Annotated in this window: 47 protein-coding genes and 1 pseudogene (1 of these 48 running past the window's edge); 24 read left to right on the top strand and 24 right to left on the bottom strand. The window is 46.6% G+C overall.

Features of this window, described 5'->3' with window-relative positions:
• Both ACXAGQ_RS27755 and ACXAGQ_RS27750 read left to right on the top strand, forming a co-directional pair.
• Positions 1-695: the 3' portion of an MBL fold metallo-hydrolase gene (locus ACXAGQ_RS27755; RefSeq protein ID WP_475258327.1), read on the top strand. 73 nt of this gene lie to the left of the window's left edge; the window shows 695 of its 768 coding nt (coding positions 74-768); its start codon lies beyond the left edge, outside the window; the stop codon is at positions 693-695.
• A 56-nt stretch (positions 696-751) separates the two neighbouring features.
• Positions 752-1,756: a LacI family DNA-binding transcriptional regulator gene (locus ACXAGQ_RS27750; RefSeq protein ID WP_475258326.1), complete on the top strand. Its 1,005-nt coding sequence runs from the start codon at positions 752-754 to the stop codon at positions 1,754-1,756.
• Between the two features lie 70 nt (positions 1,757-1,826).
• Here the strand turns inward: ACXAGQ_RS27750 and ACXAGQ_RS27745 are convergent, their stop codons facing one another.
• Positions 1,827-3,290 carry a DUF2867 domain-containing protein gene (locus ACXAGQ_RS27745; RefSeq protein WP_475258325.1) on the bottom strand — a complete coding sequence of 488 codons (1,464 nt, stop codon included), beginning with the start codon at positions 3,288-3,290 and terminating at the stop codon, positions 1,827-1,829.
• A gap of 260 nt (positions 3,291-3,550) precedes the next feature.
• On the opposite strand from ACXAGQ_RS27745, the gene ACXAGQ_RS27740 reads away from it, so the two are divergent.
• The 12 genes from ACXAGQ_RS27740 to ACXAGQ_RS27685 all read left to right on the top strand — a co-directional run bounded on the left by ACXAGQ_RS27740 (position 3,551) and on the right by ACXAGQ_RS27685 (position 18,006).
• The gene (locus tag ACXAGQ_RS27740; protein WP_475258324.1) at positions 3,551-4,222 is read left to right on the top strand and encodes an ABC transporter ATP-binding protein; all 672 of its coding nucleotides are present in this window, start codon (positions 3,551-3,553) and stop codon (positions 4,220-4,222) included.
• Positions 4,203-6,668: an ABC transporter permease gene (locus ACXAGQ_RS27735; RefSeq protein ID WP_475258322.1), complete on the top strand. Its 2,466-nt coding sequence runs from the start codon at positions 4,203-4,205 to the stop codon at positions 6,666-6,668. Before ACXAGQ_RS27740 ends, ACXAGQ_RS27735 begins: the two co-directional genes overlap by 20 nt.
• Positions 6,668-7,771, top strand: a complete 1,104-nt coding sequence (locus ACXAGQ_RS27730) for a lipocalin-like domain-containing protein (RefSeq protein ID WP_475258321.1) — start codon at positions 6,668-6,670, stop codon at positions 7,769-7,771. The genes ACXAGQ_RS27735 and ACXAGQ_RS27730 overlap by 1 nt, the downstream gene beginning before the upstream one ends.
• 35 nt (positions 7,772-7,806) lie before the next feature.
• A complete protein-coding gene (locus tag ACXAGQ_RS27725; RefSeq protein WP_475258319.1) occupies positions 7,807-9,144 on the top strand; it encodes an amidohydrolase in 1,338 nt (445 codons plus the stop codon).
• A 53-nt stretch (positions 9,145-9,197) separates the two neighbouring features.
• Entirely contained in the window at positions 9,198-9,830 is a 633-nt protein-coding gene (locus tag ACXAGQ_RS27720; RefSeq protein ID WP_475258318.1) for an HAD family hydrolase, read from the top strand.
• 227 nt (positions 9,831-10,057) lie between these two features.
• A complete protein-coding gene (locus ACXAGQ_RS27715; protein WP_475258369.1) occupies positions 10,058-12,289 on the top strand; it encodes an FUSC family protein in 2,232 nt (743 codons plus the stop codon).
• A gap of 58 nt (positions 12,290-12,347) precedes the next feature.
• Positions 12,348-13,949: a TolC family protein gene (locus ACXAGQ_RS27710; RefSeq protein ID WP_475258367.1), complete on the top strand. Its 1,602-nt coding sequence runs from the start codon at positions 12,348-12,350 to the stop codon at positions 13,947-13,949.
• Positions 13,950-13,955: 6 nt separating this feature from the next.
• Positions 13,956-14,159, top strand: coding sequence for a DUF1656 domain-containing protein (locus ACXAGQ_RS27705; RefSeq protein WP_475258366.1), 204 nt, complete (start codon positions 13,956-13,958; stop codon positions 14,157-14,159).
• A 17-nt stretch (positions 14,160-14,176) separates the two neighbouring features.
• The gene (locus ACXAGQ_RS27700; RefSeq protein ID WP_475258365.1) at positions 14,177-15,076 is read left to right on the top strand and encodes an HlyD family secretion protein; all 900 of its coding nucleotides are present in this window, start codon (positions 14,177-14,179) and stop codon (positions 15,074-15,076) included.
• Positions 15,077-15,108: 32 nt separating this feature from the next.
• On the top strand, positions 15,109-15,780 hold the full coding sequence (locus ACXAGQ_RS27695; protein ID WP_475258316.1) for a potassium channel family protein: 672 nt from the start codon (positions 15,109-15,111) through the stop codon (positions 15,778-15,780).
• On the top strand, positions 15,773-16,924 hold the full coding sequence (locus ACXAGQ_RS27690) for an AI-2E family transporter (protein ID WP_475258314.1): 1,152 nt from the start codon (positions 15,773-15,775) through the stop codon (positions 16,922-16,924). Before ACXAGQ_RS27695 ends, ACXAGQ_RS27690 begins: the two co-directional genes overlap by 8 nt.
• A gap of 131 nt (positions 16,925-17,055) precedes the next feature.
• Positions 17,056-18,006, top strand: a complete 951-nt coding sequence (locus ACXAGQ_RS27685) for an SDR family oxidoreductase (RefSeq protein WP_475258312.1) — start codon at positions 17,056-17,058, stop codon at positions 18,004-18,006.
• 85 nt (positions 18,007-18,091) lie between these two features.
• Here ACXAGQ_RS27685 and ACXAGQ_RS27680 read toward each other — a convergent pair whose 3' ends face one another.
• The 6 genes from ACXAGQ_RS27680 to ACXAGQ_RS27655 form a co-directional block, all read right to left on the bottom strand.
• Positions 18,092-18,925 carry a hypothetical protein gene (locus ACXAGQ_RS27680; RefSeq protein WP_475258310.1) on the bottom strand — a complete coding sequence of 278 codons (834 nt, stop codon included), beginning with the start codon at positions 18,923-18,925 and terminating at the stop codon, positions 18,092-18,094.
• 20 nt (positions 18,926-18,945) lie between these two features.
• Complete coding sequence (locus tag ACXAGQ_RS27675) at positions 18,946-19,506, bottom strand: hypothetical protein (RefSeq protein WP_475258308.1); 561 nt, start codon at positions 19,504-19,506, stop codon at positions 18,946-18,948.
• A 423-nt stretch (positions 19,507-19,929) separates the two neighbouring features.
• Positions 19,930-20,766, bottom strand: coding sequence for a CsgG/HfaB family protein (locus tag ACXAGQ_RS27670; RefSeq protein ID WP_475258307.1), 837 nt, complete (start codon positions 20,764-20,766; stop codon positions 19,930-19,932).
• 12 nt (positions 20,767-20,778) lie between these two features.
• The gene (locus ACXAGQ_RS27665) at positions 20,779-21,183 is read right to left on the bottom strand and encodes a curli assembly protein CsgF (RefSeq protein ID WP_475241283.1); all 405 of its coding nucleotides are present in this window, start codon (positions 21,181-21,183) and stop codon (positions 20,779-20,781) included.
• Positions 21,184-21,193: 10 nt separating this feature from the next.
• On the bottom strand, positions 21,194-21,655 hold the full coding sequence (locus ACXAGQ_RS27660) for a CsgE family curli-type amyloid fiber assembly protein (protein ID WP_475258305.1): 462 nt from the start codon (positions 21,653-21,655) through the stop codon (positions 21,194-21,196).
• A complete protein-coding gene (locus ACXAGQ_RS27655; RefSeq protein WP_475258304.1) occupies positions 21,652-22,320 on the bottom strand; it encodes a LuxR C-terminal-related transcriptional regulator in 669 nt (222 codons plus the stop codon). The genes ACXAGQ_RS27660 and ACXAGQ_RS27655 overlap by 4 nt, the downstream gene beginning before the upstream one ends.
• A 311-nt stretch (positions 22,321-22,631) precedes the next feature.
• Here ACXAGQ_RS27655 and ACXAGQ_RS27650 point away from each other — a divergent pair, with 311 nt between their 5' ends.
• Together ACXAGQ_RS27650 and ACXAGQ_RS27645 are read left to right on the top strand one after the other, a co-directional pair.
• Positions 22,632-23,765, top strand: coding sequence for a YcjF family protein (locus ACXAGQ_RS27650; RefSeq protein ID WP_475258302.1), 1,134 nt, complete (start codon positions 22,632-22,634; stop codon positions 23,763-23,765).
• Complete coding sequence (locus ACXAGQ_RS27645) at positions 23,746-25,305, top strand: GTPase family protein (RefSeq protein WP_475258301.1); 1,560 nt, start codon at positions 23,746-23,748, stop codon at positions 25,303-25,305. Before ACXAGQ_RS27650 ends, ACXAGQ_RS27645 begins: the two co-directional genes overlap by 20 nt.
• A 96-nt stretch (positions 25,306-25,401) precedes the next feature.
• Here the strand turns inward: ACXAGQ_RS27645 and cra are convergent, their stop codons facing one another.
• Positions 25,402-26,400, bottom strand: a complete 999-nt coding sequence (gene cra, locus ACXAGQ_RS27640) for a catabolite repressor/activator (protein WP_475258299.1) — start codon at positions 26,398-26,400, stop codon at positions 25,402-25,404.
• A gap of 384 nt (positions 26,401-26,784) precedes the next feature.
• Between cra and fruB the strand changes: the two genes are divergently transcribed.
• From fruB to fruA, 3 genes are read left to right on the top strand one after another with little or no spacing between them, the layout of a single operon-like run.
• A complete protein-coding gene (fruB, locus tag ACXAGQ_RS27635; RefSeq protein ID WP_475258298.1) occupies positions 26,785-27,903 on the top strand; it encodes a fused PTS fructose transporter subunit IIA/HPr protein in 1,119 nt (372 codons plus the stop codon).
• A 2-nt stretch (positions 27,904-27,905) separates the two neighbouring features.
• Positions 27,906-28,865, top strand: a complete 960-nt coding sequence (gene pfkB, locus ACXAGQ_RS27630; protein WP_475258296.1) for a 1-phosphofructokinase — start codon at positions 27,906-27,908, stop codon at positions 28,863-28,865.
• Positions 28,866-28,886: 21 nt separating this feature from the next.
• Complete coding sequence (gene fruA, locus ACXAGQ_RS27625) at positions 28,887-30,644, top strand: PTS fructose transporter subunit IIBC (protein ID WP_475258294.1); 1,758 nt, start codon at positions 28,887-28,889, stop codon at positions 30,642-30,644.
• A 252-nt stretch (positions 30,645-30,896) separates the two neighbouring features.
• Here fruA and ACXAGQ_RS27620 read toward each other — a convergent pair whose 3' ends face one another.
• Together ACXAGQ_RS27620 and ppsR are read right to left on the bottom strand one after the other, a co-directional pair.
• Positions 30,897-31,589: a hypothetical protein gene (locus ACXAGQ_RS27620; protein ID WP_475258292.1), complete on the bottom strand. Its 693-nt coding sequence runs from the start codon at positions 31,587-31,589 to the stop codon at positions 30,897-30,899.
• A gap of 255 nt (positions 31,590-31,844) precedes the next feature.
• The gene (gene ppsR, locus ACXAGQ_RS27615; RefSeq protein WP_475258291.1) at positions 31,845-32,678 is read right to left on the bottom strand and encodes a posphoenolpyruvate synthetase regulatory kinase/phosphorylase PpsR; all 834 of its coding nucleotides are present in this window, start codon (positions 32,676-32,678) and stop codon (positions 31,845-31,847) included.
• A gap of 755 nt (positions 32,679-33,433) precedes the next feature.
• Between ppsR and ppsA the strand changes: the two genes are divergently transcribed.
• Entirely contained in the window at positions 33,434-35,800 is a 2,367-nt protein-coding gene (ppsA, locus tag ACXAGQ_RS27610; protein WP_475258289.1) for a phosphoenolpyruvate synthase, read from the top strand.
• A gap of 238 nt (positions 35,801-36,038) precedes the next feature.
• On the opposite strand, the gene folM is transcribed toward ppsA, so the two are convergent.
• Genes folM through folX form a run of 3 tightly spaced genes read right to left on the bottom strand, consistent with a single transcriptional unit; the run spans position 36,039 to position 37,772 of the window.
• The gene (folM, locus tag ACXAGQ_RS27605) at positions 36,039-36,758 is read right to left on the bottom strand and encodes a dihydromonapterin reductase (RefSeq protein WP_475258287.1); all 720 of its coding nucleotides are present in this window, start codon (positions 36,756-36,758) and stop codon (positions 36,039-36,041) included.
• Complete coding sequence (gene folE, locus ACXAGQ_RS27600; RefSeq protein WP_475258285.1) at positions 36,755-37,393, bottom strand: GTP cyclohydrolase I FolE; 639 nt, start codon at positions 37,391-37,393, stop codon at positions 36,755-36,757. Before folE ends, folM begins: the two co-directional genes overlap by 4 nt.
• 1 nt (position 37,394) lies before the next feature.
• Positions 37,395-37,772, bottom strand: coding sequence for a dihydroneopterin triphosphate 2'-epimerase (gene folX, locus ACXAGQ_RS27595; RefSeq protein ID WP_475258284.1), 378 nt, complete (start codon positions 37,770-37,772; stop codon positions 37,395-37,397).
• A gap of 284 nt (positions 37,773-38,056) precedes the next feature.
• Here folX and ACXAGQ_RS27590 point away from each other — a divergent pair, with 284 nt between their 5' ends.
• Positions 38,057-38,554 (top strand): CIA30 family protein, encoded by a 498-nt coding sequence (locus ACXAGQ_RS27590; protein WP_475258363.1) that lies wholly within the window; start codon positions 38,057-38,059, stop codon positions 38,552-38,554.
• A gap of 90 nt (positions 38,555-38,644) precedes the next feature.
• On the opposite strand, the gene ACXAGQ_RS27585 is transcribed toward ACXAGQ_RS27590, so the two are convergent.
• The 5 genes from ACXAGQ_RS27585 to ACXAGQ_RS27565 form a co-directional block, all read right to left on the bottom strand.
• On the bottom strand, positions 38,645-41,719 hold the full coding sequence (locus ACXAGQ_RS27585) for an efflux RND transporter permease subunit (protein ID WP_475258282.1): 3,075 nt from the start codon (positions 41,717-41,719) through the stop codon (positions 38,645-38,647).
• Positions 41,716-42,828, bottom strand: a complete 1,113-nt coding sequence (locus tag ACXAGQ_RS27580) for an efflux RND transporter periplasmic adaptor subunit (protein WP_475258280.1) — start codon at positions 42,826-42,828, stop codon at positions 41,716-41,718. Before ACXAGQ_RS27580 ends, ACXAGQ_RS27585 begins: the two co-directional genes overlap by 4 nt.
• 295 nt (positions 42,829-43,123) lie before the next feature.
• A complete protein-coding gene (locus ACXAGQ_RS27575; protein ID WP_475258278.1) occupies positions 43,124-43,759 on the bottom strand; it encodes a response regulator in 636 nt (211 codons plus the stop codon).
• Between the two features lies 1 nt (position 43,760).
• Positions 43,761-45,158, bottom strand: coding sequence for an ATP-binding protein (locus ACXAGQ_RS27570; RefSeq protein WP_475258276.1), 1,398 nt, complete (start codon positions 45,156-45,158; stop codon positions 43,761-43,763).
• 167 nt (positions 45,159-45,325) lie between these two features.
• On the bottom strand, positions 45,326-46,765 hold the full coding sequence (locus tag ACXAGQ_RS27565; RefSeq protein WP_475258274.1) for a glyceraldehyde-3-phosphate dehydrogenase: 1,440 nt from the start codon (positions 46,763-46,765) through the stop codon (positions 45,326-45,328).
• 398 nt (positions 46,766-47,163) lie between these two features.
• On the opposite strand from ACXAGQ_RS27565, the gene ACXAGQ_RS27560 reads away from it, so the two are divergent.
• Complete coding sequence (locus ACXAGQ_RS27560; RefSeq protein ID WP_475258273.1) at positions 47,164-48,780, top strand: response regulator; 1,617 nt, start codon at positions 47,164-47,166, stop codon at positions 48,778-48,780.
• A 69-nt stretch (positions 48,781-48,849) separates the two neighbouring features.
• On the opposite strand, the gene malZ is transcribed toward ACXAGQ_RS27560, so the two are convergent.
• From malZ to ACXAGQ_RS27545, 3 genes are all read right to left on the bottom strand, one after another.
• Positions 48,850-50,703: a maltodextrin glucosidase gene (gene malZ, locus ACXAGQ_RS27555; protein WP_475258361.1), complete on the bottom strand. Its 1,854-nt coding sequence runs from the start codon at positions 50,701-50,703 to the stop codon at positions 48,850-48,852.
• A gap of 166 nt (positions 50,704-50,869) precedes the next feature.
• The gene (locus ACXAGQ_RS27550) at positions 50,870-51,319 is read right to left on the bottom strand and encodes a DUF4174 domain-containing protein (protein WP_475258271.1); all 450 of its coding nucleotides are present in this window, start codon (positions 51,317-51,319) and stop codon (positions 50,870-50,872) included.
• A gap of 285 nt (positions 51,320-51,604) precedes the next feature.
• Positions 51,605-52,528 (bottom strand): LysR family transcriptional regulator, encoded by a 924-nt coding sequence (locus ACXAGQ_RS27545; RefSeq protein ID WP_475258269.1) that lies wholly within the window; start codon positions 52,526-52,528, stop codon positions 51,605-51,607.
• A gap of 214 nt (positions 52,529-52,742) precedes the next feature.
• On the opposite strand from ACXAGQ_RS27545, the gene ACXAGQ_RS27540 reads away from it, so the two are divergent.
• Both ACXAGQ_RS27540 and tdh read left to right on the top strand, forming a co-directional pair.
• A complete protein-coding gene (locus ACXAGQ_RS27540; RefSeq protein WP_475241220.1) occupies positions 52,743-53,936 on the top strand; it encodes a glycine C-acetyltransferase in 1,194 nt (397 codons plus the stop codon).
• 80 nt (positions 53,937-54,016) lie between these two features.
• The gene (tdh, locus tag ACXAGQ_RS27535) at positions 54,017-55,048 is read left to right on the top strand and encodes an L-threonine 3-dehydrogenase (protein WP_107298319.1); all 1,032 of its coding nucleotides are present in this window, start codon (positions 54,017-54,019) and stop codon (positions 55,046-55,048) included.
• A gap of 54 nt (positions 55,049-55,102) precedes the next feature.
• On the opposite strand, the gene ACXAGQ_RS27530 is transcribed toward tdh, so the two are convergent.
• The 3 genes and pseudogenes from ACXAGQ_RS27530 to dcuC all read right to left on the bottom strand — a co-directional run.
• Entirely contained in the window at positions 55,103-55,528 is a 426-nt protein-coding gene (locus ACXAGQ_RS27530) for a universal stress protein (protein WP_475258267.1), read from the bottom strand.
• A gap of 350 nt (positions 55,529-55,878) precedes the next feature.
• Positions 55,879-56,664, bottom strand: a pseudogene (locus ACXAGQ_RS27525) (phospholipase A).
• 348 nt (positions 56,665-57,012) lie between these two features.
• On the bottom strand, positions 57,013-57,671 hold a 659-nt coding region (gene dcuC, locus ACXAGQ_RS27520; protein WP_475258266.1), incomplete at its 5' end, for a C4-dicarboxylate transporter DcuC.

Here is a 57,671-nt window from a genome sequence, read left to right as displayed (position 1 = left end):
TGCTGGTACAGCAAGACAACTATGCCTTACTGATAGATTGCGGCCCATGGGTTCCGAAGGCGCTGCTGGGTGGGCTCATTACACCTGAATTACTTGATAGTGTTTACATAACCCATAGCCACCCTGACCACTGTGCAGGCCTGACCACCTTGCTTAACTGGATGGATGCCAAGGGGCGTAAGCAGCCGCTAACGATTTTTGCGCAACAGGCACAGTGGAAAGTCCTCAAGCCTTTGATTGAGTTTGCCCACTGGCCAGTGGATGAGTTAGGTTTTGAACTTATCTGGCTAGATAGCGGTGAGGTTAATGCCATTGGGCCCTGGAAGGCGACAGTGGCCCCAACGCAACATGCGGTTTCGAATCTTAGCCTGCAATTGGAATTGTCGACGGGCCAGACATTGTTTTACTCTGGTGACGGTCAACTTCTTGAACAGGGACGTACGCTTGCGAGTCAGTCTGACTGGGTATTTGTTGAGTGTGAGACCTTGGCTTGTCATCCTAGCCATGGTTCCTGGCATGAAATCCAGACCTACTCCCGCAAGCCAAATAGCTTGTGGTGGTTGTATCATATTGACCCAATGTACCGCTTGGAGCTGCAAGAGCAGCTCAAACCGCTGGCTGGTGTAGAAGTGGCTGAGGATGGTAATTGCATAATAGAAAAGTTAGAGAAGGAGTGCTTAGCCTTGTATGAGTAAGCCTTTAATTAATGAATAAGCCTTTAATGAATAAGTCCTCCATGAATAAGTCTTCCATGAATAAAAAGGTTACAGCTTCTGATGTTGCCGAGTACGTTGGCGTATCACGCTCAGCGGTATCAAGGGCATTTACCGAAGGTGCAAGTATCAATGCATCGAAGCGGGATGAAATTTTAACGGCTGCCCAGAAGCTGGGGTATCAGCCTAACTTTTTTGCCCGAACCTTGAGCACGCCAGCCCAAAAAGCTCGCTCTCATTTAGTGGCTATTTTGATCAGCGACTTCTCAAACCCTTACCAGTCCTACCTGTTCGAGACGCTATCTTCTGTTTTACAAAAGCATGGAAAACAGCCCATGCTGCTAAACGTAAAGCAGGCGGCAGATTTAGACGCGGCGTTGATGAGATTGTCCGGGTATCAAGTGGATGGCGTGATTGCTGTTATGGGGTCGTTACCCGTAGAAAGTGTTGCGCAATGTCAAAAGCTTTCGTTGCCCTTAGTGACATTGGGCCGCTCAGATCTGACAGGTCAAAGCCCATCGGTTCAGACCGATAACCGACTGGCAGGCCAACTCGCTGCGCAATATTTCCTTGATAAAGACTTTACCCGAGTAGGATTCGTTGCAGGACGGGCTGATGGTCAAGCCTCAAATGAGCGCTTTCAGGGTTTTGCGGATACGCTATCGCATCACGGTGTTGTCAAGGTCACTCAACTTGACGCGGAGCGTTATGGCTATAGTGCTGGGTATAAGGTTGCACTGCAGGAAAAGTCGACGCTCAAGACGCTGCAAGGTGTTTTTTGTGCTTCAGATGCGTTAGCGTTGGGTGTGCTTGATTGTTGCCGGCAGCAATTGGGACTGAAAGTCCCAAGCCAGTTGAGCATTGTTGGCTGCGATAATGTTCCCCAGTCTGACTGGGAGGGCTATCAGCTAACGACAGTAGCACAGCCTGTGTTAGATATTGCTGAGCAAGCTTATCGTTGCTTGGAGCAAGTGTGGCAGGGGCATCCTGAACATCAGTCCATATTACGAGTGAAGCCGACGTTAATAAACAGGAATACCTAACTGATTAGGTATTCCCAATTGTCTTTATAAATGAGCGTGGTTTTCTAAATGCTCAGGTTAGCAGGTGGGTTCAGACTGTCTCTGTTTTCCCTTCCTGCGCCTTAGCTTGGCAACGTTTGACCAGGGCATGGGTCATACCACGGAAAATAAACAGATGAGCTGGCATCATGGCAAACCAATAAAGCAAGCCAGAGAACCCTGCTGGGTGCCACCATGCGCGAATGTCTATTTCACGATGATCGCCTTTGTCTTCGATAGTAAATTCTAAACGGCCAAGTCCTGGCGCTTTCATGCCAAATAACAGGGACAGAAATTGGTTAGGCACGATGTTGATCACTTTCCAAGAGTCTATTTTATCACCTAGCTCCAGTTGTTCTGGATCACGGCGGTAGCGTTTGAGGGCATCGCCACCGATAGCAAAATCCATCCACTCACGGATCCGCCATAGGTAATTAGCATAGAAGTAGCCTTCTTTTCCTCCGACAAGTTGCACCTGCCGCCATAGTTGCTCGGCAGTGGCATCGGTTTTGAGGCGATACCCGGCTTGTTTAGGATAATAGCCGAAACCGGGTTGCCAGCGGGCAAGGGCGTCGGGATCAAACCCCCAGATATCACTTCTTACCACTTCGTTTTCATGCCCTAGGCTCTCCTCAACCGCCTGGTCATAGCTAAGAAGGCTTTGCGGAATTAAAGACTGGAGCGCATTGCCATTTGCTTGCAAGTCATGACCTAGCCCCCCGATAAGTGCCCGGGCAATATTCGTGGGTACTGATGTCACGAGATGAAGCCATCTTGCTGCGAACTTTGGCGTCAAGAAGGGAACTGCTAAGATCCGCGCTTTTTTACCGATATGCTTACCAATGGTTTGAAGTTGTTGGGCGTAAGTAATATTTTCAGGGCCAGCAACATCCATTATCTGGTGTTTGGTCGGTTTGAAATCTAATAGTCTCAACAAGTAATACAGCAGGTTGCGCAGTGCAATCGGCGAGCTTTTAGAGTGTACCCATTTCGGCGTAATGAGAACCGGGAAGTGGTAGACAAAATCCCGCATAACCTCGAAGGCTGCAGAGCCGGGACCAACAATAATGCCTGCCCGTAACTCGGTAATGGGTTTGCCGCTTTCCCTGAGAATATCGCCGGTTGCTTTCCTGGCCTGCAGGTGGTCGGAGGGCTTGCCGTCAGAAGGCTGCAGGGCACCGAGGTAAATGACGCGTTCAACGGCAGATTCTCTCAGGGCATCACTAAAGTTGTGGGCGGCGTCTAGCTCAATATCAATAAAGTCATGACCATGGTTCATCCCGTGGACAAGAAAAAACACACTGTCTACGCCTTCGAGAAGTTCTGGAAGGTTATCGGCTTCGTTGAGATCCAAGTGGTGGATACTGACGTTATCTATATCCTGCCAACCGCGCTTTTCTAACAATTTTAGGTTTCGGCCAGTCGCTCGGACGGTATAACCTGCGCTGGCCAGTTCGGGTACAAGGTGGCTACCGATGTAACCAGATGCACCGACAACTAAAATCGTTTTGTCCATAAACTACTGCTCCGTGTAGCGGGTTAAATTGCGGGAAACAAAGACTGGTTTCCAAACAAAGGTATACAATAAAAATATACAACAGCAAACAGCTTTGTGTTGAGGGATTTTGTGAGGTGCATGTAGGGGGCTTGGTAGAAATTGTAGGGCTAATGTTACACATTAGGTGTATTTTAGTTCTATGTTCCGGAAAGGGCTTTATAGAACAATCGGTTTACTGTAAATTTCAGTCCAAAGACTTCCTTTCAATGGGGATAATAATGTTACGACTGGTTGACCTTTGCAAAGGCTATATGGATGGCGATGAGTACCATTCGGTATTGCAAGGGGCTGAACTGAATTTAAAGCAAGGTGAGCAGCTGGCGCTAATGGGGGAGAGTGGCTCTGGCAAGAGTACTTTGCTAAACCTGATCGCTGGGTTGGATACTGTCGATTCAGGTGAGGTGTGGTTAGGCGATAAGCCTATTCATGCAATTTCCGAGCGTGAGCGAACCGCTTTTCGTCGTAACAATATTGGCTTGGTTTTCCAGCAATTCAATTTATTGCCAACATTGACAACGGCAGACAATATTCGATTTTGTCGCCAGCTTAAAGGGCTACCTGAAAAACCTGCACTTTGGCGGCAAATCATTGCGGCCCTTGACTTGATGCCGCTGCTAGGCCGTTACCCTGAAGAAATGTCGGGTGGCCAGCAGCAGCGTGCTGCAATAGCCCGGGCTTTGTACATGGAGCCACAAATACTGTTGGCCGATGAGCCGACCGGGAGCCTGGATGAGCGAAATGCTGGTGCTGTCATCAATCTGTTAACCAACCTAACGAAACAACTGGATTGTACTTTGCTGCTAGTGACACACAGTAAACAGGTCGCTGCTCATATGAATGGCTGTATCCGCTTGCAGGGAGGGCACCTGCATGTCAAGCCCCGTAGCTAAAGCGCTCTGGGGACATTACAAGCGTCATCCTCTTCAAATTGTCCTTGTATGGTTGGGATTAACCTTAGGTATTGCCTTGTTGGTCGGGGTGATGGGGGTGAACCAGCAAGCCCGTGAAAGCTACCGTGACGGCGAACTCCTGTTTTCTAACCCTTTTCCATATCGCATTCGTCACAGTCAACCAGCACTAAAAGTCCCGCAAGGCTTTTATGTGCAGCTTCGCCGAGATGGTTTCAGCCAATGTGTGCCGTTGGAAGAGCAGCGGCTTCTGCTCGAAAACGGCCGCAGTATCGAAATTGTCGGCGTTGACCCTATCGCGCTTTTTTCCAGCTTCCGTCGCAACACCATGTCGGGCAGTGATGATCAGCAACAGATGCTGTCATTAATGCAACCGCCATACCCTGTCCTGGTGGGTGACCAGCTCGCCAATTATATGGGGTTCGAAGACGGCCAGACTTTAAAATTGGAATCTGGCCGGACCCTCGGCCCGCTTCATGTGGTCAATGAAGAGCGGATAAAAGGGCCGAGGCTAATTGCTGATATGGCCTTGGTAAGACAGCTTCAGCCGGGTTCGGGGCTAACTGCCATATTGTGTGGTGACCTAGATCCTCAGTCACTCAGACGACTGGAAGATAAACTACCCGTTGCGCTAAAGCTTGAAAAGCAAGAAACAGCAGGGCTTGAGCCACTGACAGATGCCTTCCACCTAAACCTGTTCGCAATGGGAATGTTGGCGTTTGTGGTTGGCCTGTTTATTTTCTACCAGGCGATGTCATTGTCTTTCTCACAGCGTCAGCCTTTAGTCGGGTTAATGCGTCAGGCCGGGGTATCTTCTGGTCAACTGGTGCGAGCCCTGAGCTTGGAACTGATTGTTTGGATTGTCGTTGGCCTAGTCGGTGGTAACCTGTTTGGTTTATTACTGGCTGAAAAGTTGTTGCCATCAGTTGCAGAGACTCTTAATGACCTCTACGGAGCCAATGTCAGCCTGATCGTCCGCTGGCAGTGGGAGTGGGGACTCGCCTCGGTACTTATTGCTGTTGGCGGCTGCCTATTGGCCTGTGGTTGGCCTTTGGTAAGGCTTATCCGCACCCAGCCAGCCCGTCTCTCAAGCCGTATGTCCATAGTACGCTTCAGTGGCCGCGAGTTTGCTTTGCAAGCGATTTTCTCATGTATGTTCATTGGTGCTGCGATTGCCGTTTACCAGTTACCGCATGGGCAAAAGGCTGGCTTTGTCCTTATCGCCTGTATTTTGATTGCTTCTGCATTGGCGATGCCATTCTTGTTGTGGCAGCTGTTCCGCCTGCTGGGTGTCGTTGTACGTTCAGCCCGTTTGCGTTGGTTCTTCTCAGATGCCGCGGCAAGCTTGAGTTATCGCGGTGTGGCCTCAATGGCCTTCATGTTGGCATTAGCATCGAATATCGGCATGGAAACCATGGTCGGAAGCTTCAGGAATACCACCCAGACTTGGTTAGAACAGCGCTTGGCGGCTGATATTTATATCCGCCCAGCGGTCAATATGGCTCCGAGAATGACGCAATGGCTAGAAAATCAGGACGAAGTGAAACAGGTATGGTGGCAATGGCGCAAAATGCTGCCAACTGAAGCGGGTACCCTGCAGGTAGTGAGTATTGGCGGTACAGCCGATGAGAAGCAGGCGCTGGCTGTAAAAGTCGCGATGCCTGAATATTGGCAAAAGCTTCATCATGACAGGGCCATTTTGGTTAGCGAGTCCATGGCGCTGAAGCAAAACCTTAAACCAGGACAGATGATCGACCTACCACCTCCATTGAATAAACAATGGCTGGTGGCTGGGGTTTTCTATGACTATGGCAATCCATATAGTCAGATCATTTTGTCGCAGAAACGTTGGAAAGCCGTTTGGCCTCATAAAGGGCAGGTGAGCTTAGCCATACATCTCAATGATCATTCTCAGTCTACGCAGATGATCCGATCCCTTGGAGAAACTTTCCGCTTACCACCGGAGAGGATCAGGAACAACAATGAGCTGATGCTGCAAGCGATGAACGTGTTTGATCGTACCTTCGTTGTGACGGCAACACTTGGCAAGCTGACGCTATTTGTCGCGGTATGTGGCTTGTTCTTTGCCACTGTTGCTGGCGAGACGTCGCGTATGCGGCAGTTTGCGTTGCTGCGGTGTATGGGGATGACCGGACGAGAACTCGCTTTGCTGGGCGGTGGCCAGCTTCTTATGATTGGCCTTCTGACAGCTTTGATTGCCTTGCCGTTGGGGTTGGTGTTGGCTCAGCTGTTGATTGATGTTGTCTTGAAGTATTCATTTGGCTGGACGATGCCGATAGAATATTTCCCGACTAACTATCTGTTCTCGTTGGGATCCGCTTTAATTGTGCTATTGCTAGCAGGTGCATGGCCTGTTTGGCGTTTGGTAAAACAGTCGGCGATTATGTCACTAAGGGAGTCGTTCTGATGAAGGGAGCGCGCTTTCCCCGTTGGTATTTTAGTATTTTGGTCATTGCGGTTGCTACCGTGTTGTTCCTTCTTAGCTACGATCAAGAAGAAATCAGCGATAGTCCATCTGTATCCGTGATGGCGGATCCTGATAATACGCAATTCGCCCCTGTCGTGCCGGGTTACCAGTTTCAGTTTCCCCGCGATCACCTACCGCACCCGGACTTTCGTGCCGAGTGGTGGTACCTGACAGCCAACTTGCAAGCCGAAACAGGTGAGCAATTTGGTTTGCAGTGGACCTTGTTCCGATTCCGCTCAACGATTGAAGAAGGGCGGGGATGGGAAAGCCCACAGCGTTACATGGCGCATTTGGTCGTAACCGGAAAAGATAAAGTGTGGTCTGCTGAGCGCTTTGCCCGAGGTGGCATAGGCCAAGCAGGGGTCCTTGGCCAACCGTATCGGGCTTGGCTAGATAACTGGGAATGGCGGTCATATTCTTATTCGCCGTTTCCTGGTGTGCTGTCTTTTGCTGATGCCAGTGGTATGGAAGGAAAGTTAGCTATCCAGCAAACCGGCGCTATCGTGCTTCAGGGTGAGCAGGGCTATAGTAAAAAGCATGCAACAGAAGATATAGCCTCTTACTACTTCAGTGCGCCTTTTTTGAATATTGAAGGGCGACTAGAGCTAGACGGTAAACAATTTACCGTCACTGGTGATGCATGGTACGACCGCGAGTGGAGTAGCCGTGGACTTGCCGAAAACCAACAGGGCTGGGACTGGTTCTCTATTCATCTTGACGATGGAAGTGCACTAATGCTGTACCAGATCAGGGAAAAAGATGTGCGACCGTATTATTTTGGCTCGCTTAGCTGGCCAGATGGTACAACAGAAATTTTATCAGCAGATGATTTTCAGCTGTCACCTATCACGTTCTCACACTATGGTGGGAAAACGTATCCGATTGTGTGGCAGGTAAAAGTACCATCTAAAGATATTGAGCTTAAAGTGGATGTGGTCCGGAAGGAGCAATGGCTACCGTTTATCTTCTCTTATTGGGAAGGGCCGATAACGGTTTCAGGGAGTCACACAGGACAAGGATTTATGGAGCTGACTGGCTACTAACGCCAAGCTTTGTAAAAAATAGTAGGAACAAATTAGTGTCAAGTAACTTGCAATTCGATGAACAAACGCTGTCGCAGCGCCTGATGAACCATCGCCGGGAGTTCCATCGCTACCCGGAAGCCGCATGGCGAGAATTCTTCACGACTAGCCGTATCGCTAGTCACCTCGAAAACCTAGGCTACTCGCTGCATTTCAGTGATGAGATCATTCTTCGCACTTCGATTATGGGGCGCGATGAAGTATTAGTTGCTGAAGCACAGGAGCGAGCAATCAGCTGGGGAGCTGATATCACCTACTTAGCCCATATGGATGGGATCACTGGAGTTGGCGCTGTATTGGATACAGGTAAGCCAGGTCCAGTCATCGCACTGCGCTTTGATATTGATGCCGTTGAAGTAATGGAAAGCGAAGAAGATGCGCACCGTCCACGTTTCCTAGGGTTTGCTTCACTTGCTCCTGGTGTTGCCCATGCCTGTGGCCATGATGCCCACGCTTCAATTGGCTTGGGTATTGCCGAGGTCTTGGCTGAAAATAAAGCTCAGCTAAAAGGTAAGATTAAGCTTTTGTTCCAACCAGCAGAAGAAGGCTGCCGCGCCGGTAAGGCGATTGCCGAAAGTGGCTGGCTGGATGATGTCGATTACTTCTTTGCTGCGCATATCGGCATGAATGTGCCAAGTGGTACCTTGGTTTGCGATCCCCAACACTTTTTATGCAGCTCTAAGTTTGATCTTCACTTTACGGGGAAACCAGCCCACGCCGGTATCGAGCCAAATGCCGGCCAAAATGCCTTGGCCGCCGCTTGCACTGCTGTCAGCCAGATGCTGGCGATTCCGCGTCACCGAGATGGTATGACCCGCATTAACATCGGGCAGATGCATGCGGGGGATGGCCGAAATGTGATCCCGGCCAGTGCTGTACTGCTGGGAGAAACCCGCGGTGAGAACCGTTCTTTGAACTCTTATATGTTCCAGCAGGTCGAGAATATTGCCGAGGCGGCAGCCATGATGCACGGGGTGAAAGTAAAACTCTGTGCTCAGGGTGAAGCCATTGGGCTGGAAAACGACGCTGAACTTGTCGAACTGCTTGAGTGTATTGGCCTGGAAAGTGGCTTTAGTGAAGTGGTTCGAGAGAAAGACTTCGGAGCCAGTGAAGATGCTGGCTATTTGGTTGACCGTGTTCAGTCCCGCGGCGGTAAGGCGATTTATTGCCTTGTCGGCTCTGACTTAACAGCAGGGCATCATAACGGTGATTTTGATATCGATGAAAGCCGTATGTTGCCGGCGGTGAAGTTGTTACTTAATGCAGTGAATGCATTGCAGCAACCACCATTGGTGGAAGAGTCTATAGATGAGTCATCGATAACAAGTAGTTAATTTTAAGCCCCAGTCTTTCACTGGGGCTTTTTTGTATCAACAGGGAAGAAAGAATGAAATACGAGACACTCATATTTGATTTGGACGGTACTATCAGCGATCCCAAACTCGGGATAGTGCGCTCAATGAATCACGCTTTAGCAGCGCATGGCTATCACACACGTAGCGAGGAGGAGATTGCTCGTTACATAGGGCCGCCTCTTGACCAAACCTTTATGGAGATTGTTGAATCCAACCAGTCATCATTGATCCTTGCCTTAGTGGATGCCTACCGCCAGCGATATGCAGAAATCGGCTATGCGGAGAATCACTTGTATACAGGGATAAGAGGATCTCTCGATAAGTTGAAACAGCAGGGTAAATACCGACTGGGGGTGTGTACCTCCAAGCGAGCCGATTTTGCCAACCAGATCCTTGCCTTGTTTGATCTGCATGATCATTTCGAGTTTGTTGATGGTGGCGATGTCGGGATCGAAAAGTGGCAACAACTCCAAGCGCTAAAAGAGAACGGCGTGATCTCAGATAAGTCATTGATGATTGGTGATCGCTATGTCGACCTGACCGCTGCTCACCGTAATGGCTTACAGTCTGCAGGCGTACTGTGGGGCTATGGTTCAAGAGCTGAGCTTGAACAGCACTCACCGCGCTTCTTGTTTTCCAAACCCAGTGAGTTGACTCAGTTATGAGTGTTTTCTCATTGCTGCATGAACTGTTTTAGAGGGCTAACAGTTCGATAGATAAGACAAATATTTGCTGCGCTTTATCAAAAATATCCTAGCATTATTAAGTATGCCAATGAGGGCATAATTAATAATGCTAGGGGTAGAGGGTGACCAAAGCCAACACTCAGATCCTCCACATACGAGATAGGCTGTCGGTTTTCCAGTTGGGAAACTGGCTGATCCCGTTTTGCCTGAGTGACAAGTTCAAGTTTGCCTTTAGGGTCGCCGTTAGCCTGACCCTTGCGTATATGATACCGATGGTATTGGGATGGACGCAGCCATCAACAGCAGCCACGACGGTGATGCTGATAGCCTCTACCGGCAGCCGCCGGGAGTCGTTGGCAAAAGGTACGTTACGTGTGCTCGGGACTATTGCTGGCGGTATTATTGGCTTGATATTAGTTGGCTTTTTCGCCCAAGACCGAATGCTGTATATGCTGGCGGTCTCCTTGGTAATTGTCGTTGTCTTCTATATCCGCTCTGCCTACCTTAATGATCCGACCTTATTTATGCTGACCGGCGTCATGATCCTCATGATGTATAACGGTGGCGATCCTGAAGGGGCGTTTCTCTATGGTTTAGATCGCACCTTTATGACGGTATTCGGCGTTGTTGTGTATACCCTAGTTGGCGTGTTTTTGTTCCCGCCAAAGGTTGAGCAGAACCTGCGGCAACTTGGTGATAATTTAGCTTCAGCACAAAGAGCGCTTTTTGAAGCGATGAGCTTACCGCCCCAGCAAACCCTGCAAGCACATGAGCCGCAACAGGAGCTGGATGTTGAGAACCGAGAACAAGAAACACTGCCTGAAGATACATCTCATGAAGATCCAGAGAGTGATGCAGAGGAAGAAGCTGAAGTCCCTCCGAGCTTAGCTGAACTAAGCAAGGCATTGTTTGCTGCCCAGCAGGCATTTGAAACCCGATACCAGACCCTCAACAGTGAGTGCAGTGAGATTTCGGCTTATAAAAAAGAGTGGGATGGCACCGTCGCTTTATTTGGCCAGATCACGGAGATTCTTCTGTTCGCTGCGAAAGATCATTCACGATCAGGAGGGCACCCGATGGAGTACCTTCGTGACTTTGATGCCTTGCGATCAGAAGTGATCCAGCTATTTGACAGGTTGCCTGATGCTTGGGAAAAACAGGATGCACATGCTCCTCAGGCCTTGGGTGATGTCGAATATGATGGCGAGAAACTAAAACGTGAAGGTCACTTATACAGAGGGGAAGCATTATCATCGGGCTATCTGTTTAACCAACTCAGAGAACGACTGACCAAACTTGAAAGCTGTATCAGCAGTATAGACTCACTCACCGGCAGCGTCGGCTTTGAATTGCCGCCACTAAAAGGCAAGCCCAACTTTAACTGGTGGGATGCCGAAAATGCTAAATCCGCCGTCAAAGTCTTGGTGACCTATTGGATTGCAGGCGCATTTTGGATTGAGTTTAACCCGCCTGGTGGTTATAACTTTGTCATTTTCAGCACCTTGTTTGTTTCTATTCTCTCTTTCATGCCTTTTCACCCAGTGATGCTTTTTATCTTGTTTACACTGGGTTTTGTATTTTCCATTCCCGCCTATGTGTTTCTATTGCCGCAGCTAACATTGGGGGCAGAGCTGGCAGTATTCATATTCACTTATACCTTTGTCGGCTTTTATGTGCTCAAAGGCCCGATAACCATCTTCTTTTTATTGGGGATGTTTACCTTAGGTATCGATAACAACATGGTTTATCACTTCGGGATTACCTTGACGGTGGTTACCCTGTTTTACATGACAGTGCTGTCTGTGGTGATTTCTTATTATCTGCCATTTTCCAGCCGTCCCGAGCATTTGTTGCTGGTATTTCGAGAGCGTTTTTTCCGCCATGCGACTGGAGTGATCCGATTATTACAGAAACACGAGCTCTCCCTTTGGCAGAAGCTTCAGCTGGTCTGGCGGATCACCACTATGGTGGTAGCGCTGAAAAAAATGCAAGTTTGGGGCTCGAAATTCAAAACTGATGCCTATCCGGGTTTAACGAGCGAGAAACTCAATCAGTATATTGAGCAGTGTGATCTTTTCCACCATCACTTGATGACTCTTATCAAGGCGCGTAAAAAACTCGATGAGAATCCCTTGCTTGTTCAAACCCAAAAAGGCAATAGAGATGTGGTTATTCCGCAATTGGTTCAGGCTTTATGGCAAATAGAAGCTGAAAATGAGGTGGTGAGTACTGAGTTGTTAAAGCAAGACTATCAAGCTTTGGAAGCAAAGCTGGATGAATACTTTTCCCATCTCGAGTTAGAGAAGTATTCAAATTCAGACATTGCAGGTTTCTATATCTTTCTAAACTTGAAGAAAAATATTTTTGAATCATTGCTCCAGTGCAAGCAGGTGAGTGATGAGGTTGCTTGGGGTGAACTGCAGATGAAGCGGTTTTAGGGGGCGATACGTGGGAAGTAAGATCAGCGTTTGTATAACAGTGATGTCTTTGCTTGTCATGTCAGGCTGTACGGTACTGGGGCCGAAATTCGAAGGTGTTGCGCCTGCGACTTTGCCAACGTCTTGGACTACATGGGATCTTGAGCGCAGCAAAACCAAAACAGCCCGCTGGTGGCAGCAGTTTAATGACCCTGTGCTCAATGAGTTAGTGGAGCAAGCCAGTCAGCAGAACCTGGACTTAGAAGCGGCAGGATTGCGTATTCTCCAGGCCCGTGCGGCAGTGGGTGTGGCCGAGTCGTTTCAATACCCGCAGCGGCAGAATGTCTCAGGCAGTGTGGCGAAAATCTACCAAAATGAAAACACCTTCGACAACGCCTCATTGAGCTTTGATGCGGCTTGGGAGCTGGATGTTTGGGGACGCTACGTGCTGGGTGTCGAATCTGCCGAGGCGACTTTATATGCCTCTATTGCGTCCTATCACGATATTCTGGTGACGATCACCTCAGAGGTGGCCCGTAACTATATCAATTTCCGAACATTTCAGGAGAGGGTGCTGTTATCTGAGCGAAATATAGAGATCCAGCGCCGGGTAGAACGGATCACTGAGATCCAGTATGAATCCGGTGATGTGACTGAGCTCGATGTACAGCAGGCGAGAACCCAGCTCTATAACACCGAATCTGCGTTGCCGAGTTTGAAGATTGGCATGATGCAATCACGTAATGCGATAGCGGTGTTGCTTGGCGTTCTGCCTGAGCAGGCCATGGTGATGTTAGACAGCCCTTGGGTCAATGCCAAGGTAAAAGCCTTTGATAATAAGTATGAAGGAACCCGCAGCAGCAGGCTGACGAGTGATTATGATCAGTATTCGTTGATCCCGGCAACAGTCCCTATCAGCACCCAGATTGAAGCGGGCTTGGTGCTGCGCCGTCCAGACTTGCAGCTTGCAGAGCTTCAGGCTCATGCCCAAAGTAGTCAAATCGGGATAGCAGAAGCTGATCTCTACCCGCAGTTTTCCTTGTTTGGGGTTATTGGCCTCAATAGTACCGTACCAGCCGGCAATGATTTTAGTTTCAGTGATTCGTTAAACCTTACTCTGGGGCCATCTTTTTCCTGGAACATTTTCCAATACGGCCGGGTAGAAAGCTCTATCCGTGCCCAAGATGCGCGTTTCCAGGAAACACTAACTAATTACAACAAACAAGTGCTGCTGGCCGTACAGGAAGTCACCAACGCCCTGGAGTCCTACCAGCTCAACCAAGTTCAGAAGAAGCTCGCCTTTCGCTCTGTAGATGCTTCCGTGCGGGCCTACAACATCTCTCTTACCCAGTATGAAAATGGCCAAATTAGCTTTGAGCGCTTGCTCAACTCGCTGGAGAAGATGACCCGGAGCGAGGATGCCTATGCGGTAGTGAAAGGGAATGTCGCCAATCAGGTGGTTGCACTCTACAAATCATTAGGTGGTGGCTGGGAGGCGGAAACTGGCCGGTCATACCTTAATGATGCAATTCGTTCGCAAATGGAGAGCCGGACTGACTGGGGTGAGATGCTCGAAGAAACGCAACTGCCGGTTTTAGCACCGAGCGAGGTACCCAAGGCGAAGTCGCCGTTTGGCGAACCTATCGATCCGGCTAAACAGAGCTACCCGGGAGGGCCTTAAATGGAAGTGCCGCATGAACTGTCTTGGGGAGACGTGTATTACTCGCCCTTTTTGCTCGTCATCATCTTATCTGTGATCGCGACTTGGATAACCGTTGTGATTTTGAATAAGACCCGCTTATCGCGGTTGATTGCTTATCCGTCGATGACATTTATCGCTATTACGGTGCTCTACACCGTGGCGATAGACGCTTACTTTATCCAGTTTTAGGTGTGCTAATGAAGAGTATAAAAAAACTATTCGTGATTGCGCTCAACCTCATCATTATTGGCGGAGCCATTTACTTTGGTTACCAGAAATACCAAGAGTATTTTGATAACCCTTGGACCCGAAATGGCCAGGTAAGGGCCAATATTATCAAAGTCGCGCCGCGAGTGTCTGGACCGGTGGTGTATGTGGCTGTGGTTGATAACCAGTTTGTCCGTAAAGGCGAGTTGCTATTTCAGATTGATCCGACGACTTACGAAAACACGCTGTCACAGGCCGAATCATCCCTAGAACGCGCCAAAATAAGCTCGAAAGGCAAGAAAATTGAACTGGACAGGTTGCTCGATATTCAGCGCAAGGACAGAGGCGCGGTGTCGCTCAAAGACATTACTCGTAGACAAATTTCCTATGAAGAGTCGTTGATCCAGATAAAGGTAGCAGAGCAAAAGCTGCAAGCGGCTAAATTGAATATGGAATTTACCCAGGTGTTTGCCTCGGTTGATGGCTATGTTTCCAATTTGGATATTCGGGAAGGCACCCAAGCGGTAGCCAACCAACCCTTGCTGGCACTGGTGGATGTCAACAGCTTCTGGGTGTTTGGTTATTTCCGTGAAAACCAGCTGGCAAATATCCGTATTGGCGATGAGGCAAAAGTGACCTTGATGGCCTACCCCGAACAGCCAATTGAAGCGGTGGTTGATTCTGTCGGGTGGGGGATAGCGCCGCAAAATGGTGCAGTGGGCTATAACTTGTTGCCGAGCGTTAACCCGGTTTTTCAATGGATTCGTTTGGCGCAGCGTATTCCGGTCAAAATCACACTGGCTTCTTTGCCAGATGGTGTGAGCTTACGCTTTGGTATGACGGCGTCGATTATGGTGATGGAAGAGCAGCAAAGCTCAGAGTCAGAACAAACTCAATAACTTGATATTTCATTACGTGGCGGGATGGGGAAATGGGTAAGAAAATCACCGAACAAAATAACTTTTACTACCTCACCATCGCATTGATTATTTTGCTGGTGAGCTCCTCATTGGATCAAGTGCTCCATATCACTTGGTTGGATAAGATCATGCAAGGGATCACCTTGCTGACGTTTGTCGTCTGCCTGGTCAGTTTGCGGTTTGATTCGGGGTGGTACCGGTTTCTGATAAGTCTTGTTATCTCGTGGGTAGGGCTGATAGTGATTAAGGAGCTCTTTGCGTTCAAGCAAGTCGATATCGCTATGTTGGTATTGATGCTGACTTTCTTTTTCGGCACGTTCAAATCGATCATGCGGCAAATATTGTTCACCGGGACGATTGATAACAATAAGGTCGTAGGCTCATTGGCGCTGTTCTTATTGCTCGGTTTGATGTGGGCTATCGCTTATCTGTTGATATTGGAATTTTCCCCTGAGTCCTTCACCGGTTTGGAAGCCAAGGACTGGGGAGATAATTTTTCCAATGCTGCTTATTTCAGTTTTGTTACCTTAACCACATTGGGCTACGGCGATATGAGCCCAATCTCTCCCGTTGCTCAGGTCATTGTGTATTTGGAAGCGATTGCTGGTGTGTTCTATATGGCAATTGTTGTAGCTAGCCTGGTCGGCGCCAGCCAAAACAGTCAGGAAAACAACGATGGATAATCAACTTGAAAAGTACAAGAGCAAGATATTTATCAATAACATGTTGGAGTCGTTCATCCGGATAGGCTTGCTGGTAATCCTGCTTGTCTGGACATATGACATTATCAAACCTTTTATTATTCCTGTGCTCTGGGGTGCCATCATTGCCGTCGCTTTGATGCCATTGACCTTGAAGCTGGAAGGGGCGATGAAGGGAAGGCGGGGATTGTCCGCAACCATTTTGGCATTGGTAGGCATTACTATTTTGGTGGTGCCGCTTGTTATTGTCATGGGGTCTGTTTTTGATGGTGTTGTTGCCATCACTGACTTTCTTCAGAGTGAGACAGTTAAACTGCCAGGGCCGCCAGCGCGAGTCGCTGAGATCCCCATGGTTGGAGAAAAACTTTATAGCACCTGGGCCTTGTTTGCGACCAATATGGAGCAGGCTCTGATGAAGTATTCAGAGGAGGTCAAAGCGGCAGTGGCGGCATTTGCCGGTGCCTTGGGCAGCAGCCTGGCAACGGTTGTGATGTTCATTATTTCTTTGATTATCGCTGCCGGCTTTATGGCTCATTCGGAGTCAATGGCAACAGCTGTCAAGCAGGTCTCGGTTCGTGTTGTAGGTAAGCATGGGGAAGAGTGGGCCGGCTTGATTGCAGCAACCATCCGCAGTGTGCTGCTCGGCGTTGTTGGTGTCGCATTTATCCAGTCAGTTTTGATTGGTGCTGCCATGTTTGTATTTAAAATTCCTGCGGCTGGTTTAATCACATTTATCGTATTCATCCTTGCCATTGCCCAGTTGCCCGCTTTGTTAATTGTGTTGCCCGTCATCGTTTATGTGTTCTCGTATATGGATACCACACCAGCAGCAATATTTACTGTTTGGGTATTACTAGCAGGGTTGTCAGACAATATCCTTAAACCCATGTTGATGGGGCGAGGGGTGGAGATCCCGATGCCTGTTATATTAATAGGCGCTATTGGTGGGATGATGTCGGCAGGTATTATTGGCCTGTTCCTAGGTGCTGTTATCCTTGCGATTTGGTATGAGTTATTTACCACCTGGATGAAAATGCCCCAGGAGGGAGTAGGAGATACGGAAGCTGATAACACAGAGGGAGAACTTTTAGATACAGACCCAACCGTCCAACCTGATACTAAGTAGTCGCTAGAACGTTAATGTAAGAGCTGGAATGTTGAATGTCGCAGGGCATTGATGTTCCAGCTTTTCTTTGCCTTGTAAATTGAATAATTACTCTATACTTGATTGAACATAAGCCTAAAGGATTGAAGGTAATGGGGAATTTTTTTGACAAAGCAAGGCGTGCTATAAACCAGTTAGAAGTAATGGTTAATACCATTTCTATGCCTAAGGTAAAAGCGGGAGAAGAGAATAACAGTGAGCCACTCACTGAGCAGTCGAGCACGTTAACGGGCAAAACCGTATTTATCAGCGGCGGCTCACGGGGTATTGGCTTTGCGATAGCCAAGCGCTGTGCACAGGAAGGGGCAACGGTGATTATCGCCGCGAAAACCACCGAGCCTCATCCCACACTCCCCGGTACCATCTATACGGCGGCAGAAGAGATCAATCAGGCAGGGAAGGGGAAGGCGATCCCTGTTGTATTGGATATCCGTGACGAGGCTGCCATTGCCAGCGCAGTAGAGCAGGCGGTTGAACAGACCGGCGGGATAGATGTAGTGATAAACAATGCTAGCAGTATTCACTTACAGAACTTGGAAAATACCCCAAGCAAGCGCTTTGACCTGATGTTTTCGATCAATGTCCGTGGTACGTACCTACTGACTCAGGCTTGTTTACCGTATTTACGCAAATCTCCTAACCCTCATATAGTAACCCTGTCCCCTCCAATTGATTTAAGCCCGCAGTGGTTCAAGAATTACGGCGCTTATACCAGTTCGAAGTATGGAATGTCGATGATGACCATGACGTTCGCCAATGAACTCAAAGAGTATGGTATAGCAGCTAATTCGCTATGGCCGAAAACCACGATTGCGACATCGGCGATATCCCACATGAAGAACGGCAAGACAATTATGGAACACTCCCGGCACCCAGCCATTATGGCCGATGCGTGTTATGAAACTATCACTCGGGATTCGAAAGAGTGCACAGGCCGGTTCTTTATTGATGAGGAAGTGTTGCAGCACCAGGGTGTTACGGACTTTTCAGATTATGCCTGCAAGCCGGGGGCGTCTTTGCAGCGGGATTTGTTTTTGAGTTAGTGTGCCTAAATTAAAATTGATAGGCTAGAAATAAAAAAGCAAGCGGCAAAGCCGCTTGCTAAAGGCTGTATTGCAAGTAATGTTATTAGAATTGGGTGGTTGAAATATAGTTTCCGTCAGAACCATTATTCACAAGTACGTAAGAGTAATCAGCGGAAGTTTGATTAATGTAAATATGGTTTTCGGTGGTCTCATGACCGCCATCGTTAATTTCGACACGAGCTTTTGAGTAGTAGCCATTTTGATCGATGCCAATGACATTATCATCAGAATAAGCACCTTCAATATCTACGTCTACTTTTAGGAATCCACCGTCTGATGAAGCCCATACGTAGTTGTCATCACCATCGTCAATAAAGATATCAGAATCGTTATGAAAGCCGTGTTGTTCAACTGTCACATAGTTGCGATCACCATCCGGATCAATTTCGACTTTTGAGTCGTTACCATAACCAGTTTGTGTCACATATGTGTGGTTGCCATAAGAACCCTCGTCGATTTCTACATCAGAATAGTTAAACTTACCATTTTGACTAACAGCAACACCGTTTTTATCTGAATTTTCATCAATCTCAACTTTGGAAGTGTTTCTATAACCCTGCTGACTTACACTTAGATAGTTTTCATCTGAGCTTTCATCGATTTCTACATAAGACTTATTCTTCGCACCGCCTTGATAAATATATAGATGGTTATCATCAGAGCGATCATTAATTTCAACCTTTGAGAAGTTTTCAGCATCATAACTGCCCGGTGAACTTTGTGTCACAGTGACGGAGTTGTCATCACTGTCTCGAGTAACGTAAATCAGAGATCGGTTATCATCATAATACTGAGCTTCAGAATAAGGCGAAGGTGAAGTTGCCATAGCAGTACCAGAAGCCATAGTTGCTGCGATAATCATTGCTAGCTTTTTCATGATATTTTCCTTAATTGTGCTTATTCAATAACGATATTGCGATTCATACCGTTGATGATTACATGCGTTTGATTATTACCCGTTTGGGTTATCTCAGAATAAAAGTGTTTAACATTACTTTTTTGTACAATTAATGCGGTATTGTCATTTCCATATTGGCTTATTTCTCCCTTATTATTTTTACCTTTCTGAATCAAAGCGGCTTTATTGTTATTGCCGACTTGTAAAATGAGCCCAGTGTTATCAACGCCAGTCTCAGAAATATAAGCAAGGTTGTAATTGCCATCTTGTTGGATCGCGGCTGTGTTTAGTGCACCTTGCTGTTCAATAATTGCTTTGTTTCCATTCCCCGATTGTGAAATCGCTGCTTTATTGTTTGCACCATTACCAATGCTTTTTTGAATAATTGTGGCTAAGCCATTATTCCCGTTGTTGACTTTGATATAGGCGTAATTGTCAAACCCGTAGCTGATTTCATTAATATGACCTAATTCATTTAGCGCAAGGTCACTCGAATTTGCTTGGCTATGAAAACCAAATAGACCAATGTATATGATTACTGCCTTGTTTAACTTACTCATCACCACATCCGTCTTTGTTGTTTCGTTTTGTAATTTAATTATCGTTTTTGCAAAAAGATTCTCATTAAACGATCAGTTGAAATAATCTGCGACGGATTAGTATTAATGCGTGAAGTTTCATAAATGGGATTTACATCTAAATGATGAGAAAAGCCTTTGGTACTGAACTTTGGTTTAGTTGATACAATGCAACCTGTTGCTTTAAAAGGGTGTTAGCTTTGTTGGGCACTTCTACAGCAGCTTATGCGATCTAGAGCTAAAGCATTTATTGATTTCAATTCGAGTTTTATGACAATAGCTAAATTGAACTGCATGAACCCATGGGGGAGTGGTAACGTGGCGTTTGTAGAAAATCTGACTGAAGATATAAATGAAAAGGCCCTCCAGAAGAGGGCAAAAGGTGGGACCTTAACTTAGTTAGAATTAGATTATCGGCTGATTTTTTTCCATATATTGCTGGATAATTGGGTGGTTGACATCTTCCTCTCTCAATGTGGTCCAGAGTCCGCTTTGAATGCCGTCAACGATGACATGAACCACGGCGGCATCTATGGCAGACATGACAGCAACATTGACCGGTTCATTAGTGGTGTACCCTAACTCAGCCTCAAGTAAATCTTTGTAATCGATGAACTTGAATACACCTGTTTGAACCTCTTGGGAATAGATCGTCTTGCTGGTGGTGACACTCAAGAGTATCCGTCCACTTCGGACATCGACTGCACGGACATTGACTGTCACCTGGTCGGCCCTAAATTGGCCTGATGCCCCAATACCTAAGTACCTCGCACCAGCACCGCCTGTTTTAATATTGGTGTCGTAGGCAACGATGCCGCCTTCAAACATAATATTGGCAGATTCGAGTGAGGGTAGATTATTACCATGGTTGGCAACAACCTCGTCTTTTTTCTGTGCTGCTCGGATGATCTTCCTTTCGGTTAACAGGTTTTGTAGCCCTTCACGCTCTAATGGAATAAACCATTTAGAATCGAGTAATGATGTCATTAATAGGGCGGCAGCACCTTGAGGTACAGCCGTTGAGAAGTTACTGTTGGGCTGTGGTTTATATTGGCCACTTTGATCCCGGAAGTCATAAACCGAGACATAGACTTTACCCCTGGGTAAAGGCAGGCTGACTAAATCATTATAAGTCGCCCCACGTGCCATTAAATTTGGCTTCTCATCAATATCTGGTGTACCCATAGATAATGAACAACCGCTCAATATAACTGAGAACAGAACTGCTAATGTGAATTTCATTGCTGTACTCCATTATAAATCTGGCACTAAGCCGCTAACTTGAATCGTGGAAGATTCACCGGTTTCTTTATCGGTGATTTGAATGGTTAACTCGCCGTTGTTATCGACAATATTAAGCAGGAAATCATCGGTCGAAAGTTGGCCGGTGTTTCCGTTGCCTACATCAGATAGCAACTGGCTGATTAGTCGGGATTCAAGGCTGGCTGCAAGCCGATCCAAATCGGATTGTTCGTCGAGTATACTACTGGCATCAGGGTTCTTATGATCATTGATGGCATTGGCAATGCCTAATAAATGACCACTGTTTAATGGATTCCCACCAAAACTAGGATTGATAGGCCGGTAAGTCAGTTCAGTCGCTATTGAGCTTAAACTGAAGCAAGCTATACCCAGAGTACAGATAATTTTTCTTTTCATGATTGGTCCCTTAAATTTCATCATGATCAACATCAAAAGTATCTTTCAGGTAACGTTCAATTTTCCAGCGGACGACATAAGTACTGATTGCACTTACGGCATCGTTAACTTTTTGTTCTATTTGTGCACGGCCTGGCGATATTGCGGTGCGATATATCAAATTCTGGCGGTGATATACGCTCATAATACTGCCGCTCAGTGCTGTAGGCCGTTCTTTGACCGTTAAGTTTTCTGCTAGATTCTCAAATCTATCACTCATTTTCTGAGAGAATAGAGAATAAAATTGCTCACCCAAGTGGGTAAAGGTACGGTCAACAATAATGCCATCAATTTCAGTTAGGCTATCAAGAGTTTCAAGGCTGTCTTTACTTTCTAAAGGAGGTCCGTTTTCTAATGGTTTGTTCTCATTAGCGGAACTCGCACTGGACAAAAGCAGCGTTGTTGAAATTATTGATATAAATAACTTTTTCATATCGGCATGTCGTTGTAATAATTATTTTTTGCCCACATAAATGCTTGAACACGATTCTTCGCATTAATTTTCTTAAATACATTATGTAGGTGTGACTTAACTGTGTTTTCGCTGACAAACAGACTCGCGGCTATTTGTTCGTTTGATTCTCCTAGTATCAGTAAATCAAGGATTTCTTTTTCACGTGTTGTTAGGTTAGTCCTTGGCTTTATGTTGAATTTAAGTTGTGAACGGTTTCTGTAAGATAGAATGATCTTCTGACTCAGGCTTCGGCTAAGCCACATTTCACCATCTAGAATACATTGCATACCTTTTTCAACAATGTCCAAACTGTTATCGGAATAAAAAACGCCGGTAATATTTGGCCATCCTAACAATGTTTTGTAGTCAGTATCCTTAGGCGTATTAATTAATATCTCTTTGGTTTCTAATTCATTTGTTGTAACGAAGTTGTAGTACAAATGGTACTTTTCTTCAGTGATAAAAGTGAAATCAACAATGACAAGAGCAGAATCTGATTTCCCGTAGGATCTAGATGTGAATTTGTCAAATGTTGTCAGTTCAATATTTTTATTAAGGGATTTCTCGAGGAAGTCCTTAAACAAACATGATTGAAGACTTGAATCACATATGAAATAAATTTGCTTAAAATGACCGCTGGACATCAACTCTTCCTTTTTTCTTAGCATGTCAAGTCGCGCTTACATTCTTAAATTTAGAACAATAAAAACAAACATCAAGACAGCAAAAAAGTTATATAAACTAATTAATGATAAGCGTATGAAAAAGTTCATAAAAAAATAGTCATTTTTTTGACAGTGACAAAATAGTTAAAGAAAAACAAAAAAATACCATCAAATTCTCATTGTTGAGGCAGACTTTCTTACGTAGGTTAATATGCACCTTGTGCTTTATGCTTTGCCACTCAAATGGGTGCCATGTATCATCGCGTTATGTAGTAGGCTCCGAGGTATGGATGCAGCAGTTTTTTAAGAATATTTTCCAGTATATCAATCCAGATAAGGATCCGGCACTACAAGCCGCCAACCAGCAGTGGGAGTCATCCCTACCTACATTGTGGTTGTTGGGTAAAACCGGGGCTGGTAAGTCGACGCTTGTTGCAACCGTAACTGGCAACGAGCTTGTTGAGGTGGGCAATGGTTTTCAACCTTGTACCCAAACTGCTGTCGAATACGCATTTCCGGCTGACAACCCGGTATTGCGATTCCTTGACACTCGTGGCTTATCAGAGACTGATTATGACCCTTCTGATGATATAGAAGCCTGTCAGGCTCAAAGTCATGCATTGGTTATTGTCATGAAAGCCGAAGAGCCAGAGCAAAGTGATGTGTTAGCTGCACTCAAGAAAATCCGCAAAGATGGGCGGATAGATAGCTTGCTATTGGTTCATACGGCTTGTTTGTCCATTACCGACCCAGAGCAGCGCCTTCAAGCGATTTTCCATAACCAAGATCAAGTGGAAAAGGTCTGGGGCACTACATTGATGTCGGTGAACGTAGATTTCCATGAAAAATCGACGGATAGCGTTTCAACACATAACGAAGAGCCATTTGGCTTAACGGCATTAAATAAACAGCTGGCAGAGCTGCTGCCAATCATTCAGCTAATGCAGCAGGCAAAACAGCATGGTGATGCAGAACATGGAAACTTTCAAAGGTTACAACAAGAAGTGATGTGGTATGCAGGCAGTGCTGCCGCCTCAGATGCTTTGCCAGGAGTAGGGCTGGTGTCTGTTCCCGCACTTCAGGGCAAGATGCTACACAGTTTGGCGCGGCAATATGGGGTGGAGTGGAACCGAAAGCGCTTTACCGAGTTCGCTGGGTTATTAGGTAGTAGCTTTGCTCTGAAATATGCCACCAAACTGGGCGTTCGCCAGCTGGCAAAATTCATTCCGGTTTATGGACAAACGGTTGGTAGTGCCGTTGCTGTGGCGATCAGTTTTGCTATGACTTACGCAATCGGTCGGGCTGGGTGTAAATACCTCTACCATATCAGCCGGGGAGAGCCGGTTGATGAGGCCGATATTCGCCTAATTTTCGAACAAGCTTTAAAACAGGCAAAGGAAAGCCATGAAAAAGACAATCAATAGTGTCAGCCTGATGAGCCGCTTTTCGGCCGGATTTCTACCTTTGTTCTTTGCATCGATGATCATCCCTGTGTTGGTTTTGGCTGGCTGGGGGCTGGTTAAGATTATTGAGGCTGACCATTGGTTGTTCTTGTCCGCCTTGGTCGCTTTGTCATCCTTGATGGTCATTGTTGGTGCCATTTGGCTGCGGAATATTCGGCGAAGCGCTTCTGGTGAAACTGGGCGAAATGCTTCTGGTGAAGCAGGGCAACTTGAAGGCGACTATGATGTCGCGCCATCAGGTGAGTGGGGAGAGTTTGACCGCAAGGTTTGGGATACCCTTAATCCCGAGATAGGTCATTACCTCGCTAGAGGCGATAATTGGGCTGACTTAAGAGAGCACGCCTTGGCCTTGTCTATGGAGGTTGCCAGCCAATATTACCCAGAGCGTGATACCAAAGCCCTGTCATTCACGGCACCAGAATTTCTTCTGATGTTAGAGAAAGTGAGTCATCGTTACCGTCATTTTCTACTTAGCCATGTGCCATTTGCAGAGACCCTGAAGCTGTCGCATCTCCAGCAAGGTTATCAACATAAAGATAAATTAGGGATAGCGAAAAAGGCTTATGATGTGTACCGAGTGTTCCGGGCGATGACACCTGCAGGCTTGATCGCTGAGGCGAGGGGGCAACTACTTGGGCGCCTATTTGACGAGGTGAATGAAGAAGTACAGCTTACGTTGAAAAAAGTTCTCCTTCAGGAGGTCTTGTCTGTAGCCATTGACTTATATAGCGGTCGGTATAAAGCCGCTGAAGGCGAGTTGAAGAGCAGCGAACCTGATAGTGCTCATTTTGCCGAGGAGCTAGAACCGCTTCGGGTCGCGATTGTTGGCCAGGTTAGTGCGGGCAAATCGTCGTTGGTGAACACCTTTGTCGGTAATATGGTGGCAGAGGTGAGTGCTATCCCCTCGACGGAAAACATGGTTCTTCACCGTTGTTATGTTGATGGGATTGATATTATTCACCTGGTTGATTTGCCGGGTATCGATGGGACAGAATCGACCAACAAGCTGTTGGCCAAACAGATGGCCCAGAGCGATATTGTGTTGTGGGTACTTAAGGCCAACCAGCCAGCCAGAAAAAGTGATGCGATCTTGCGCCAACAATTCGAAGAGTATTATCAGCAGGAAGGTAATCGTAGCCGAAAGAAGCCGAAAGTCATTATGGTACTTAATCAGGTGGATCGCTTATCGCCAGCAATGGAGTGGCAGCCGCCTTACGATCTCGCCACGACACAATCACCCAAGGGCAAAACCATTAAAGCGGCATTGGACTACAATACCGAGCAGCTATTGCCTGATGATGCAGTAGTGGTGGCTATGCCACCGAATGACCAACCTTACAATATGGATAGCCTAGCTGAAGCATTATTGGCTGCTTTTCAAGAAGGGGTGAATACCCAGCTTAATCGACGAAGGTTAGAGCACAAAAGTGAGGCATTAACCCAACAAGCGAAGCGCTTGTATCGATTAGGCAAGGTTGCGGTTAAGCGCTATATGGTTTGATGCCAGAATTGACTAGTCTCAAGACAGAAAGCCCAAGCTCTGCTGCTTGGGCTTTTGTTTATGTATGGTTTGTTTATATAGTTTGATGGAGTAGTGCTAGCGACGCTTAATTTTTCGAGGGATCACTTCCACACCTGTACGGTAGCGACCGGCAATGGCGTTTAGAGCTAGCTCCAGTGCGTTATCGGCAATGAGTTCGAACTGCTGAGGGAGCGATTGGATTTTGATGGGTAAGAAATCCAGTAAGCGGTTATCACCAAAGGTGGCAAGGTGGGTTTTTTGCATTAAGTCCGGATTCGCCAGTAAGCAATCGAGCACGCCTTCGAACAGGGTGTAAGAGGTGGCAAGAATAGCGTCTGGCATGCACCCGTTGTCAATCCAGTGTTGAACCTGCTGCTGCCCTTGCTGTTGGCTGAAGTGATCACCATTGGCAATCAAAATCTTGGCTTCAGTTGTTTGTTTTTTGGTGCTATGAGAACGGATTGCTGATAGAAAGCCTTGTTCACGTTCTTTGGAAACGCCCAGTTCAGGAACCGCACCGACAAGCCCGATACTCTCGACCCCTTTTTCCAACAAGCTCAGGGTAAGATCAAAGGCACCGTCCAGATCTTCACTGATTACACTGGCGAACATTTCATCATTCATTGCGCGGTCAATGGCAATAACCGGTACGCCACCGGTTTGAATGCGTTGATAAAAGTCGCTATCGGTCGGCAGGGCACTGGCCACAATCAATGCATCAATACGGCGGCTTAGTAGGGTTTCAGCCACCTTCATTTCAGTGTCAGCGTCATCATCAGAGCATGAGATAATCAGCTGGTAGCCTGCTTTTCGCACATTACTTTCCAGCAGCTTTGCTAGTTTGGCATAACTGCTGTTTTCAAGATCAGGAATGATCAAGCCGAATGAGCGGCTGCTCCCTGCACGTAGTGATGTAGCTGCATGGTCGGGACGGAAGTTATGTTCATTCACAACAGCCATGACTTTTTGCTGGGTCTTTTCGCTGATCCGGTATTTCTGCGCTTTACCGTTGATCACGTAGCTGGCTGTTGTACGGGATACGCCGGCAAGCTTTGCTATTTCATCTAGCTTCATTCTGATTCTTGTTGGTTACAGTTAGCGGACGCCTTCATTCTACTGGTTCATATCCAGAACAGAAAGGGGCGGCTTGGTCAATAATATGCGCGTTATATCCAGATTACCTAGGTATATGGCCATTGTTTTGTGCGGCGGATCATAAAAACACTCATGATCTTCTAAGCACATTTGCAATATTAGCTGAAACCATTCAGCATGTCAGCTGAATGGTTTCAGCAGCGATATAACTTTGAACTAGATTGTGCTGAAATTTTATTTTGACCAATAGATGAATCGATTCAGTCAGCAAGAAATCAAGTTGGTCATTTAGGTTTATATTTGTGTAGACGGGGAGAGAAGGCCATCGGCCTTCACCAGGTTTAACGAAACTGGAGTAAACACATGCTGTCACTCTCAACAAAAGATATTCAGCTTAAACAATCAGCAGCGGATAAGCAGGAAGCCATCAAGGCGATTGCTGCGGGCCTGGAACAACAAGGCTTGGTCGAAACCGGCTATGTCAACGGCATGCTGGATCGCGAAGCTCAGAACTCAACATTTCTTGGCAACGGCATCGCAATTCCTCACGGGACAACCGATACCCGTGGTTTGGTGAAAGAGACTGGTGTAAGGGTTCATCATTTTCCGCAGGGTGTTAACTGGGGAGATGACAAAACGGTTTACCTTGCTATTGGTATTGCCGCTAAATCTGATGAGCATCTAGGCATTCTAAAGCAGCTAACCAAGGTGCTTTCCGCTGATGGTGTTGAGGACAAACTGAAGACGAGTGATAGCGCTGAAGGGCTTATTGCAATTTTAAATGGCGAAGCGCAGCTAGAAGCAGACTTTGATGAAAGTTTTGTTCAGCTTTCTTTTCCTGCCACCGATCTTGTTCAGTTGACTGCGGTAGCCGCTGGCTTGGTGAAAAATCACCAATCAGCAACAAACGAAACTGTTGCCGATGCAATTGCCTCTGGGGCGACGCATCTAGGCCAAGGCTTGTGGGTTGCAAAAAGCCACAAAGGCGTCAGCCGTACTGCTTTGTCATTTGTTACCCCAGCGGATTCTTTTGAAGAATCAGGCTCTCCAGTCAAAGGTCTCTTGTTTGTGGCAGCGTGTAATGGTGCCCATGTCAACAACATGAACTACCTGGCACAACTGCTATTTAAGAACCAAGCGAGCAAGTTGTTCAACACGTCGGCCGATCAGGTCGTGACGCTCCTAACCGAAGAAGCGCTAGAAGGTAATACCGAAGTCTACAAGATCCGCAATCCGCACGGTTTGCATGCCCGCCCTGGCGCGATGTTGGTGAGTGTTGCCAAGAAATTTAACAGTAACATTTTGGTTTCCAACCTTAACGGCGAGGGTAAAGCCGTCAATGCCAAGAGCTTGATGAAAGTGATTGCTTTGGGTGTTAAGCAAGGCCACGAATTGCAGTTCACAGCGCAAGGCGACGATGCTGATGCAGCTTTGGCAGCAATTGGCCAGGCGATTGCTGACGGCCTTGGTGAGGGTAAATAGCCATGACTCAGACAAGTAATTCACAGCTGAAAGTTGTGACAGTGACACTCAACCCGGCATTAGACCTAACGGGTAGCCTTGAGTCACTGAACCCGGGCACCGTCAATCTGGTCAATACGGGAACACTTCACCCTGCGGGTAAAGGCGTCAACGTTGCCAAAGTGCTGGCTGAACTGGGCGCGGACGTGACCGTAACCGGCTTGCTTGGGGGGGATAACCAAGAACCATTTTGCCAGCTCTTTGATGCTCTGGGCGCAAAAGATGCCTTTGTTCGTGTGAAAGGTGCCAGTCGTATCAACGTCAAGTTGGTCGAACAGGATGGCCGAGTCAGTGACATCAACTTCCCGGGCGTGGAAGTGAGCGAGCAAGATTTGGCGGCGTTTGAAACCGCACTGAAAAGCTTGGCTGAAAGCCATGACGTATTTGTGATTGCCGGTAGCCTACCTCGCGGCATTACTCCTGAGCAATGTGCGGCTTGGATTCAATGGCTGCATGACAACGGTAAGCAAGTTTTCTTTGATAGCAGCAAAGCGGCATTGGCTGCGGGCTTGGATGCCTCACCTTGGCTGGTGAAGCCAAATGACGAAGAACTGGCTGACTGGGCAGGGCGCGAGCTGAGTTCACAGCATGACTTGCTGGCAACGGCAGAGCAACTTTCAGCCAAGGGTATTGCCAACGTAGTGGTATCACTCGGTGCTGAAGGTGTGATGTGGCTTAACAGCGAAGGGTGGCTTCGCTCCCAGCCGCCAAAAATGGACGTTGTAAGTACCGTTGGTGCAGGGGATACATTAGTTGCTGGTTTGTGCTGGGGACAGCTTAACCAGTGGAACAAAGAAGAAACATTAGGCTTTGCCACAGCACTGTCGGCACTGGCGGTAAGCCAGGTTGGCGTCGGGGTTGAAGATATCAACCAAGTTCTGAAAGTAAAAGAAAATGTCCAAGTAAATAACGTGAAGAGCTGATTCGGATCAGAGGGTATTGAAATGAAAATTGCAGTAATAACAGCATGCCCAAGTGGTATTGCAAATAGCATTATTGCCGCTGGCTTGATTGAAAAAGCAGCAGCAGAACTAAAATGGACAGCAGCAATAGAGTGCCAGTCATCAGTGGTACCAGTGAAGGCACTGAGCCAAACTGTCATTGACGAAGCTGATTGTATTGTCGTTGCCGCGAGTACCGCGGTAGATACAACCCGTTTCAAAGGCAAAAAGCTATCCCAGGTTGCAATCGAAGACGTACTGGCCGATCCGAAAGCCGCGCTTTCACAGGCAATTAGCCAAGCGACTGTGCTATCCGAAGTGACTACTGTAAGTGCAGCAGGTGCTGCCACAGCAGACCGCAGTGATTCTGCTGCGAAGAAGATTGTAGCAATTACAGCTTGCCCAACCGGTGTGGCACACACTTTTATGGCAGCAGAAGCACTGGAAGAAGAGGGTAAGCGTCAGGGGCATCAAATCAAGGTTGAAACCCGTGGCTCTGTAGGCGCTAAGAACCAGCTGACCGCAGAAGAAATTGCTGCCGCTGATTTGGTGATCATTGCTGCTGACATTGAGGTTGATCTGTCTCGCTTTGCTGGCAAGAAGCTGTATAAAACCAGCACAGGTGCAGCCTTAAAGAAAACAACCGAAGAGTTTGAAAAAGCGTTTGCGACAGCCACGCCGTATCAGCACCAGGCAGGCTCATCATCGGAAGGTGAAGCTAAGCAAGAGAAAACAGGTGCCTATAAACACTTGATGACAGGTGTGTCGCATATGCTGCCGCTCGTTGTTGCAGGTGGTCTTTCTATTGCTCTTTCATTTGTGTTCGGTATTACCGCATTCGAACAAGAGGGTACCCTGGCTGCTGCACTGATGACTATCGGTGGGGGTTCAGCGTTTGCTTTGATGGTTCCAGTGCTGGCTGGCTTCATTGCCTTCTCGATTGCTGACCGTCCGGGCCTGGCTCCGGGTTTGATTGGCGGTATGCTGGCAAGCTCGACTGGCGCAGGTTTCCTTGGTGGTATCGTTGCCGGTTTCCTTGCCGGTTACAGTGCCAAGTTTGTGGCAGACCACGTTAAGCTGCCGCAATCCATGGAAGCGCTGAAACCAATTTTGATCATTCCATTGCTATCAAGCTTGGTGACTGGCCTTATCATGATTTACGTCGTTGGTGGCCCGGTATCAACAGCGATGACTAGCCTGACTGATTTCTTGAATAATATGGGCTCTGCAAACGCCGTACTGCTGGGTATTATCCTTGGCTGTATGATGTGTTTCGACTTGGGTGGCCCAGTAAACAAAGCGGCATATACCTTTGGTGTTGGCTTGCTAGCCTCTCAGACTTATGCGCCAATGGCAGCAGTAATGGCTGCGGGTATGGTTCCAGCTCTCGGTATGGGTTTGGCGACTTTCTTGGCGAAGCGTAAGTTCAACGCTAGTGAAGCAGAGGCGGGTAAAGCATCATTTGTATTGGGCCTATGTTTTATTTCTGAAGGTGCGATTCCGTTTGCAGCTCGCGATCCAATGCGTGTAATCCCAAGCTGTATGGCGGGTGGTGCATTAACTGGCGCGCTATCAATGCTGTTTGGTGCTAAGTTGATGGCGCCGCATGGAGGTTTGTTTGTGCTGTTCATCCCGAATGCGATTACACCTGTGCTGATGTACCTCGTTGCTATTGCTGCAGGTACGGTAGTGACTGGCGTGACCTATGCATTCTTGAAGAAATCTGACGAAGAGCAAATGGCGGTTGCGGAAGCAAAATAAGCGTTAATTTGTGATTCACTAGATAAAGAAAGCCCCGGCATAAATGCCGGGGCTGATGCCACCGCTGCCTACGGTATTTTTTGCGTTTGCCCCAAAACCATCAACAGGTTAACAGAGTTATCTTTCCATGAAATAAGATTTTTTTAGTATCTCTGTTAAGACAGACGTATATTATGTAGGCATTCCCTGCGTATTATACAAAGCGCGTTTGTTATTGTTGTATTATTACCCTAAAAATATAGTTTTATTATTTTAATTTATAATATTATCTTCTTCGGCTGCTAGCAGCCAATTTTCCCCATCAACGATTAATAGATAAGACTTCCCTATATCTAAATCACAAATATTTCTTTGATTTGCACCTAATATCAGTTCGTTATTACAGTTGTCGAGAACAAGCTGATTAGAAAATGTACCTTTGCTTAAATTTGTAACAGTGACTACCGAAGAATTAACTGTTACAACCGTATCTTCTATAGCAAATAATCTTAACCGGTATTTGTCTTCAATAGGCGAAGGGTCTTGAACCGTGGTGGACAGGGTCAATTCACCTTCATCGCTCCATGCGATAGCCCATAGCTTTTCCCTATTATTCAGAAGTATATCTTCTGATGTTGATTGAGACGTTTGTGTGTTGGTATCTTGTGCACCAATATCAAGCGTCATCGGTGAAGCTGTGGTCCAGCTAATGGCATGATAATAGGAGTCAACGTTGTTAACGGTGTATACTTTATTATTTTCATCAAAGAGGTCACTGCCTCCACTTGATTCTTTTATAAAAAAGTCTGCGGTATCACCTGATAAATTAATAAGGTCAATACCCAACGTTCTTACACTGACTTCATCCATTGTCACAACTGTTGGTTCTGGTGTATCACTTGATGAACCACCACCGCAAGCAAATAAAAAAACTGTTGATAATGCTGTGAGCGCAACCCTAATCATTTTGGAACCTCGTTATTATTTTTCTGAAGCTCAAATTAAGCATATTCAATAATTGATAATTTTTTGATGAATAATAGGGATAAAAATAAGAAATTAATAAGTGATTGAATAGTTGTATTTTTTTAACTCTCATCATTGAGAATTTGCGGTGAGATAGTGATAAACCACGTTGAAAAGGGCGGCGAGTAGCAAAAAACAGAATACTCGCCGATAAAAGATCACTGAGGCGTTTAGCTTACAATTAACTCAAAAGTGTTAGCACATCTTACGTTTCAGACCGCTAATATCGAGCAGGCGAGTAGCGATTTCTTCAACCGAGAGGCGGCTGGTGTTGAGGTATGGAATGGCCTCTCGGCGGAACATCGCTTCTACTTTGCTTAACTCGTTCTCGCATTGCTCAATGCTGGCGTAGTGACTATTGGCGTAACGCTCGTGACGGATCTCAACCAAGCGCTCAGTATCTATTGTCAGGCCATAGGTTTTATAGCGGTAAGGCTCAATCGCTTTGGGGAGCCTCAGCTTGCTCATGTCTTCAGCAATGAACGGGTAGTTTACCGCTCGGATCCCAAATTGCATTGCAAGATAGAGGCTGGTCGGTGTTTTGCCGCATCGTGAGACACCCAGCAGGATGACATCTGCTTGGTCTAGGTTATTGAGCGATACGCCGTCATCATGGGCTAGGGTGTACTCGATCGCTGCAATACGGTCTTGGTAACTATCTGCATCTTTGGCAATACTGTGGGAGCGTTGCAACTGGGGCTGCGGGGCCATCTGCAAATCTTCGCTTAGGGGGGCGACAAGCGCATTTAGTACGTCATAAAAATGTGCCTTACTCTGCTCAATGATCGATTTTACCTCTGGCAGTACGATGGAGTAGAACACGAGAGGCTCTACCCCTGTTTCTTCAAAAGCTCGATCTATCTGTTGTTTGACACTGTTGGCACGCTCAATGCTTTCAACAAAGGGCAGGGTAGTTTGACGCGTCGTGATATCAAACTGGCCAAGGACTGCGTGGCCCAGGGTTTCAGAGGTGATAGCTGTCCCGTCAGACACAAAGAACACGTCACGAAAATTGGACTTGGATTGCATGAAAATTTTAATCCTTGAAATTATTTTTAGCCAAAAGCATAAGTGCACTCAATATAATCATCTGCAATACAAGTTTCCAGATTCAATGTCCCACTTTGCTGTAATCTTGTTTTTGTCTTGATCACATACTGTTTTAGAGGTGTTTACAAAGGCGGTTTTTGTGGGCAATTTTTTTCAGAAATTTTTATGGGGAATTTAAAATGTCGATAAATTCACCGATGATGATTAAAGTGCCTTTACGTCTATACCTTTGTGTTTAAGTTGTTGATATTGTTGTAAAATGTGTGCGCTTATCTTAGGTGGCCCAGATAGCCTACCAATGTTGAGCTAGATCAAAAACCTGATGCGCTTCAAATTTTTTTGATAACTTGCTAGATAATTTTTATGAGAGATGGAAAACTGAATATAGCAATTCGGTGCTACAGGGTATGACTTTAGCGTTATGTATCTGTTCTTCGAATAGGAAAATGTCTATGTATGTGTGTATATCCAGCTGTATCGCATATAGATATACGTTTTCAAGCAATTGAAAATGAAAAAGATTTGACAGAATTTTAGCATCTAATTTTATAACAATAACCTACAGGGTAACTGTGCTTGCAGGCGGATTATTCGTCAGTGAAGGACATATAAGGAGACATGATTAGCTTTTTGCTCTGAAAATGGACATTTTTCGCTTTTTTTTGTGGCAAAAAGCAATCGTTTACTAATGGGTTACCTGCTTTAAACTGTTGAATCCAATAAGGAGAATTGCCGTGCAACAGAATGTTGTTTGGTACGATGCTTTGTCAATGAACGATGTTGATAAAGTCGGTGGTAAGAATGCATCTCTAGGCGAGATGGTGGCGAACTTGGCTAATGCGGGCGTAAAAGTCCCTAACGGCTATGCGACAACATCCCATGCCTTCAATCAGTTCTTGGAAGCCAATTCGCTTAACGAGCGTATTTATAAGCTTCTGGATGAACTTGATGTTGAAGATGTACATGCCTTGCAGCACGCTGGCGAGACTATCCGTAATTGGGTTCTAGAAGCGCCGCTTCCACAGGATCTGGAACAGGATATTCGCGAGTGTTACCTTGAGTTGGCTCAGGGGGACGAGATGCTGTCAGTGGCTGTTCGCTCATCGGCAACAGCAGAAGACCTACCAGATGCCTCATTTGCAGGCCAGCAAGAAACCTTCCTCAATGTACGTGGTATTGATGCGGTGATCGAAGCGGTTAAACACGTTTTCGCCTCGCTATTTAATGACCGTGCAATTTCATACCGTGTCCACCAGGGCTTTGACCATAAAGGGGTTGCGCTATCGGCAGGTATCCAGCGAATGGTTCGCTCGGATAAAGCCTCTTCCGGGGTCATGTTTACCCTAGATACGGAATCAGGCTTTGACCAAGTGGTATTTATCACTTCTTCTTGGGGGCTTGGTGAAATGGTTGTTCAGGGGGCGGTAAACCCTGATGAGTTCTATGTCCACAAGCCAACGCTGCAGGCGGGTAACCCTGCCGTAGTGCGCCGTACTATCGGCTCTAAACTATTGAAGATGGTTTACACCGAAGACACTTCGCTGGGTAAGCAAGTTGAAATTCTTGATACCAGCAAAGAAGAGCAATCGCAATTCTCTCTAACAGACCAAGAAATCGAATCCCTTGCGAAGCAAGCGATGATCATTGAGAAGCACTATGGCCGACCAATGGATATCGAGTGGGCGAAAGACGGTATCACTGGTGAGCTACTAATTGTTCAGGCGCGCCCGGAAACTGTACGTTCGCGTGATGATGCCAATGTGATGGAGCGTTTCCACCTCAATGGTACTGGTCAAGCGCTCATTGAAGGTCGTGCAATCGGTCAGCGTATCGGTAGTGGTGAAGTTCGCGTGGTATCCGATCTTTCCCAGATGGATCAGGTACAAACTGGCGATGTGCTGGTGGCCGACATGACTGACCCTGATTGGGAGCCGGTAATGAAGAAAGCGGCGGCAATAGTGACCAACCGCGGTGGCCGTACTTGTCATGCGGCAATCATTGCCCGTGAGCTTGGGATCCCTGCGGTTGTCGGATGCGGTAATGCGACTGATTTACTGCAAACCGGTCAGAAAGTAACGGTCTCTTGTGCGCAAGGTGAAACTGGTTATATCTATGAAGGTGAGCTGGACTTTGAAATTCGCCGCTCAGAGGTCGACGACTTACCAGTTCTACCGCTCAAAGTGATGATGAATGTCGGTAACCCGGACAGGGCATTCGACTTTGCTTGTATTCCTAACGAAGGGGTAGGCTTGGCAAGGTTGGAGTTTATCATCAACAAGATGATCGGTATCCACCCGAAAGCCTTGTTGAATTACGACCAACAATCTGACGAGCTGAAAGCAGAAATTGACCAGCGTATCATTGGTTATCCTGACCCGGTTGAGTTTTACATCCAGAAGCTGACTGAAGGGATCTCAACATTGGCTGCGGCCTTCTGGCCAAAACGCGTTATCGTTCGTATGTCTGACTTCAAGTCAAACGAGTACCGTAACTTGGTGGGTGGAGTGAGCTTTGAGCCGACAGAAGAAAACCCAATGATCGGTTTCCGTGGTGCGTCACGCTATATTTCTGAGCAATTCCAAGATTGTTTTGCCCTTGAATGTGAAGCAATTAAGCGTGTTCGCGAAACCATGGGATTGAAGAACGTTGAAATCATGATCCCGTTTGTCCGTACCGTCAGCGAAGCGGCGTCGGTGATTGATTTGCTGGCTAAGTTTGATCTGCGTCGCGGTGAGAATGGCCTCAAGGTTATCATGATGTGTGAGTTGCCATCGAATGCTATTTTGGCAGATGACTTCCTCAAGTATTTTGATGGCTTTTCGATCGGCTCAAACGACATGACTCAGTTGACGTTGGGGCTTGACCGGGATTCCGGTGAGATCGCCCACATGTTCGATGAGCGCAACGAAGCGGTCAAAGCAATGCTGGCAATGGCAATTACAGCAGCAAACAAAGCGGGTAAATACGTTGGGATCTGTGGCCAGGGGCCATCAGACCATGATGATTTAGCCCAGTGGCTGATGGAGCAGGGGATCGATTCGGTTTCCTTGAACCCTGATACTGTGGTTGAAACCTGGTTGCACTTGGGTGAGCAGTCGTAAACGACTGACTTAAGCTACAAAAGCTCGCTATACCAGCGAGCTTTTTTATGCGTGTAGAATGACTATCATATAATCATCAGTATGTGATAGTGAATATTATCTAGTTTAATTATGCGCCTCTGCAATAATGCACGGGCTTTGATTAAGCTTTAAGGCAATTATTTTTATCATCATTGGTTTTGCTTCTCTTGTTGGATTGCTGCAAGAGAAGCTTTTTTTTGCCTAACGGAAAAGGCCACTATTTCAAATGACGTCCACCATCAATTTGTAGATTTCTGCCAGTTATGAAACGGCTGTTGAGCAGCATCCTAACGGCCTCTATGATTTCGTCGAACCCGGCTTCCCTAGGCAGTAACGCCTTGGCGAGCACTTTTTCTTTATAAGCATCACCATCTTTGGGGTTAAACTTCAGTAATGCTGGTGAAATTGAATTAACTTTGACTTCGGGGGCGAGCAGTGAAGCAAAGGACAAGGTTAGGTTGTTCATTGCCGCTTTACTTGCGGCGTAGGCAATGTGTTTCTTGCTGCCTTTCTCTGCCACGTAGTCTCCAATATGAATGATATCAGCATGACCATTTTCCCTTAGTTGGTCCTGTAAGGCTAAGTTGATTTGATAAGGTATTGCAACGTGAATCCCCATCATTTTTTGCAATACCTCAGCGGCACTTACCTGCGCGTTTTCCTTGCTGATTGGGTCTGGCATCCAATCTGAGGCGTTGTGAATAATGGCTCTAATCGTAGGATAGCGCTGCGACAACATCGCGATAAAGCTGTCAACCTGCTCTTGTTGATAAAAGTCTACTTGGTGTAACTGGGCACCAAGCTCTTTGAGTTCAGAGAGGGCTGCATAATCAGTACGATAAGTGCCTATAACATGATATCCCTGCTGAAGAAGTGTCTGAGCCAACTGAAAACCTAGGCGTTTTCCTACCCCAGTAATGACGACGACTTTGCTCATTGTAAGAACTCCGCACGAGTTTGGGGGTTGGTTTTGAATTGGCCTCCTAGTGCAGTGGTGGTAGTGCTAGAGTTAACATCCATCACACCTCTTGATTTCACGCAGTAGTGTGTGGCTTCAATGGTCACTGCGACATTTTCTGTTTCAGTTAAGGTTTGAACAGCGACCAAAATCTGCTGAGTCAAACGCTCTTGTACCTGGGGGCGCTGGGCAAAGAAGCGCACGATCCGGTTGATTTTGGATAAGCCAATAACTTTTGATTCTGGTAAGTAAGCGACTTTTGCGACACCGTCGATGGTGACAAAGTGGTGCTCGCAGGTGGAAGTGAGACTGATGTCCGACACTTTCACCATCTCATCGACACGCATTTTGTTTTCGATAACGCATATGTTGGGAAAGTTGTCGTAGTCGAGACCAGAGAAAACTTCATTTACGTACATCTTAGCGATTCGGTGTGGCGTTCTCGCAAGGCTATCATCCCTGAGATCTAACCCGAGCACTCCAATCACCTCTGTCAGTAGTCCTTTGATGCGCTCATACTTTTGCTCGGGGTTCATTTCGTTGGGTAACATGGGGGTTTCCAGCCCTTGCTGGATTAATGCCTGTTTGACCAGCTTTGCTTCGATATTCATCATGCTACTCACTTACACTTTCATCAGTGAAATAATTCAATGTTAGGGAGACTGAATCGGCAAATCGTAATGCGTGGGGTTTATCAATAGTCACTTGGGCATAACTCACCCATGGATGGTCAACACACAAACCAAGCACATCACTAGTGAGTTTTTCCAGTAACAAGAATTTCCCGTTCTCGACGTGGTGGATGATGTTTTTGCAGATGGTTTTGTAATTTAGGGCGTTTTCAATATCATCGCTCAGGCACAAGTTATTTGCGGGATAATGGATTTCAGCATTGATAATGATGTCTTGCTGTTTTTGTTTTTCTTCTTCATTAAACCCGATATACGTTCTTAGCCTGAGATTCGTAATCTTAATAATCGCGTTATGGTTCATGGTCGATTCTCTTAGTATTAGGTTTACCTTTAACGCAAGAGAGATCGGAAAGGATCATGAACTTAGTCAACGGGCATGATTTGTGAATACCGAATTGTGTTCATTGATTTCAATGATCGCTTAAGATGATCTATGAGAGGAGTAAAATCGTAACAACTAGTAAAAACAAGATAATACGAGCATAGCTCGCCTCGAATCAGCAGTAGGAGTGATTCATGGGAAAACTAATTTTGCTTGTTGCTTCCTTCATCTTCACAAACACAGTATCTGCATCAGGGGCGATAATGATTGACTTAACACAACCTAGTGAACACCAGCACTGGCAAGCAACCAATGACAACGTGATGGGGGGTATTTCACAAGGGCAAATAACTTTTGATGGTCAGTCTAGTCTATTCTCAGGGGAGTTATCACTAGCTAATAATGGTGGCTTTAGTTCCATTAACCGGCCCATAGAATCATTGCCTGCGGAGGTGGATCGAGTCGAACTAGCATTTATCGGTGATGGTCGCCTTTACCAAATGAGACTCGCGACATGGAAAAATGGTAATCGAATTACCTACAAGCACGAGTTTTCGACCGTTAAGGGGCAACAACAGAAGATGGTATTTGACCTGAACAACTTCCAAGCAGTGTTTAGAGGACGACTTATCTATAATGCACCTGAACTTGCCGCACGGGATATCAAGCAAGTTGGGGTATTGATAGCAGATAAGCAACCAGGGCCTTTTGCAATTAATCTCATTCAAATTCAATTTCAAACCGCGAGCGAACCTGAATAATCAAAATGGCCTAAGGTAATGCTTCAGTGAAAATTTAAGAGGCTCTGAACACTGTCAGAACCTCTTCGAGTGCTACATATTTTTCTAGGGTTATTTTGCTTTCACCATGAACAATACCGCATATAGCACCGGTACAACACCCAAGGTTAATAGCGTTGCACCTAGCAGGCCAAAGATAATGGCGATGGCCATAGGCTCCCACATAATGCCGCCCCCAAGCCAGAGCGGGATCATGCCAACCACTGTCGTTGCTGTGGTCAGCAGGATAGGGCGCATACGGCGCTTTGCTGCTTCAATGATGGCATCATAGTGCTCAAAACCATGTTCTCTTTCGATGTCGATACGGTCGATCAAGACGATGGCGTTATTTATAACAATACCAGCGAGCGAAATGATGCCTAGTAAGGTCATAAAACCGATATAGGATTGGGCTAGGTGCAAACCTATCGCAACACCAATCAATCCCAATGGAATCGTCATCAGAATAATGCTGGTTTTGCGGATACAGTTAAACTGTGCCATCAACAACAGTAAGATGATAACGGCTGCAATTGGCAGCTTGTCAAAAATTGACTTGTTGGCATTGCCTGATGATTCCGCCACACCTCCCAGCTCCCAGCGGTAGCCTGTCGGCCAGTTTTGTTGCTGGGCGTTGAGCAATGCCCTAAGCTGCTTGTTGACCTCTGCAGCGGTGAGGTTAGGCGCCAAACTGGCCGAAACGGTAATGGCTTTCATCCGGTCCCGGCGAGGGATTAATGCAGGCTGCCATTCCAAGTTGGCTTTGGCGACATGGCCAAGAGGAATGGAATCGAGCGTGTGGGTCAGCACGTTCATGCTGGTTGGCAGATCTTTGCCATTGTATTGCCGGGAGCTGGCTTTAAGCATGATGGGGATAATCTCTTCGTTCTCCCTGTATTCAGATATTTGGATACCTGTCGTGCTAGCTTGGATAACCTGAGCTACGTCGGCATTGTTGATCCCTAAGCGCTGGGCTTGGGCTTCATCAATGTTGACGAAGAGGTTCTTGGTCTTGTTACCCCAGTCATCATTGATAGAACGAACACCGTTAATAGCGCTGAGTTTTTGTTTTACCGTGTCAGCTAGGCCAAAAAGCTGCTCGGTGTCACTGCCCATGATCCTAACTTCGATAGGGTTCTTGATAGCGGCGCCATTCTCAATTTTTCTCGTACTGTGAACAACATCAGGGTACTGGTTGAAAATGTGCTGGTCGATATCAGCCATGAGCTTGTCGACCACTGCGTCGCTGGTGGTATTGAGTAAATAGACCGCGTAGTTAGGGCTTGCTGGCTTGGATGTGTGGGAGAGTACATAGCGTGGCCCACCATTGCCAATAAATGCAGCCCAATTAGTCAGCCCTTCCTTATCTTTTGTTGAGTCAGATTTTAAAGTCTCAAGATAGGCATCAATATTTTCTGTTACTTCTACGGTTTTACTCAGCGGAGAGCCTACCGGGAGCTCTATTTCTAGCTTGAATGTCGGATCTTCTGATGGCGGGAAGAAGATGACGGGAATAAATCTAAAACTGTAAACGGCGATGCCAAAAGCGACGACGACCACCGAGAGAGTTCGGTAGCGGTATCTTAACAGCGCCGCCAATGCTTGGCTGTACAGCTTTTCCGAGCGGTTATCTTGCGGTGTTTCTTTAGCTGATGGTGCCTGTGCAGGCTTTTTCACCTTCAAGAAAAGCAGGCAGAGCATAGGTATCATGGTCAACGAGAAGAACCATGATGCTAGCAAGGTGATGGAAACTACTTTGAAGAGCGGGGCGGTGTACTCACCGGTGGTTGATTCGGCGAGAAAGATAGGTAGAAAGGCAGCCGACGTGGTCAAGGAAGAAGTCAAAAGTGACAGCTTGAGTTCACCGGCAGCTTTGATTGCCGCATCAAAGGCTTTTTGCCCGCGCTCCATCCTGGTCATGATACTTTCCGCCATGACGATAGAGTTATCGACCAGCATACCGAGCGCAATCATCAAGGCCGCGAGCGAGACCTGATCAAGACCGATTTGTAGCCAGTACATGATGCCGATAGTGGCGGCGATGGTCACCGGGATCAAGCTTGCGACAATCAGTCCGGTTCGAAGCCCGAGTGTGACAAGCATAACACCGGATACAACGGCGATGGCCTGGAATAGGTTGCTGACAAAACTATCGACGGTATTTTCTACCAGTTCGGGCTGGTAGGCGATGATTTCGAAATTGACGCCCCATGGGTAGGTTTGCTCCAGTTGTTCAAGTAACTTGTCGACTTGCTCGCCCAGTTTTACGATGTTCCCGCCATCAATCATGGCGATGGCGAGTGCAAGGCTATTGTCGCCATTGGTTGTTACCATAGAGCGCGCAGGCGTTTCGTAACCTCGGTAGATATTGGCGATATTGCCAAGCGGGAGTACTTCCTGGGTGTTTGGTAACGGAACGAAAGTGCGTTTTAGTGATTCTACTGATTCAAGGTTGCCGCTTGGCTCAATACTCATGACCTCGTGCTCGGTGTGCCATTCCCCACCGCTTAACAGGGTGTTTTTGCTGGCTAAGAACTGGGCCAGATAATTGGGGGAAAGCCCAAGCTCTTGCAGGTGACTATTTTCGTACTCTACGAATATTCTCTCTTCCTGTGCGCCATAGATATCGACCTTGCCGACCAACGGTAGGCGTAAAAATTCATCACGAACTTGGTCGGCAATATCCTTCAACTCACTGTAGTGATAGTCGTTGGCAATGACCGACAGGACGATACCGTAGACATCACCGTATTCATCATTGACCGATGAGCGCCCCGCAGCGGCAGGCAGCTCGGTTTGCACGCCATCGACTTTACGGCGGAGAGAGTCCCAAACGGGGCGAAGGTTTTTGTAACTGTCTTTGATATCGACGGTGATAATTGACATACCATATTTCGACAGGCTGTTGACGCTATCCAGCTCTGGCATTTCCTGAATCGCTTTTTCCAACTTGTCGGTCACTAGCTCTTGAACATGCTCAGGCGAGGCGCCTGGAAATGGCGTGATCACCTGTGCGGTTCGGATCGGGAAGCCCGGATCCTGTGCTTGTGGTATGGATAGAAAAGATGTGATGCCGAGCATAACAGCTGCGAGGATTATCAGTCCCATCAGCTGTTTTTTCTGCAAGGCTAGTTGAGTGATGTTCATGAGTGGCTATCCTCGACCAGCATCAAGACCACCTGACCGTCATAGATCTGATTGAGCCCTGCGGTAATGACTTTTTGGCCTTCAACCAGACCCTGGGTGATCTCTATGGAGCCTGCAACAAACTTACCGGTTTCTATCGCTACTTTTCGAACGATACCCCGGTTGTGCTCAGTCGGTTCGAAGGTCATGACATAGCGTTGCTCATTAGACTCGTTGACCGCATTCATCGGTACCCAAAGGCTGTCATTATTGACCAGAAAGTCACGACTTATTAGCAACTCTGCTGCCATACCGGGACGCAGTTTTGTGTTGCGGGTGTCAATTTGCGCGGTGACAAAGTATGTACCGTTGGTGCCAGTATTCAAACCAATTTCACTGATATGGGCGTCGAGGGGTTGCGACTGGGCAGCTGAGATAATGGCTTCAACAGGTTGGCCGATCCTCAGGCTTGAAACTGTGGCTTCAGAGATATTGGCTTTGACTTCCATAACACTGCCGCAGCTCATCACGGCAATCAATTGTCCGGCTGAGACATTCTCGTTCTCGGTAACATAGGTTTGGGTGACAGAGCAATGCGCTTCATTGGTATGAAGCGTGGCGTGGTGAATTTGCTGTTGGCTTAAATCGACAGCCTGCTGCGCCTGATCGACCTTTGCGAGGCCCACCTGATGCTCGGCATTTGCAACGTCATAGTCCATCTCAGAAATCAGTTGCTTGGCATGGAGCTCCTTCATCCTCTGGTAGCGGGATGTACTGGCTTTTGCATTGGTAAGCGCTTGCTCAAGCAAGGCTTCATTTTTATTCAGAGCAAGCTGTAAGTCATCATCATTGAGAGATGCTATGACATCACCGGCACGTAGTCTGGTTCCGGCTTTTGCTGGAAAGTGCTCAATGGTGCCAGAGACCTGAAAGCTGAGATTGGTCGTTGAGGCTGAAACTGTGGTTCCGGCAAAGCGGTGTTGAAAGTCTGCCGGGCTATTGGATGCAGCCGTGATTCTAACAGGTCTTAATGGTGCCTGTTCTTCTTGGGGGGCATTGTCTTGACAGCCAGTCAAGAGCATAACTCCCATCAAGATGGGCAGGGCAATGAAAGGCGAACGATATGTCATAAATTTTTTTTCACCGAATGTATTTAGTGAGGAGAGAAAAACCACTTCGGCAGTTCCTGAATATACCAACAATCATCAGTTGAAAGCGGAATATATGAAAGGTGAGTGTGGTTAACAACACTCAATATTTATTTTGCAGTCAGTTTCATGAAATGGGAATAATCAAAAATTTTGTTGATTTTATATTTTATTAATTAAAATAAAGATATCCGCTCATGGGTGATAATCACAGCTATCAGAACATTTATTGCTGATAGCTATGATTATCTTGATTTATTTTATTGTTGCTCTTTGATTAGCGACTCACTTGATGGCGGAATATTTGTGCGCCAGCTTTAGACAAGCGATAGACCCGGTTGTCATCTTGAATAATCAGCCCAGTCTTTTTGAGTTGCTGGATGTGAAAGTTGAGTTTGGTGTGATCCTCGATATCCAGCAAATGGAATATTTCCATGAACTTCAATTCTTTATTATCAGTGAGCTGCTTAATGATTTCACGACGGATCGGGTTAGACAAAGCGGAGTAGACTTTATCGAGATTAAGTTCACTGTCTTCAGGAAAAAAAGCTTTTTCTGCAATACAGCGTTTAACTGTCATCAGCAGTTTGGCGCTATTAAATGGCTTGGCGATGAAGTCATTCGCCCCTTTTTGCATTGCATCAACGGCGATATCTACTGTAGCAAACGCAGTGATTAATACGATTGAGAGGTTAGGGTTGAGTTGGCGCAAGTTGGATATCGCTTCAGTGCCCGTCAAGCCTGGCAGCAAGTAGTCTAGGATGGCGAGATCAAAAATTTGTTCCTGACAAAGTGCCATGGCCGGCTCGGCACTTTCTGCTTGGTAAACATCATAGCCAGCATCTTCGAGAATATCGGTGATGTTTTCCCTTAAAAGTTGATCGTCTTCGACCACGAGAATTTTATGGCTCATATTAGATCTCCTTGGCCAATGTTGCGGTGACGGTAGTGCCAACCCCTTTGGTGCTGTTAAATGTTAGGCTACCTTTTTGGTCTGCTGCTATTTGTGCGCAAATGGCCAGTCCTAACCCTGTTCCCTGACCGATAGGTTTGGTGGTAAAGAAAGGTTCAGCTGCTTTGTCTTGTGTTTGTATATCCATTCCGCACCCGTTATCGGTAATTGATAAGAGAATATATTCATACCCATCAACAACCTTTTCCTCGAAACTTATCATAATGTCTTTATTATCATCTGAAGCATCAATTGCATTGCTGACTAAATTAATAATGAGCTCTTCAAGTTTTATTGGGTTGCAGAATAAATAAATAGTGTCGTTACCGCAAACAGAAATATTATAGCCTCTTGCTTTATGAGCCAGTAATTGCAGAGCAGAGGCGACAGCTTTAGTGACGAGTGTTTTTTGGGTCACTTCTTCTGCTGAGCGAGAATAGTTGAGCAGGGCAGTACAAATTGTTGCTGCTCTATCTATTCCCAGTCGGGTTCTTTTCACCAAATCCAGTTGCTTTTGTTCAGTTAAGCGGCTTTCCAGCATATCAAGTGAAAGTGTCGATGATCCCAGTGGGTTATTGATCTCATGGGCAACACCAGAGGCTAATTGGCCGATGGCTTTGTACTTGTCCGTTAAGTAGGCTTGATGAAGTTGGGACTCTACTAATCGCTCTTTCTCTTTATCGAAAACATTAAGGGCCAGATAGAGAAAAAGCAGTAGCAAATAGGCAACCCCGACACGTAAATAGAAAAAGCTGCTGTCCATTTCCACCGGAAAAGCACCTGCACTCAGGCTCATGAACAAGAAGGTATAGCCGGTGTAACGGAAGTAGCGACCGTAGGCTTTTTTATCGTCAGCGAGTTGGCGGCCGTAGCTGATCATGCACGCTCCGGCGATGAGGGTCGCCGGGAAGGCTAGGATAAATCGAGCATAAAGCTCAAGGCTCTCAATGGCTTCCTTGTTTAGCTGGGCGCTTGATAGGCCGTTGAAAAAAATCATTAGATAAGCTGTAGAAGCGACAAGCAACACGACTCTCATGAACTGGCGTGTTTTTTTGCTCTGAACCACAGTTACCATCCAGGAAAATACCAGCAGGAACAGAAAGGCCAAGCTCAGTTTACTTAACCGCAGCCATTCAACGTAGATGGATTTGGGCTCTTGTATGCGGTCACCAAACAGGTTGACGTAGAGCTCTGACCATTCGTAGAACGCATAGGCAAAGCTGAATGCGGCAAGCGCCCACAAGCTATGGGAAATGGTGAGCTTACTGTAGCGAAAATTACGAAACAAAATGGCGCAGCCGATAGAGAAGAAGGCAAGGCCATAAAATAGGTAGACGAGGAATGTCGAGAAGTAGCTCATTTCAAACGAGTCCGAAGTGAAGTGCCGCTTCTTGAGGGTATTACGCTTTACGTAATTTAATCAACCTAAACAGTGTGATTGAAAAAAGAAAGCCGCCAGGAAACAGGCGGCAAAAGTGCTAGGAATATTATCGTTGTAGTGGTGTCGCTTTAGGTGATTAGCCAGTGCTATTTCACTTCAGGGTAAGTCTTATAACGGACGCCCATCATTTGTTCCATACAGTGGACAACCTGGCAGCTGTAGCCAAACTCGTTGTCGTACCAGATATATAGTACGCATCGTTTGTCCTGGGCGATAGTTGCTGCGCCGTCTACTACACCGGCATGGCGGGAGCCTACGATATCGCATGACACAATTTCGGTAGATTCGGTGTAGTCAATTTGCCCTGAAAGCGGTGAGTTCAGTGCCATGTCACGCAGGTAGGCATTCAGCTCGTCTTTCTCTGCCACGCTGTTCAGGTTTAGGTTAGCGACGGCCATCGAGACATTTGGGGTAGGAACGCGGATCGCATTGCCGGTTAGTTTACCCGCCAGTTCAGGCAATGCCTTGGCAACCGCTTTTGCAGCGCCGGTAGAGGTCAGAACCATGTTCAGTGAAGCGGAGCGACCACGGCGTTCACCTTTATGGAAGTTATCAATCAGGTTCTGATCATTAGTGAACGAGTGCACCGTTTCGATGTGACCGGAATCAATGCCGTACTTATCATTTATCGCTTTAAGAATTGGCGTAATGGCATTGGTGGTACAGCTTGCTGCTGAAACAATGGTGTCATCTTCTTGAATGTCAGTTTCGTTGACCCCGAATACCACATTTTTCAGGTCGCCTTTACCCGGTGCGGTCAGCAGGACTTTATCCGCGCCGTTGCAACCTAGGTGCTGGCTCAGCCCTTCTCGGTCACGCCACATACCCGTGTTATCGACAACGAGCGCGTTATGAATACCAAATACGGTGTAATCCACTTCCGCTGGGCTGTTGGCATAAATCACCTGGATGTAGTTACCGTTGACGATAATGGCCTTGCGGTTTTCATCGACGGTAATGCTGCCGTTGAACGGGCCGTGCACGGAGTCACGGCGAAGCAGGCTAGCACGTTTTTCCAAGTCACCATCTTTGCCGCCTCGCACCACAATGGCCTTTAGGCGAAGCGGGTAGCCTTGACCACTCTTTTCTACCAGCAGGCGAGCGAGCAGACGACCGATACGACCAAAGCCATACAGAACCACATCACGGGTCTCCACAGATTGCGTGCTGCTTAGCGATTCTAGCAAAGCGGTCTGTAAGAAGTCACTGATATTGCTCTCATCGTCATTGGTAGACCAGTAGCTATGCGCAAGCTGGCCGACATCGACACGGCAAGGTGAGAGATCAAGCGTTGCCAGGGTTTGGATCAATGGCAGCGTTTGGGCTGGTGATAATTCAGAGCCGGTGTAGCGGCGGGAAAGACGGTGGGATTTAACGATATCGATAACTGAGGTATTTACGATTTGCTTGCCGAACATCAGGACTTCGACGCCTTTCTGCCGGTACAGCTGACCCAGTAGCGGGGAAATAGATTCAGCATTGGTTTGGCTAGTTTGCCAGTCTAGAAGGTATTTTTCTGGACTCATCGTTAGTTAGGACCTTTCACGTTAGGGAGAGACCGCTGAGCGGTTTGTAATGTTTTTGTTATAAGTTCATGGCGGAGAGTGTAACGTTTGCGTTGTTTTTATCCTAGTAAAATTAACGGCTTAGAAATGTGATCTTGAGCAGGGTGAAACAGTGATGTAAGGCAAGCTTTTAGTTGCTGTGAATCTGTAGCCCGTAAAAAACACTCTGACTTATTTTTGAGCGATAACAAATCGTGTTAGCAATTTGACTCTCAATTTGCTGATGATTTCTTTAGAGGGGATCTCTTGTGATTTTTCCAATAAATAACAATCGGTTAAGCATGTGGCTTGTTGGCCCATATTTTGCTTGAGTGGTTGTGACTGGTTCTAAGTCTTCACGATTTTACAGGAGTAATATAGTGGATAAACGTGCAGTAACAGCATCTGAAAAAAGTGCTTCGTTATTATCCCCTGCAATCTTAGGGTTGTATCGGCAACGGCTAACCCGCAAATTTATAGTCTTGATGGGTACAGTATCTTTGAGCGTGTTCTTGATGACTTCTGTGCTGGTGTTATTCAATGGTGGGGATAGTCCCTTATCATCAATATTCTTTTCGTTTAAGCTATTGCTTCCACTTATTCTAGTGGTCGTTGTTGCAATATATATTTTTCACACCCAGGTGACTCGTCCCATTGCTTTAATGACAAAGCAACTTGCACTCGTTGGGATGGGGGAGGTTGATCTGCAAGAGTTGACCGACAAAGATTCAGAAATCGGTCATCTTGCACGTCAAATCCAATCGATTGACTCTAAGTTATTTTATCGGAATAACAAGCTATTACAGCTTAATGAGGTGTTGGAGCGTCAATCAATACAACTCAATAAAGCTGACCGGGTAAAGTCTGAATTTATGGCTAACATGAGTCATGAACTGCGGACACCGATGAATGGAATATTGGGGTTCATTCAATGCTTGCAACAAAAGAATCTGGGCCGTGAATCAAATCAACAGGTTGAGTATATCAAGGACTCTGCCTTTACACTGCTGACTCTGATTAATGAAGTGCTTAACTTCTCTAGATTAGAAAGTAACCGGGTCGAACTCTGTGAAAGCGATTTTAATCTATGTCGTTTGGTTAAATCTTGTGTCACTTCAGTAGAGCAAGAAGCCAGCGGAAAAGGGCTGAGCATTGAGGTGGTTACACCTACTGAAGCGGATTGTGATTTTTATGCAGATGAACAGCATCTACGCCATATTATTACAAACTTACTGAGCAACGCAGTGAAGTTTACCGAGCAAGGGTTTGTTAAGGTGAATGTGGATTGGTTGAGAGAACTAAGCGGTGAGGTTGAGATCTGTATTCGAGTCATCGACAGCGGTATTGGTATACCTGAACGACAATGCGAGGATGTTTTTGATTCATACAAGCAAATTGATGGAACTATATCTCGCAAATATGGTGGTACGGGATTAGGACTAGCAGTGTCCAGCAGACTATGTGAATTACTCGGGACTAAACTGCGGGTGAATAGTCTGGAAGGGGTCGGGAGTGAGTTTTCTTTCCGGCTGATGTTGAAAAAGGCGCAGAGTACCACTACCCCTCAGTCGGTTGTTTTGAATCATGATGTGGTATGCGACTTATCAAGCTTTTCTCGGTGTCGGATATTGGTTGCTGAAGATCAGTATGTGAATCAGCAGCTGGTCATCGCTTTTCTTAAATCTATGGGGCTGTGCAATATCGATGTGGTCGACAATGGGGAAGAGGCGGTCAACTATCTTGACCAACACCTGCCAGACCTGATTTTGATGGATTGCCAAATGCCTGTCATGGGCGGCTTGGAAGCAACAAGGAAGATCAGAGAGAAGCCGAACTGCACACAGCTCCCTATTATTGCTTTGACAGCCAATGTATTGGAAAGTGAAAAGCAGCAATGCTTTGATGCGGGTATGGATGCTTACTTGGCAAAACCCATCATCAAGATTAACTTGTTTAGTACATTGTTTAGTGTGTTGAGTGCGGATGCGGTAAATTAAAGCCCTTACTTTCATGATGAATAGTAAGGGCTTAAGCTATCACAGGACATTGTTCATAGGGAAATATTGTTAAGCGCTTAGTAATAGGCCTTCTTTGCCGGCTAAGGTGATGTTCAATACACCGTCTTTGCACTCCCACTCATCGCCTGTCAATAGGTCGGTTAACACTGTATCTTCCGGCAAACCTAGCTGCCAAATCGGTAGAGATAGCGCTTTGGAAGAGTCACTATTGTTAATCAGAGTGATTAAATGCTCTCCTTCAAGCTTACGTGCATAGGCAAGTTGTTGTTGCTCGGCATGCAGCCATTGAATGCTACCTTCCTGTAGCGCCAAACGAGACTTACGAGTCTCGATAAGCTTGCTGACGAAATCAAAGGTAGCGTTAGGTGTTTCTGTTCTTTCCCACGGGAAGCAACGGCGGTTGTCCGGATCATGTCCGCCTTCAAGTGCAACCTCGGTGCCGTAGTAAATACATGGTGTGCCCACATAGGTAAACAGCATCAACAGGGCAAGCCTCATGGTGTCTTGATCACCGTTTAGGGTGGTCAAAAAACGCATGGTGTCATGGCTATCTAACTGGTTGAGCTGGGCTAACTGATTATGCCATGGCACCTTGCCACGCACTTCTTCTAACCAGTCGGCGAACTCGGCCGCGTCGATTTTACAGTTGTGATAGGCAATATCTTTATTAGCAAAGAAGGCACGAACCGGGTGGGCAAAGCCATAGTAGTTCATGGCACCATCTTCTTGATCGCCTTCCAGCCAGCTGGTGGCTTCGAAGAAGTGCTCACCCAAAACATAACACTCAGGGTTCACTGACTTAGCTGCGTTGCGGAACGCTTTGACGTAATGGGCATTGTTCGCCGCACCGACACCTTCACCAAGCATATGGATGACATCAAAGCGCCAGCCGTCAATGTTGTAGGGTGGGCGGAGCCACTGCTTAATAACGGCATCATCTCCTGCATAGATGTAATCTTGCACATCTGGGTTTGAGAAGTTGAGTTTTGGCAAGCTATCAATGCCTTTCCAACCAATGTAGTTGTCACTATCGCCATCGAACTGGTAATAGTCGCGGAAAGGAGAGTCTGGGTTGCCAAATGCCCCTGCAGTTTCTTGCGGTTGTTGGTAGCGGTTAAACCAAGGGTGGTTGACCGAAGTGTGGTTATACACCGCATCAAGCACAATTTTCATTTCGCGCTGGTGCAGGTTTTCAACCATATGGCCAAACTGTTCGTTGGTTCCTAGGTGAGGGTCGATACGGGTATAGTCAGTGGTATCGTACTTATGGTTACTTGGCGCCTGGAAGATAGGGTTGAGGTACAGCGCCGTGACGCCTAGCGCTTGTAGGTAGTCCAGCTTATCTTCGATACCTTTCAGATCGCCGCCGTAAAATTCATTCGGGCCATTGCTGTCATGGGAATCTGATACCGGCGCGCCCCATTCTTTGGCGATGGTAGGTCGTTCATCGCCTTTTAGGAAATACTCGTTGTCTTTAACACTGATGGATGGATCGCCGTTGTTAAAGCGGTCTGGGAAAATCTGGTAGAACACCTGATTTTTTACCCATTGAGGAGGCTGGTGTTGGGTATTGTATTTGAAATGGGACTCTCGGCCCGGCATTCGAGGGCTGACCCCTTTACTGTCCAACCACCATTGGCGGCTATTCTGCATCACTTTGAAGCAGTAATGGGTCAATGCTTTGTCTTGGTTGACTGGGATTTGTCCATGCCAGTATTGAAGCCTGCCATCGGTTTTCCCTTTTTCCATATCAATGAGCATTTCTTCATTGTCTGGCTCGCAGCGAATGAAGATAGTGGAAATGAGGGTGTCAGCTTCGCTAACAAGCGTCAGCGTTAGGGTATTATCTGACACTGCTACCCATTGTGTGTCCTGTCCGTGGTAAAAAAAAGGCTTAGTCATCATTGTTATTCCGCCCTCAGAAATCGATGTTCCCACTACATTACTGCTTTTATTGCAAAAGTGAATCCTCCCAAATTAAAAATTTTAGGCGTAGTCGGGGGCGTAGAGAAGAACTGCGAGTGATTCGTGTTTATGCAGGTTTATGCAGGTTGCAGACAAGTCGCTGCTAGATAGAGCAGCGACTGCTAGGTGAGTAAGCAATTTCTTTTTTGCGCATTGGCATGCTGTCGACCAGCTGGGTGATGTGTTGCCAATTGGTTTGTTCGTTCCACCGGTATTTTTCTTGGCCGTCTTTGCCGATCAGAATAGCAGTGTGCTTGTTCCTGGAGACTTTGTAGAGCTTTTCCAGCCTGACAATTTCATCTGGGCTGAACACGTCGGTTGGTTTGTTGAAGCCATCTTTGGTCATTACGACCACGACGATATCCCGCTCCTGCAACATGCAGTCATGCATCAAGGATTCTTTGATGAAGGCATTAACGTGCTGGTCTTTTTCAGGGGCAAAGTAGAGGATGCTACGGTGATTCCAATGCATAGAACCCATTGGGTAGCTAAGTACATTTGCACTGAATACCAAAACAACTATCGCTAACAAGTTCTTTAACAGCCTACTCATTGTCGTCTTCCTTCCAAATGGTGCGGTGGAAAGCCGGTGATGGCGCTGGGTAACAATCAACGCTGCTGCCAATAACTAACGACATACATGTCGGATTGGATCAAAGTTGCAAATCGTGTCTCATTGTTGTGCCTTTTAGTATATACCAAGTGGTGGAGGGCAGTTGTGATGGGTAGCAGTGATGGACAGAGGAGAAGCGGGCTAGTTAGGTGGGTAGGCAGGGGTAGATGCTCCCACCTTTTCGTTTCAATTGGGAGCGTGATCGGTGAATATAATAGGACTGGTTTAGGAAACAGTGTATTTCGCCACGTGCTCGGCAACATAGTCGATAAATACACGTAGGCGAGCCGGCATGAACTTGGTTTGGGCAAATTGCAGGGCAATATCCCCTTGGTAATTGCCTTTGATTGTCCAATCTTCCAAAACCGGTTTGACTTCACCTTCAGCAATCGCCTGCTTGATAACAAAGTCTGGGAAAATACCTATCCCCAAGCCATCCATGACACCACGTAGGCGCATCTGCGAATGGTTTACGGCATAACGCCCTTTGACGGGAATAGTGTGCGTTTCGCCATCTTTGACGAAATCCCAAATGTGGTCTGTGGTAGTTTCACCCAAGTAGAGGCAGTCGTGGTTCAATAGCTCGGTAGGGTGAACGGGTGCACCACGTCGCGCGAGGTAGTCTGGGCTGGCGCATAGGCTTAAACTGACTTTGCCGAGCTGTTTTAACACTAAGCCCTCAGTGGGTTTTTCAGTTAGGCGAAAAACCACATCGATACCTTCTGATATCAAATCTATATCACCATCTCGTGCTTTGAGCTTTAGCTCGATATCTGGGTACTGGGTCAAGAAAGGCAAAACCATAGGTTGCAGCACGATACTCAGGAATGCTTTCGGCGCTGCAACGGTTACCGAGCCAGAAGGGGTCTCGTGCTCAGAACTGGTAAATTCGACCACTTGCTTGGTAGCTTCTAATAAAGCGCAACATTGATCGTAGATGCCTTTGCCTGACTGGGTAATGACCAGCTTTCGGGTAGTACGCTCAAGCAGTTTGGTTGAGAGGGTTTGCTCCAATCTTGAAAGCTGCTTGCTCAGGGCTGAAGGAGTCACGCCGAGCTTTCTGGCTGCGGCAGTAAAGCTACCTTCATCAACCACAATTTTAAAGACTGCCAATTCAGGCATTAAGGCGATTAGTTTATTTGTGTCCATAATTCACGAGACCTTTTCCACGAGAGGGGATAATAGTCCGAATGCTCTTTGATTAGAATGGCTGTAGTTCAAAGATCCTGTGAAATTGCATTAATTGCAGGTAAATCACCTAATCTATAAATGGAAATATTGCTCAAATAGGCGTTTTGCACGCGTATTTGTGCTGGTTGTCAATCGGTGGCAACTGGCAAACGATATTATTGTGAGGAACATCATGTCTGCCGCATTCTATGATCAAATCAAACAGCAAATAGAAGAAGTAAAAGCTGAAGGTCTATACAAATCTGAGCGTGTAATTACATCTCAGCAAAAAGCTGCTGTTGAAATCAGCACTGGTGAAGAAGTGCTTAACTTCTGTGCTAACAACTACCTTGGCCTTGCCAACCACCCTGAGCTAATTAAAGCTGGCCAGGAAGGTATGGATAAGCACGGCTTCGGTATGGCATCTGTTCGCTTTATCTGTGGTACGCAAGACATCCACAAAGAACTAGAGCAGAAGCTATCTGAATTCCTGGGTAAAGAAGACACTATTCTTTACACCTCTTGCTTCGATGCCAACGCTGGCCTATTCGAAACGATTCTTGGCAAAGAAGATGCGATCATTTCTGACGCATTGAACCACGCTTCTATTATCGACGGTGTTCGCCTATGTAAGGCAATGCGCTTCCGTTACGCGAACAACAACATGGAAGAGCTTGAGCAGCAACTGATTGCCGCTAAAGAAGCGGGCGCTCGCAATACGCTTATCGTTACTGACGGCGTGTTCTCAATGGACGGTGTTGTTGCCAACCTACCTGCAATCTGTGACCTTGCTGACAAGTACGGTGCACTTGTAATGGTTGATGATTCTCACGCAGTTGGCTTTATGGGTAAAACCGGTGCTGGTACACACGAGTTCCACAATGTGGTTGACCGTATCGACATCATCACAGGTACCCTAGGTAAAGCAATGGGTGGCGCATCAGGCGGCTACACGTCTGGTAAGAAAGAAGTGATCGACTGGCTACGTCAGCGTTCTCGTCCATACCTGTTCTCTAACTCTGTGGCTCCAGCTATCGTTAACGCTTCTATCCGCGTAATCGACCTGCTGAAAGAAAGCGGTGACCTACGTGACCGTCTATGGTCAAACTCTGAGCATTTCCGTACGCGCATGGAAGCCGCTGGCTTCACTATGGGCGGTGCTGACCACGCTATTATCCCAATCATGCTGGGTGATGCAAAAGTGGCGGCTGAGTTTGCTGAGCGTGCACTAGCGAAAGGCATCTACGTTATTGGCTTCTCTTTCCCAGTAGTGCCAAAAGGCCAAGCACGTATCCGTACTCAAATGTCTGCGGCTCACTCTCCAGAGCAGCTAGACAAAGCTATCGATGCCTTCATCGAAGTAGGTAAGGACATGGGCATCATCTAAGCCCATATTCCAGAAGTTCAAGGGCTAAGGGCTGGCAATGTATCAGCCCTTGCAATTCTACCCTGCAGTAGGAACAAATAATGAAAATCAAAGCACTTTCTAAACTAAAGCCTGAACAAGGCATTTGGATGACCGAAGTGGACAAGCCTGAGCTTGGTCATAACGATCTTCTTATCCGCATCAAGAAAACGGCTATCTGTGGTACAGACGTACACATCTACAACTGGGATGAGTGGTCACAAAAGACGATTCCTGTTCCTATGGTTGTTGGCCATGAGTATGTGGGTGAAGTTGTTGGTATCGGCCAGGAAGTCCGTGGCTTTGAAATTGGCGACCGTGTATCGGGCGAAGGTCACATCACATGTGGTCACTGCCGTAACTGCCGTGGTGGTCGTACTCACCTTTGCCGTAACACCACAGGTGTTGGTGTAAACCGTGAAGGTGCATTTGCAGAATATCTAGTGATCCCTGCATTCAACGCATTCAAGATCCCTGAAGGTATCTCTGATGACCTAGCGTCTATCTTTGACCCGTTTGGTAACGCTGTTCACACTGCGTTGTCTTTCGATCTTGTAGGTGAAGACGTACTGATCACAGGTGCTGGCCCAATCGGCATCATGGCCGCTGCAGTTGCTAAGCACGTAGGTGCGCGCCACGTGGTTATCACTGATGTTAACGAATACCGTTTGGATCTTGCTCGTCAGATGGGCGTGACCCGCGCAGTAAACGTTGCTGAAGAGAAGCTAGAAGACGTGATGGCTGAACTAGGCATGACTGAAGGTTTCGATGTTGGCCTTGAGATGTCAGGTGTACCATCTGCATTCAACAGCATGCTAACTAGCATGAACCACGGTGGTAAGATTGCCCTGCTAGGTATTCCACCATCAGACATGGGTATCGACTGGAACCAGGTGATCTTCAAAGGCTTGATCATCAAGGGTATCTACGGTCGTGAAATGTTCGAAACGTGGTACAAGATGGCGAGCTTGATCCAGTCTGGTCTAGATCTAACGCCAATCATCACTCACCACTACAAGATTGATGATTTCCAGGAAGGCTTCGACATTATGCGTTCTGGTATGTCAGGCAAGGTTATCTTGGATTGGGAATAATCCTTATCAGATAAAGAAAAACGGGCTTTCGAGCCCGTTTTTTATATTTGAATGTTAGATTTTCAGCAATAGAAGATCACACGGCATATTGCGGACTAGCGCTGCTGCTTCAGAGAATATTTGAGTGAAGGCGTTGGTTTTATGGTGGCCCATGAGCAGTAGGTCAACATTGTGCTCTTTAATGCTATAGCGAATTTCATTCTCAACCACACCGCAGCAAACTAGGTATTTATCAACTGCGAATTGCATATTTTTGATCTGCTTTTTCATCTCATCGATAGATGCGTGGAGTTCTTTTTTCTCGTAATCATCAAGATTAATATCCAAGATGCCAAAATCGTAATCTTCGAAATCCATGTTTACATGAATAATGTTGAGTTTTGCATCTGGGAATGCTGCAGCGACTTCTTCGGCTTTTTTTAGTACGGCTTGAGTATTATCATCGAAGTCCAGCGCCAACATGATGTTTTTGTAACTCATAATTAACTCCATATTTATTTTTTGCTTAATACCAAAGCACTAGTGCGATCACTCCTAATATAAAATAGAAGCAAAATAGTTTATCAATGTGCTTGCTAATAATTTACCTCACGCGGTATAAATCAAAATGTCCATATAAAGTGTCAGTAACCCTGCGAAGTAAGATGACCATAGTACAGTAAGACGTTTAATTGATTTCTCTTCCAAAATGACCTCAAAAATGAAAAGTAGAATGATCGTAACGGTGATTGCATGCATAACCACCTCCGATTCAATAACTAAAGTCTACTGCTGGAGGTGGTTTACTTAAACTCAAATAAAATTAATGGGGGTTCAAGCAGGCTTAACAGTTATATCCAATCATAAATCAGTAGGCCTAGGCTGACCCGGTTGGTGTAGTGATCATAATCGATAAGGCTTTCACCATAGCCGTTGTAATATTGCAAATACAGCTTGACGGTTTCATAGACGGGGAAGGCCCAACTCAGTTCGACAGCCCCTTTGTTATCACTGGTACGGAAGTTGTTCCGAAGCAAAATACTCATTAAGTGACCATCATTTTTATAACTCAAGCGGTAGTTGCCATAACCCAGGTATTTATCGATATCCGGGTTGTCATCGTCATCCGCATCTTCTGGCAGGCGATACCAAGGCTGAATCGAGAGCAGAAAATTGCCCTTGGTGAGTTCAAAATTGGCATAGATACGGTTCCAGCTACGCGACAGCGGTTCAGAGCGGCCATTCGATTGGTGGATCAAGCCAAAGTCCGTGGCAATCAGTTGAAAGCCGAGCAAGTCATAATCGGAATAATAACTGACAAACACTTCTGGGCTGTAGTTGGTTTCTCGAAAAGGCGCCGACTCTCAAGAGTTATAGAGCTGCCACCATGCTACTTGTGTATAGCCGAACCACACATCCCAGTTGTCTTTATAAAGATTATCCCAGAGTTTTATCTTGCCGCTTATCTGAAATTTAACTTCGAGGTTGTCCATTTCAGAGCCGGGTCGAAGTTGTTGCCAGACTTCTTCATTGGGCTTGTCATTATAAGACGCAGGCAGAATATAGCTGGGCTCATGAGGGGTTAAGCGAAACAGCTCTCTTTGGTTGAAGTAATGGCTAATACCGCTAATTGACATTTCATCCAGGTTGAAATTGTCTTGTTGAATATCGCCAGATTGATTTTCATTGGAAGGAGAGTCGTTCTCAGCAATGCGAGCTTGTGCATCGTAGCAAGCCAAGCGATCAGTATCGTCAGCAATACTTTGGCAATACTGAGCGGCATAGCCGGATACGGGCAGAAAAGCTGCGATTGGCAAAATAGTATGTAGAGGGGATAACTTAAACATCGCTCATCCTTTAGCAAACGTTTTTATAAAACTAAGTCTGAAAAGGATGGCAATACAAAGCAAAGTGGCTGAAAAATAGCAAAAAAAACGGGCTAGATAGCCCGCTTATTTCGTTAAATGAGGTTTTTTGAACCTGTATTAGCCTAGCATTGCACTCATCGCCACAAGAGCGACCAAGCCACCCATCATTGGAATGGCAGTACGCTTCACCAGCTCAATCGGCGAGATACCTGCAACGCCAGCACAAGCAATAACAACGCCAGCAACAGGCGAGAACGAACGGAATATACCCGAAGACAGTTGCATAGGTAGTGCAAAGGCTGCAGTAGACACACCCAGTGTCGATGCAATTTGCGGTGCTAGGTCAGAGAAACTGAAGAATGGCGCGTTACCAGAACCTGACAGCAGCGCAGTGGCACCGATGATAGTCACCATCACGATAATCATCGGCAGGTAGCCAAGCCCAGCCGTCGATGTTGCGCCCAGCAACATACCGATAAACCCGATGGTGCTCAAACCTACTACAAAAGTTTGTGCGGCGATGATCAGAGATACCACGCTGGCAAATGCTTTGCCCATACCATCTAGGAAGATCTTCAGTGAGGCAGCAACTTTCTTACCGTCGCGGTTAACGATGAAATCACACACCATAGCGATGAACAAGCTGGTGAACATCGCAGTAACGACATCAACTTTGATCCATGAGATGGCGAAGTTACTGAACGTTAGTAGCATCAGAAGTGGAAGAATAGGAAGGATTGCAAACCACTTCGGCGCTTCAACTGTATCTTGCTCAA

The organism is Photobacterium sp. ABD4_091 (assembly GCF_056160145.1).
This window is presented reverse-complemented; position numbering and strand designations above follow the sequence as displayed.

What these genes read in the sequence shown, in the direction of transcription:
- ACXAGQ_RS27750 (WP_475258326.1), top strand. Translation starts at nt 752, where the DNA reads ATGAATAAAAAGGTTACAGCTTCTGATGTTGCCGAGTACGTTGGCGTA.
- ACXAGQ_RS27745 (WP_475258325.1), bottom strand. Translation starts at nt 3,290, where the DNA reads ATGGACAAAACGATTTTAGTTGTCGGTGCATCTGGTTACATCGGTAGC.
- ACXAGQ_RS27740 (WP_475258324.1), top strand. Translation starts at nt 3,551, where the DNA reads ATGTTACGACTGGTTGACCTTTGCAAAGGCTATATGGATGGCGATGAG.
- ACXAGQ_RS27735 (WP_475258322.1), top strand. Translation starts at nt 4,203, where the DNA reads ATGTCAAGCCCCGTAGCTAAAGCGCTCTGGGGACATTACAAGCGTCAT.
- ACXAGQ_RS27730 (WP_475258321.1), top strand. Translation starts at nt 6,668, where the DNA reads ATGAAGGGAGCGCGCTTTCCCCGTTGGTATTTTAGTATTTTGGTCATT.
- ACXAGQ_RS27720 (WP_475258318.1), top strand. Translation starts at nt 9,198, where the DNA reads ATGAAATACGAGACACTCATATTTGATTTGGACGGTACTATCAGCGAT.
- ACXAGQ_RS27710 (WP_475258367.1), top strand. Translation starts at nt 12,348, where the DNA reads ATGTCAGGCTGTACGGTACTGGGGCCGAAATTCGAAGGTGTTGCGCCT.
- ACXAGQ_RS27695 (WP_475258316.1), top strand. Translation starts at nt 15,109, where the DNA reads ATGGGTAAGAAAATCACCGAACAAAATAACTTTTACTACCTCACCATC.
- ACXAGQ_RS27690 (WP_475258314.1), top strand. Translation starts at nt 15,773, where the DNA reads ATGGATAATCAACTTGAAAAGTACAAGAGCAAGATATTTATCAATAAC.
- ACXAGQ_RS27685 (WP_475258312.1), top strand. Translation starts at nt 17,056, where the DNA reads ATGGGGAATTTTTTTGACAAAGCAAGGCGTGCTATAAACCAGTTAGAA.
- ACXAGQ_RS27680 (WP_475258310.1), bottom strand. Translation starts at nt 18,925, where the DNA reads ATGAAAAAGCTAGCAATGATTATCGCAGCAACTATGGCTTCTGGTACT.
- ACXAGQ_RS27675 (WP_475258308.1), bottom strand. Translation starts at nt 19,506, where the DNA reads ATGAGTAAGTTAAACAAGGCAGTAATCATATACATTGGTCTATTTGGT.
- ACXAGQ_RS27670 (WP_475258307.1), bottom strand. Translation starts at nt 20,766, where the DNA reads ATGAAATTCACATTAGCAGTTCTGTTCTCAGTTATATTGAGCGGTTGT.
- ACXAGQ_RS27665 (WP_475241283.1), bottom strand. Translation starts at nt 21,183, where the DNA reads ATGAAAAGAAAAATTATCTGTACTCTGGGTATAGCTTGCTTCAGTTTA.
- ACXAGQ_RS27660 (WP_475258305.1), bottom strand. Translation starts at nt 21,655, where the DNA reads ATGAAAAAGTTATTTATATCAATAATTTCAACAACGCTGCTTTTGTCC.
- ACXAGQ_RS27655 (WP_475258304.1), bottom strand. Translation starts at nt 22,320, where the DNA reads ATGTCCAGCGGTCATTTTAAGCAAATTTATTTCATATGTGATTCAAGT.
- ACXAGQ_RS27650 (WP_475258302.1), top strand. Translation starts at nt 22,632, where the DNA reads ATGCAGCAGTTTTTTAAGAATATTTTCCAGTATATCAATCCAGATAAG.
- ACXAGQ_RS27645 (WP_475258301.1), top strand. Translation starts at nt 23,746, where the DNA reads ATGAAAAAGACAATCAATAGTGTCAGCCTGATGAGCCGCTTTTCGGCC.
- cra (WP_475258299.1), bottom strand. Translation starts at nt 26,400, where the DNA reads ATGAAGCTAGATGAAATAGCAAAGCTTGCCGGCGTATCCCGTACAACA.
- fruB (WP_475258298.1), top strand. Translation starts at nt 26,785, where the DNA reads ATGCTGTCACTCTCAACAAAAGATATTCAGCTTAAACAATCAGCAGCG.
- pfkB (WP_475258296.1), top strand. Translation starts at nt 27,906, where the DNA reads ATGACTCAGACAAGTAATTCACAGCTGAAAGTTGTGACAGTGACACTC.
- fruA (WP_475258294.1), top strand. Translation starts at nt 28,887, where the DNA reads ATGAAAATTGCAGTAATAACAGCATGCCCAAGTGGTATTGCAAATAGC.
- ACXAGQ_RS27620 (WP_475258292.1), bottom strand. Translation starts at nt 31,589, where the DNA reads ATGATTAGGGTTGCGCTCACAGCATTATCAACAGTTTTTTTATTTGCT.
- ppsR (WP_475258291.1), bottom strand. Translation starts at nt 32,678, where the DNA reads ATGCAATCCAAGTCCAATTTTCGTGACGTGTTCTTTGTGTCTGACGGG.
- folM (WP_475258287.1), bottom strand. Translation starts at nt 36,758, where the DNA reads ATGAGCAAAGTCGTCGTCATTACTGGGGTAGGAAAACGCCTAGGTTTT.
- folE (WP_475258285.1), bottom strand. Translation starts at nt 37,393, where the DNA reads ATGATGAATATCGAAGCAAAGCTGGTCAAACAGGCATTAATCCAGCAA.
- folX (WP_475258284.1), bottom strand. Translation starts at nt 37,772, where the DNA reads ATGAACCATAACGCGATTATTAAGATTACGAATCTCAGGCTAAGAACG.
- ACXAGQ_RS27590 (WP_475258363.1), top strand. Translation starts at nt 38,057, where the DNA reads ATGATTGACTTAACACAACCTAGTGAACACCAGCACTGGCAAGCAACC.
- ACXAGQ_RS27585 (WP_475258282.1), bottom strand. Translation starts at nt 41,719, where the DNA reads ATGAACATCACTCAACTAGCCTTGCAGAAAAAACAGCTGATGGGACTG.
- ACXAGQ_RS27580 (WP_475258280.1), bottom strand. Translation starts at nt 42,828, where the DNA reads ATGACATATCGTTCGCCTTTCATTGCCCTGCCCATCTTGATGGGAGTT.
- ACXAGQ_RS27575 (WP_475258278.1), bottom strand. Translation starts at nt 43,759, where the DNA reads ATGAGCCATAAAATTCTCGTGGTCGAAGACGATCAACTTTTAAGGGAA.
- ACXAGQ_RS27570 (WP_475258276.1), bottom strand. Translation starts at nt 45,158, where the DNA reads ATGAGCTACTTCTCGACATTCCTCGTCTACCTATTTTATGGCCTTGCC.
- ACXAGQ_RS27565 (WP_475258274.1), bottom strand. Translation starts at nt 46,765, where the DNA reads ATGAGTCCAGAAAAATACCTTCTAGACTGGCAAACTAGCCAAACCAAT.
- malZ (WP_475258361.1), bottom strand. Translation starts at nt 50,703, where the DNA reads ATGACTAAGCCTTTTTTTTACCACGGACAGGACACACAATGGGTAGCA.
- ACXAGQ_RS27550 (WP_475258271.1), bottom strand. Translation starts at nt 51,319, where the DNA reads ATGAGTAGGCTGTTAAAGAACTTGTTAGCGATAGTTGTTTTGGTATTC.
- ACXAGQ_RS27545 (WP_475258269.1), bottom strand. Translation starts at nt 52,528, where the DNA reads ATGGACACAAATAAACTAATCGCCTTAATGCCTGAATTGGCAGTCTTT.
- ACXAGQ_RS27540 (WP_475241220.1), top strand. Translation starts at nt 52,743, where the DNA reads ATGTCTGCCGCATTCTATGATCAAATCAAACAGCAAATAGAAGAAGTA.
- tdh (WP_107298319.1), top strand. Translation starts at nt 54,017, where the DNA reads ATGAAAATCAAAGCACTTTCTAAACTAAAGCCTGAACAAGGCATTTGG.
- ACXAGQ_RS27530 (WP_475258267.1), bottom strand. Translation starts at nt 55,528, where the DNA reads ATGAGTTACAAAAACATCATGTTGGCGCTGGACTTCGATGATAATACT.